The sequence below is a fragment of the Moraxella sp. CTOTU47618 genome (assembly GCF_032017425.1).
In the GTDB taxonomy this organism is placed as follows: Bacteria; Pseudomonadota; Gammaproteobacteria; order Pseudomonadales; family Moraxellaceae; genus Faucicola; species Faucicola tetraodonis.
Genome location: NZ_DALZPW010000009.1, coordinates 57,672 through 115,342, shown reverse-complemented (window position 1 = coordinate 115,342; position 57,671 = coordinate 57,672). Strand labels below are relative to the sequence as shown.

54 protein-coding genes (1 of these 54 only partly in view) are annotated in these 57,671 nt (G+C 43.7%); 20 read left to right on the top strand and 34 right to left on the bottom strand.

The window, feature by feature from the left end:
• Positions 1–2,738: the 3' portion of a DNA polymerase I gene (gene polA / locus RTS09_RS08495; RefSeq protein WP_312536084.1), read on the top strand. Its footprint begins 109 nt before the window's first position; only the last 2,738 of its 2,847 coding nucleotides appear in the window; the start codon falls outside the window, past its left edge; the stop codon is at positions 2,736–2,738.
• A 39-nt stretch (positions 2,739–2,777) separates the two neighbouring features.
• Here the strand turns inward: polA and RTS09_RS08490 are convergent, their stop codons facing one another.
• From RTS09_RS08490 to RTS09_RS08475, 4 genes are all read right to left on the bottom strand, one after another.
• Positions 2,778–3,158 carry a PIN domain-containing protein gene (locus RTS09_RS08490; RefSeq protein ID WP_312536082.1) on the bottom strand — a complete coding sequence of 127 codons (381 nt, stop codon included), beginning with the start codon at positions 3,156–3,158 and terminating at the stop codon, positions 2,778–2,780.
• A complete protein-coding gene (locus tag RTS09_RS08485; RefSeq protein ID WP_312536080.1) occupies positions 3,145–3,435 on the bottom strand; it encodes a hypothetical protein in 291 nt (96 codons plus the stop codon). The genes RTS09_RS08490 and RTS09_RS08485 overlap by 14 nt, the downstream gene beginning before the upstream one ends.
• A gap of 26 nt (positions 3,436–3,461) precedes the next feature.
• Complete coding sequence (locus tag RTS09_RS08480) at positions 3,462–5,231, bottom strand: P-loop NTPase fold protein (RefSeq protein ID WP_312536078.1); 1,770 nt, start codon at positions 5,229–5,231, stop codon at positions 3,462–3,464.
• A gap of 82 nt (positions 5,232–5,313) precedes the next feature.
• On the bottom strand, positions 5,314–8,259 hold the full coding sequence (locus RTS09_RS08475) for a valine--tRNA ligase (RefSeq protein WP_312536075.1): 2,946 nt from the start codon (positions 8,257–8,259) through the stop codon (positions 5,314–5,316).
• Positions 8,260–8,408: 149 nt separating this feature from the next.
• On the opposite strand from RTS09_RS08475, the gene RTS09_RS08470 reads away from it, so the two are divergent.
• On the top strand, positions 8,409–9,575 hold the full coding sequence (locus RTS09_RS08470) for an AAA family ATPase (RefSeq protein ID WP_312536072.1): 1,167 nt from the start codon (positions 8,409–8,411) through the stop codon (positions 9,573–9,575).
• Positions 9,575–10,237, top strand: a complete 663-nt coding sequence (locus RTS09_RS08465; protein ID WP_312536070.1) for a DUF3226 domain-containing protein — start codon at positions 9,575–9,577, stop codon at positions 10,235–10,237. The genes RTS09_RS08470 and RTS09_RS08465 overlap by 1 nt, the downstream gene beginning before the upstream one ends.
• A gap of 40 nt (positions 10,238–10,277) precedes the next feature.
• On the opposite strand, the gene purE is transcribed toward RTS09_RS08465, so the two are convergent.
• The 4 genes from purE to RTS09_RS08445 all read right to left on the bottom strand — a co-directional run bounded on the left by purE (position 10,278) and on the right by RTS09_RS08445 (position 13,684).
• On the bottom strand, positions 10,278–10,835 hold the full coding sequence (gene purE / locus RTS09_RS08460; protein WP_312536068.1) for a 5-(carboxyamino)imidazole ribonucleotide mutase: 558 nt from the start codon (positions 10,833–10,835) through the stop codon (positions 10,278–10,280).
• A gap of 120 nt (positions 10,836–10,955) precedes the next feature.
• A complete protein-coding gene (locus tag RTS09_RS08455; protein WP_312536066.1) occupies positions 10,956–11,870 on the bottom strand; it encodes a bestrophin family protein in 915 nt (304 codons plus the stop codon).
• 105 nt (positions 11,871–11,975) lie between these two features.
• Positions 11,976–12,911 carry a metallophosphoesterase gene (locus RTS09_RS08450; protein WP_312536063.1) on the bottom strand — a complete coding sequence of 312 codons (936 nt, stop codon included), beginning with the start codon at positions 12,909–12,911 and terminating at the stop codon, positions 11,976–11,978.
• A gap of 143 nt (positions 12,912–13,054) precedes the next feature.
• Positions 13,055–13,684, bottom strand: a complete 630-nt coding sequence (locus tag RTS09_RS08445; RefSeq protein WP_312536061.1) for a rhomboid family intramembrane serine protease — start codon at positions 13,682–13,684, stop codon at positions 13,055–13,057.
• Between the two features lie 517 nt (positions 13,685–14,201).
• On the opposite strand from RTS09_RS08445, the gene RTS09_RS08440 reads away from it, so the two are divergent.
• Positions 14,202–15,416 carry an OmpA family protein gene (locus RTS09_RS08440; protein WP_159675873.1) on the top strand — a complete coding sequence of 405 codons (1,215 nt, stop codon included), beginning with the start codon at positions 14,202–14,204 and terminating at the stop codon, positions 15,414–15,416.
• Positions 15,417–15,491: 75 nt separating this feature from the next.
• Here the strand turns inward: RTS09_RS08440 and RTS09_RS08435 are convergent, their stop codons facing one another.
• Positions 15,492–16,739 (bottom strand): FAD-dependent monooxygenase, encoded by a 1,248-nt coding sequence (locus RTS09_RS08435; RefSeq protein WP_312536055.1) that lies wholly within the window; start codon positions 16,737–16,739, stop codon positions 15,492–15,494.
• Positions 16,736–18,007, bottom strand: coding sequence for an FAD-dependent monooxygenase (locus RTS09_RS08430; protein WP_312536052.1), 1,272 nt, complete (start codon positions 18,005–18,007; stop codon positions 16,736–16,738). The genes RTS09_RS08435 and RTS09_RS08430 overlap by 4 nt, the downstream gene beginning before the upstream one ends.
• A 134-nt stretch (positions 18,008–18,141) precedes the next feature.
• On the opposite strand from RTS09_RS08430, the gene RTS09_RS08425 reads away from it, so the two are divergent.
• The 8 genes from RTS09_RS08425 (at position 18,142) to argG (ending at position 27,642) form a co-directional block, all read left to right on the top strand.
• A complete protein-coding gene (locus RTS09_RS08425) occupies positions 18,142–18,375 on the top strand; it encodes a hypothetical protein (protein ID WP_007116143.1) in 234 nt (77 codons plus the stop codon).
• Positions 18,376–18,631: 256 nt separating this feature from the next.
• Complete coding sequence (gene carA / locus RTS09_RS08420; protein WP_312536050.1) at positions 18,632–19,825, top strand: glutamine-hydrolyzing carbamoyl-phosphate synthase small subunit; 1,194 nt, start codon at positions 18,632–18,634, stop codon at positions 19,823–19,825.
• Positions 19,826–19,875: 50 nt separating this feature from the next.
• The gene (locus RTS09_RS08415; protein WP_239741492.1) at positions 19,876–20,982 is read left to right on the top strand and encodes an AAA family ATPase; all 1,107 of its coding nucleotides are present in this window, start codon (positions 19,876–19,878) and stop codon (positions 20,980–20,982) included.
• A complete protein-coding gene (locus RTS09_RS08410) occupies positions 20,982–21,386 on the top strand; it encodes a PIN domain-containing protein (RefSeq protein ID WP_050325490.1) in 405 nt (134 codons plus the stop codon). Before RTS09_RS08415 ends, RTS09_RS08410 begins: the two co-directional genes overlap by 1 nt.
• A 39-nt stretch (positions 21,387–21,425) precedes the next feature.
• On the top strand, positions 21,426–24,671 hold the full coding sequence (gene carB / locus RTS09_RS08405) for a carbamoyl-phosphate synthase large subunit (protein WP_312536047.1): 3,246 nt from the start codon (positions 21,426–21,428) through the stop codon (positions 24,669–24,671).
• A gap of 154 nt (positions 24,672–24,825) precedes the next feature.
• Entirely contained in the window at positions 24,826–25,377 is a 552-nt protein-coding gene (locus RTS09_RS08400; protein ID WP_312536045.1) for a phosphatase PAP2 family protein, read from the top strand.
• 261 nt (positions 25,378–25,638) lie between these two features.
• Positions 25,639–26,115, top strand: a complete 477-nt coding sequence (gene greA / locus RTS09_RS08395; RefSeq protein ID WP_007116148.1) for a transcription elongation factor GreA — start codon at positions 25,639–25,641, stop codon at positions 26,113–26,115.
• 162 nt (positions 26,116–26,277) lie between these two features.
• On the top strand, positions 26,278–27,642 hold the full coding sequence (gene argG, locus RTS09_RS08390; protein WP_036594535.1) for an argininosuccinate synthase: 1,365 nt from the start codon (positions 26,278–26,280) through the stop codon (positions 27,640–27,642).
• A gap of 54 nt (positions 27,643–27,696) precedes the next feature.
• On the opposite strand, the gene RTS09_RS08385 is transcribed toward argG, so the two are convergent.
• From RTS09_RS08385 to RTS09_RS08375, 3 genes are all read right to left on the bottom strand, one after another.
• Complete coding sequence (locus RTS09_RS08385) at positions 27,697–28,236, bottom strand: UPF0149 family protein (protein ID WP_312536043.1); 540 nt, start codon at positions 28,234–28,236, stop codon at positions 27,697–27,699.
• A gap of 81 nt (positions 28,237–28,317) precedes the next feature.
• Positions 28,318–28,554, bottom strand: a complete 237-nt coding sequence (locus RTS09_RS08380) for a PA3496 family putative envelope integrity protein (RefSeq protein WP_060995306.1) — start codon at positions 28,552–28,554, stop codon at positions 28,318–28,320.
• 109 nt (positions 28,555–28,663) lie between these two features.
• Complete coding sequence (locus tag RTS09_RS08375) at positions 28,664–30,046, bottom strand: hypothetical protein (RefSeq protein WP_312536041.1); 1,383 nt, start codon at positions 30,044–30,046, stop codon at positions 28,664–28,666.
• Between the two features lie 81 nt (positions 30,047–30,127).
• Here RTS09_RS08375 and serB point away from each other — a divergent pair, with 81 nt between their 5' ends.
• Entirely contained in the window at positions 30,128–31,129 is a 1,002-nt protein-coding gene (gene serB / locus RTS09_RS08370) for a phosphoserine phosphatase SerB (protein WP_312536038.1), read from the top strand.
• Between the two features lie 99 nt (positions 31,130–31,228).
• Here serB and RTS09_RS08365 read toward each other — a convergent pair whose 3' ends face one another.
• The 5 genes from RTS09_RS08365 to RTS09_RS08345 form a co-directional block, all read right to left on the bottom strand.
• Positions 31,229–32,329, bottom strand: coding sequence for an FUSC family protein (locus RTS09_RS08365; RefSeq protein WP_312536035.1), 1,101 nt, complete (start codon positions 32,327–32,329; stop codon positions 31,229–31,231).
• A gap of 171 nt (positions 32,330–32,500) precedes the next feature.
• Positions 32,501–33,229: a phosphoribosylaminoimidazolesuccinocarboxamide synthase gene (gene purC, locus RTS09_RS08360; RefSeq protein WP_096488471.1), complete on the bottom strand. Its 729-nt coding sequence runs from the start codon at positions 33,227–33,229 to the stop codon at positions 32,501–32,503.
• A gap of 134 nt (positions 33,230–33,363) precedes the next feature.
• Positions 33,364–33,663 carry a hypothetical protein gene (locus tag RTS09_RS08355; protein ID WP_051499973.1) on the bottom strand — a complete coding sequence of 100 codons (300 nt, stop codon included), beginning with the start codon at positions 33,661–33,663 and terminating at the stop codon, positions 33,364–33,366.
• On the bottom strand, positions 33,660–34,553 hold the full coding sequence (dapA, locus tag RTS09_RS08350; protein WP_065253609.1) for a 4-hydroxy-tetrahydrodipicolinate synthase: 894 nt from the start codon (positions 34,551–34,553) through the stop codon (positions 33,660–33,662). Before dapA ends, RTS09_RS08355 begins: the two co-directional genes overlap by 4 nt.
• Positions 34,554–34,777: 224 nt before the next feature.
• Positions 34,778–35,926, bottom strand: a complete 1,149-nt coding sequence (locus RTS09_RS08345) for a metallophosphoesterase (RefSeq protein ID WP_312536030.1) — start codon at positions 35,924–35,926, stop codon at positions 34,778–34,780.
• 519 nt (positions 35,927–36,445) lie between these two features.
• On the opposite strand from RTS09_RS08345, the gene nadB reads away from it, so the two are divergent.
• On the top strand, positions 36,446–38,143 hold the full coding sequence (nadB, locus tag RTS09_RS08340) for an L-aspartate oxidase (RefSeq protein WP_312536027.1): 1,698 nt from the start codon (positions 36,446–36,448) through the stop codon (positions 38,141–38,143).
• 51 nt (positions 38,144–38,194) lie between these two features.
• On the opposite strand, the gene RTS09_RS08335 is transcribed toward nadB, so the two are convergent.
• Complete coding sequence (locus RTS09_RS08335) at positions 38,195–38,467, bottom strand: helix-turn-helix domain-containing protein (protein ID WP_065253608.1); 273 nt, start codon at positions 38,465–38,467, stop codon at positions 38,195–38,197.
• Positions 38,468–38,523: 56 nt separating this feature from the next.
• Here RTS09_RS08335 and RTS09_RS08330 point away from each other — a divergent pair, with 56 nt between their 5' ends.
• Positions 38,524–38,784 carry a hypothetical protein gene (locus tag RTS09_RS08330; RefSeq protein WP_065253607.1) on the top strand — a complete coding sequence of 87 codons (261 nt, stop codon included), beginning with the start codon at positions 38,524–38,526 and terminating at the stop codon, positions 38,782–38,784.
• 154 nt (positions 38,785–38,938) lie between these two features.
• Positions 38,939–39,157, top strand: coding sequence for a hypothetical protein (locus tag RTS09_RS08325; RefSeq protein ID WP_065253606.1), 219 nt, complete (start codon positions 38,939–38,941; stop codon positions 39,155–39,157).
• 20 nt (positions 39,158–39,177) lie between these two features.
• Here RTS09_RS08325 and tmk read toward each other — a convergent pair whose 3' ends face one another.
• From tmk to RTS09_RS08305, 4 genes are all read right to left on the bottom strand, one after another.
• Entirely contained in the window at positions 39,178–39,822 is a 645-nt protein-coding gene (gene tmk / locus RTS09_RS08320; RefSeq protein WP_312536021.1) for a dTMP kinase, read from the bottom strand.
• 12 nt (positions 39,823–39,834) lie between these two features.
• Positions 39,835–41,136 carry an endolytic transglycosylase MltG gene (gene mltG / locus RTS09_RS08315; protein WP_312536018.1) on the bottom strand — a complete coding sequence of 434 codons (1,302 nt, stop codon included), beginning with the start codon at positions 41,134–41,136 and terminating at the stop codon, positions 39,835–39,837.
• 86 nt (positions 41,137–41,222) lie between these two features.
• The gene (locus RTS09_RS08310) at positions 41,223–42,164 is read right to left on the bottom strand and encodes an aminotransferase class IV (protein WP_312536015.1); all 942 of its coding nucleotides are present in this window, start codon (positions 42,162–42,164) and stop codon (positions 41,223–41,225) included.
• Between the two features lie 59 nt (positions 42,165–42,223).
• Positions 42,224–42,970 (bottom strand): hypothetical protein, encoded by a 747-nt coding sequence (locus tag RTS09_RS08305; RefSeq protein ID WP_312536012.1) that lies wholly within the window; start codon positions 42,968–42,970, stop codon positions 42,224–42,226.
• Positions 42,971–43,211: 241 nt separating this feature from the next.
• Here RTS09_RS08305 and aroE point away from each other — a divergent pair, with 241 nt between their 5' ends.
• A complete protein-coding gene (gene aroE / locus RTS09_RS08300) occupies positions 43,212–44,030 on the top strand; it encodes a shikimate dehydrogenase (protein WP_312536010.1) in 819 nt (272 codons plus the stop codon).
• Between the two features lie 135 nt (positions 44,031–44,165).
• On the opposite strand, the gene RTS09_RS08295 is transcribed toward aroE, so the two are convergent.
• The 6 genes from RTS09_RS08295 to rlmE form a co-directional block, all read right to left on the bottom strand.
• Positions 44,166–44,873: a YidB family protein gene (locus RTS09_RS08295; RefSeq protein WP_312536007.1), complete on the bottom strand. Its 708-nt coding sequence runs from the start codon at positions 44,871–44,873 to the stop codon at positions 44,166–44,168.
• Positions 44,874–45,042: 169 nt separating this feature from the next.
• Positions 45,043–45,564 (bottom strand): hypothetical protein, encoded by a 522-nt coding sequence (locus RTS09_RS08290; RefSeq protein WP_312536005.1) that lies wholly within the window; start codon positions 45,562–45,564, stop codon positions 45,043–45,045.
• 9 nt (positions 45,565–45,573) lie between these two features.
• Positions 45,574–45,840 (bottom strand): FAD assembly factor SdhE, encoded by a 267-nt coding sequence (locus tag RTS09_RS08285; protein ID WP_065253600.1) that lies wholly within the window; start codon positions 45,838–45,840, stop codon positions 45,574–45,576.
• A gap of 50 nt (positions 45,841–45,890) precedes the next feature.
• Positions 45,891–46,769, bottom strand: coding sequence for a dihydropteroate synthase (gene folP, locus RTS09_RS08280; RefSeq protein ID WP_312536002.1), 879 nt, complete (start codon positions 46,767–46,769; stop codon positions 45,891–45,893).
• A gap of 104 nt (positions 46,770–46,873) precedes the next feature.
• A complete protein-coding gene (ftsH, locus tag RTS09_RS08275) occupies positions 46,874–48,775 on the bottom strand; it encodes an ATP-dependent zinc metalloprotease FtsH (protein ID WP_040403605.1) in 1,902 nt (633 codons plus the stop codon).
• A gap of 243 nt (positions 48,776–49,018) precedes the next feature.
• Positions 49,019–49,651: a 23S rRNA (uridine(2552)-2'-O)-methyltransferase RlmE gene (rlmE, locus tag RTS09_RS08270; RefSeq protein WP_007116170.1), complete on the bottom strand. Its 633-nt coding sequence runs from the start codon at positions 49,649–49,651 to the stop codon at positions 49,019–49,021.
• Between the two features lie 329 nt (positions 49,652–49,980).
• Between rlmE and RTS09_RS08265 the strand changes: the two genes are divergently transcribed.
• Complete coding sequence (locus RTS09_RS08265) at positions 49,981–50,298, top strand: YhbY family RNA-binding protein (RefSeq protein ID WP_312535999.1); 318 nt, start codon at positions 49,981–49,983, stop codon at positions 50,296–50,298.
• Positions 50,299–50,305: 7 nt separating this feature from the next.
• On the top strand, positions 50,306–51,076 hold the full coding sequence (locus tag RTS09_RS08260; RefSeq protein ID WP_312535997.1) for a DOMON-like domain-containing protein: 771 nt from the start codon (positions 50,306–50,308) through the stop codon (positions 51,074–51,076).
• Positions 51,077–51,162: 86 nt separating this feature from the next.
• Here the strand turns inward: RTS09_RS08260 and RTS09_RS08255 are convergent, their stop codons facing one another.
• Positions 51,163–51,858 (bottom strand): M23 family metallopeptidase, encoded by a 696-nt coding sequence (locus RTS09_RS08255; protein WP_050325458.1) that lies wholly within the window; start codon positions 51,856–51,858, stop codon positions 51,163–51,165.
• A gap of 191 nt (positions 51,859–52,049) precedes the next feature.
• Between RTS09_RS08255 and RTS09_RS08250 the strand changes: the two genes are divergently transcribed.
• On the top strand, positions 52,050–52,538 hold the full coding sequence (locus RTS09_RS08250) for a DciA family protein (RefSeq protein ID WP_312383810.1): 489 nt from the start codon (positions 52,050–52,052) through the stop codon (positions 52,536–52,538).
• A gap of 339 nt (positions 52,539–52,877) precedes the next feature.
• On the opposite strand, the gene lpxC is transcribed toward RTS09_RS08250, so the two are convergent.
• The 4 genes from lpxC to RTS09_RS08230 form a co-directional block, all read right to left on the bottom strand.
• Complete coding sequence (lpxC, locus tag RTS09_RS08245) at positions 52,878–53,756, bottom strand: UDP-3-O-acyl-N-acetylglucosamine deacetylase (RefSeq protein WP_312383978.1); 879 nt, start codon at positions 53,754–53,756, stop codon at positions 52,878–52,880.
• 195 nt (positions 53,757–53,951) lie between these two features.
• On the bottom strand, positions 53,952–55,172 hold the full coding sequence (gene ftsZ / locus RTS09_RS08240) for a cell division protein FtsZ (protein ID WP_309597007.1): 1,221 nt from the start codon (positions 55,170–55,172) through the stop codon (positions 53,952–53,954).
• A 149-nt stretch (positions 55,173–55,321) separates the two neighbouring features.
• Positions 55,322–56,602, bottom strand: a complete 1,281-nt coding sequence (gene ftsA, locus RTS09_RS08235) for a cell division protein FtsA (protein ID WP_312535995.1) — start codon at positions 56,600–56,602, stop codon at positions 55,322–55,324.
• Positions 56,603–56,627: 25 nt separating this feature from the next.
• Positions 56,628–57,506: a cell division protein FtsQ/DivIB gene (locus RTS09_RS08230; protein WP_312535993.1), complete on the bottom strand. Its 879-nt coding sequence runs from the start codon at positions 57,504–57,506 to the stop codon at positions 56,628–56,630.
• Between the last annotated feature and the right edge of the window lie 165 nt (positions 57,507–57,671).

The window sequence follows — 57,671 nt, the reverse complement described above, 5'->3', positions numbered from 1 at the left end:
TCACCATGCAAACCACCCAAGGCTTGCACACCAACTCCATCCGCGGCACGCTCAACGCCCTCAAAAAACTGATGGAAAAATACCGCCCGACCCACATGGCGGTGGCGTTTGATACCAAAGCGCCCACCTTTCGCCACAAGCTTTCCCCCATTTATAAAGGCGACCGCCCAGAAATGCCCGCCGAACTTGCCGAGCAAATCCCTTACATTCACAAGATGATACAAGCGATGGGCATACCGCTACTCGCCATTGAAGGCGTAGAAGCTGACGACATCATCGGCACACTTGCCCACCGTGCTTGCCTAGAAGGTCATCATGTCATCATCTCCACAGGCGACAAAGATATGTGCCAATTGGTCAATCCCTGCGTCATCGTGGAAAACAGCTTTGATGACAAACGCTATGACATCGCAGGGGTCAAAGAAAAATTTGGCGTCGAGCCGCGTCAAATCATCGACTATCTCACCCTCATGGGAGACGCATCGGATGGAATCAAGGGTGTCGCAGGCATCGGCGCAAAAACCGCGCAAAAACTGCTTGAGCAATACGACAGCATTGACAATATCCTTACCAATGTCGACCAATTAAAAGGCAAGCAACAACAAACCTTTTTGCAAAGCACCGACAGCATTGCGCTGGATAAACGCTTGGCGACCATTATCACCGACCTTGATATCGTGCCTGACTGGGAGACGTTGCGACTACCGACTGACCCAAGTTTTAACATAGAAGAAAAACGCGCAATTTTTACCGAACTGGAATTTAAAAGTGAAATCGCGTCGCTCAATCATCCGTTTCACCCATCCAATAACGACAATTTTAAAGCCGCTGAGCCTACTCAAAATGCTGTGGTGGAAGCGATTAAAGCTAGCCAAGATAGCAAAAATACTGCCAACAAGCAGTGGCATACTGTTACCAGCCAAGCCGATTTTGATACGTTAATCCAGCGCCTTGGCGCATCAAAGCATTTTGTCATTGATACCGAAACCACCGATGTGAATTGGCAACATGCCGAGCTTGTCGGCTTGTCGTTTGCGCTGCAATCGCATGAAGCCTATTATGTGCCTGTTGCCCACGTTGACGAGATGGGCAATCGGATTGAACAACTTGCCCGCGACGATGTTTTAGCCCAGTTAAAACCGATTTTGCAAAATCCACAAATCGGCAAAATCGGTCAGCACTTAAAATACGACGCGCATATTTTGGCAAATTATGATATCGACTTAATCAATGAGCCAAGCAATTGGGCGATGGACACCATGCTTGCCAGTTATGTGATTAATGCCGTTGCCACCCGTCACGGTATGGACGACTTGGCACGCCACTATCTACACACCCAAACCATCACCTTTGAAGATGTAGCAGGCAAAGGCGCAAAGCAAATCACCTTTGACAAAGTCCCTTTAAACGTGGCAAGTGACTACGCCTGCGAAGACGCCGATATCACCTATCAGCTATTTGAACTGTTTAGCGAAAAACTCAAAGCCGAACCCAACAACGCCAAGCTACTGAATGAACTAGAAATCCCTGTTGCCCAAATTCTGTGCCAAATGGAGCATGATGGGATTTTGCTCAATAAAGCGTTTTTAGGGGAACTATCCGCGCGCTTTGATGAAAAAATCCAAGCACTTGAAACAGTCGCCTTTGCGCAAGCGGGCGAAACCTTTAACCTTGCCAGTCCCAAGCAGTTGGGTGAAGTGCTGTTTGACCGCTTAGGCATTACAGGTGGTAAAAAGACCAAAACCGGTCAATACTCCACCAGTGAAGCGGTGCTTGCCACCATCGACCATCCGCTAATTGAAACCGTGCTTGAACATCGCAGTCTGTCTAAGCTTAAAAGCACCTACACAGACGCGTTGGCAAACGTGGCGGACAGTAACGACCGTGTGCATACCAGTTATCATCAAGCGTTGACGACCACAGGACGGTTGTCATCGACTGAGCCGAATCTGCAAAACATCCCGATTCGCACCGATACTGGGCGGCTCATTCGTGGCGCGTTTATTGCCCCCAAAGGTCGCAAAGTGCTATCAGCGGACTATTCGCAAATCGAGCTTCGACTGATGGCACACTTTGCCAATGACCCTGTGCTGATTCGCGCGTTTCAGGAAGGGCATGACATTCACCGCGCCACCGCCGCTGAGATTTTGGGTAAGGCGTTCGATGATGTGACGAGCGAAGAACGCCGCCAAGCCAAAGCGGTGAACTTTGGGCTACTCTACGGCATGAGTGAATTTGGGCTTGCCAAGCAGTTGGGCTTTACTCGCCAGCAAGCGCAAGACTATATCAAGCTGTATTTCGCCCGCTACCCTACGGTGCGTGCCTATATGCAGGCCACCCGCACGGCTGCGCAAAACCAAGGCTATATCACCACGATTTTGGGGCGTAAGCTATTCACCCCCGATATGCAGCACCCCAACCGCGGTGTGCGCCAAGCGGCAGAACGCGCGGCGATTAATGCGCCACTACAAGGCAGTGCTGCCGATATCATCAAACTTGCTATGATTGCGGTGAATGAGGTCCTGCCCCAAGACCATGCCAAAATGCTACTGCAGGTGCATGATGAGCTGGTGTTTGAAGCGGATGAGGATAAAGCTGCGGCGATTGCCGAGTTGATAAAAAACGCCATGCAAAATGTGCTATCTAAGACAGCCAAAGATAAAGGCTGGGATGTGGATTTTGCGGTGCCGCTCGTCGTTGAAGTGGGCATTGGTGATAATTGGGATGAGGCGCATTAATTTTAAAAATAAAAGAAAACCCACAGTTTTGTGGGTTTTTTAATTTTGATAATGTCGTTTTAGGTAGTTATTGACCTTTTTGTCAAATGAGAAAATTTGATGTTGATAAAGTATGTCATACGCGATTAATAAACAATCCATAAAATCCATCTTAGTTTCTTTAAATACGCTTAATGCCTTGATTGATAAGGCTTTATCATCGCTTTCGATAATGTCATCGATAAATAGCGATTGGATTTCATTCGCTACGATTAAGCGGTCTATGCCATAGACATTTTGCAATACGTGAATGGCTTCATAAACCACCGCATTTAGACAAGTAACTCGATTATCAGCGATAATTTGGTTTGCTTGTGTGCTTAATTCGGTATGGTCTTGCAAGATGAATCTAAGCAAGATATTGGTGTCAATTAGTACCATATTTTGCCTTGAGTGCCATTGTAACGGCTTGGTCTTCAAGTGGGATTAGTTCTGGATTGGCATATTGGGCAAGTCCACCTGCTCGGGCAAGTTTTTTGGCTCGGATTTGCTCGGTGGTTGACTCGGTTGTCGTTGGTTCTTTGTCGGCGTTGGCGGATAGTTGGGCGACAAAGTGTTGAAAGGCTTGGGCAGGTTGTATGCCAAGCTGTTGGCAGGCTTGAATGAGTCGAGTTGCGTCATTGCCTGTGATTTCAAAATGTAAGGATTGATTTATCATTTTTATCTCAATATTAGAAAATTATTTTAATTTACATCATCAAATCTACTAATTATAGATTTTAAATTGTTAATTACTAGATTAATTTTCAAAGTATAAAAATCTTTATCTTGTTTAGAATCATAATAACTTTGAAATTTATTTAAAAGCTCTTGCAAAAAAGATAATTCTGGCTTTAAGTAGTAAGTTAATTTATATCCATTAATTCTATAATTTTCCCTATATCTATAAGACACAACATTAAAAATAGAACTTAATTGCTTACCATCGCCTCTTATCAAGATTTCAAAAATTTCTTTACTCTCTAATTTATCAAGAATAGGGTTAGTTTCATATTTAGAAAATATTTCATATAGCATTCCAATATTAGAATTAATTATCGAATTTTTAATCAAATCTATATCATTTGATGTTTTTTTATTTTGAACGTATTCCCTTGCTTTTACTTTAGCTTCATCAATTCTTTTAACAATTTGTCTAATATCATCATCATCTTGTTCGTAATAACCTAATCCAGTTCCATTAAATCCGCCATAATATGAACCTGTTGCCCATTCCTCAGTGGCTCCAAATTTTTTAATATACTCATCAACTATATTAGAAATTTCTGATACTTCAATCTCTTCAATACCCATTTTTCTAAAATAAACAAATAAACTAATAACATGAATTAGCACGGCAGGATTTGAATACTCTAGGTTTTCAAAAGATTTTAAAGTATCAATATATGCCTTATCTAATTCATCTACACCTTTCTCAAAATAGTGCCATAAAATTACCCAAGATTCTTGCTTAATATCCTCTTTAAACATAGTGAAATTGGATATTAAATTATTGATATCAATAATATTGTAATCACTATCCAATATACTACACCATGTTTTATCAGAAAATAAATTATCTATGGTAATTTTATTTTTACTCGTAATAGAATTTTCTTTGTTATCTTCAGTTTCTTTTTTAACTATTTTTCTCGAAAAACCTCTCGAAAAATAATTTTTTATTAGAATCGCTATAAACTCTTTATTTGTCTTAAATTTATCATCAAGCCCTTCAAAGAAATCAACAAAATTTTCAGTAACTTGATTTAGAACTCTTAGATTGCTATTTCCATTTTGTTCAAATACCTCTTTAATATCATTTAAGTATTTTTCTAAGATATTATATCTTTCAATGTAATTATTCCAAAAGCTTTCCATATCTGCTTTAACGTTAAATGAACGATTTACTATTTTTTCTTTAAATTTTTTATAAATTTCATCATCATCCTTTATTTCTTTCTCGTTACATATAATAATTACTTTCGCTCCAGAGTGTTCAACAAACCCATTAATTAATCCAAGAATTTCCCCAATTGGTATATCAGTTCTTTCAAAGTCATCAAAGATAAATACAGCTTGTTTTTTACTATCTCCTCTAAAGTAGCTCATAAACTCTGTTTTGGATAAATCAATATTAGCTATTTCATTTTTTCCGTTACTATCTATATCAAAATTAACACCTAATTTTAAAGCTCCTTTTAAAAAATTTGTTGCAATTTTCGCAGTTTTCGAGCCTAATAATGGATGAAATTGCTGGAAAATTGATTCATTAACAGATTCAATATTTTTCATCCCAAATAAAGTTATATATACAAATTTAACTTTGTAGTCGTCATTATTTTTATCAACTTTATCAATATAATCTTTGATGAAATAAGTTTTCCCAGTACCCCACTCACCATTTAATAAAGTTGCAAAATGAATATCTTTCTTTTTGATATATATATTCAAATAATTGACAATATTTTCATTCATCAACAAGCTATCCTTACTAAGATTTGTGAACCAAAAAAATTTATAAATAAAGGCTTTAAAAAAATTTAAAGCCTTTTTTATATTAAATTGCATTCAACTGCTCAATTTGCTTATGCATTTCCGCCAATTGCGTATCCATTTCCGCCAATTTCGCTTTCTCGCTTTCCACCACATTGGCAGGGGCTTTACTCACAAATGCTTCATTGGACAATTTACTACGCAGACTTTCAGCTTGTTTGATAAGTTTTTCTTGCGCTTTGGCAAGGCGATTAAGCTCCGCCGTTGGGTCAATCAAGCCTTTCATCGGCACGAGCACTTTTAACTGCCCGACCATACTCGATGACGACAACGGTAACTCTTTATCAGCGCCGTCACCCGCATTCACAATAGTCAGCGTATCGACTTTGGCAAGCGATTTGAACTGATTTTCAATACGGCTTAGGCGTGCGGTTTCCTCATCGCTGATGTTATCAAGTAGCACAGGCAGACGCACCGCATTGCCAAGCTTCATCTCACCGCGAATGTTACGAATCGCCCCAATCAGCGCTTGTAGCCACGTCATGTCATGCTCAGTCTGTAGGCTGATTAGGCTATCATCCGCTGTTGGGAAAGCAGCCGTCATGATACTGTCAGTCGCTTTTTTATCGATGATAGGGGCAATGGTCTGCCAAATGCTCTCGGTGATATACGGCATAATCGGATGGGTAAAGCGCATGGCGACTTCAAGGCAGTTGAGCAGCACATAGCGGATTTGGGCTTTACGCTCGGCACTCACCGACTCATCGTTTAGGCTCGATTTGGCAAGCTCGACATACCAGTCGCAGTATTCATTCCAGATAAACTCATAGATATCTTGGCTCACCAAGTCAAAACGGTACTGGCTCATGTGTTCATGGATGGCTTTCACCGTGGAGTTTAGACGGCTCATAATCCACTGCTCTGGCAATTCCCACAACTCGGTATTGGCGGTTTTGTCGATGTTTAGCGCGTTGCCTTCCTTATCGACACAGTTCATCAGCACAAAACGGGTGGCGTTCCAAATTTTATTACAAAAATTGCGATTGCCTTCAATGCGTTTGAGGTCAAAATTGATGTCGCGTCCCGTACTGGCAAGCGAGGTAAAGGTAAAGCGCAGCGCGTCCGTGCCAAACGCAGGGATGCCATCGGCAAATTCTTTGCGCGTGGCTTTTTCGATTTTTTGCGCGTCTTTGGGGTTCATAAGACCTGTGGTGCGTTTGGCGACTAGGGTTTCTAAATCAATGCCGTCAATCAGGTCAATCGGGTCAAGTACGTTGCCTTTGGATTTGGACATTTTTTGCCCTTGTCCATCACGCACCAAGCCATGCACATACACCGTCTTAAACGGCACTTGTGGGTTGCCGTACTTGTCTTTGATGAAGTACATGGTCATCATCATCATACGGGCAACCCAGAAGAAAATGATGTCAAAACCTGTGACCAATACGCTGGTTGGGTGGAAGGTTTTGAGCGCTTGGCTATAGTCGTCAAAGCTTAGCTCGCCTGTCCAATCAAGGGTGCTAAACGTCCACAATGCCGAGCTAAACCAAGTGTCTAATACGTCACTATCTTGGCGCAGCGCTAGGCTATCAGCAAGGTGATATTTTTGGCGGACTTCCGCTTCATCACGCCCGACATAGATATTGCCCTCATCATCGTACCACGCAGGGATACGGTGTCCCCACCAAAGCTGACGGCTAATACACCAGTCTTGGATATCGCGCATCCACGCCATATACATATTTTTGTACTGGGCAGGGACAAACTCGGTGCGACCGTCTTCTACCGCCTCAATGGCAGGTTTTGCCAGTTTCTCAATGGATACATACCACTGGTCGGTCAGCCACGGCTCAACGATGGTGTTACTGCGGTCGCCTTTGGGCACTTTTAAATCATGCGGTTTGATTTCTTCAAGCCAGCCTTCAGCCTCGCTTTGCTCAACCATTTTTTTACGCGCGGCAAACCGCTCAAGTCCTGCATACTCGCTAGGCGTGGTCTCAAGCTGTGGCTCTTTGGTTTGCAAATCAGTAAAAATCTGCATCTCTGGCAAGATATGCGCTGAATTATCAAAGATATTAATCATCGGCAAATTGTGGCGTTTGCCTGTTTCGTAGTCATTAAAGTCATGGGCAGGGGTGATTTTGACACAGCCTGTACCAAATTCCATGTCCACCGCTTTGTCATCGCCCACAATCGGCACAATGCGACCTGTAATCGGTAGCGTCACGGTTTGCCCGATAAGGTGCTGGTAGCGTGCGTCTTCGGGGTTCACAGCAACGGCGGTATCACCGAGCAAGGTCTCTGGGCGAGTGGTGGCAACGACAAGATAATTTTTACCATCTTGGGTTTTGGCATTTTTGTCGGTCAAATAATAGCGAAAATACCACAGTGAGCCTTTCTCGTCATGGTTTTCTACTTCAAGATCGGATAACGCGGTTTGTAGCTTAGTATCCCAGTTGACTAGACGTTTACCGCGATAAATCAGTCCATCTTCGTACAGACGCACGAACACTTCTTTGACGGCATTGGACAAGCCATCATCCATGGTAAAACGCTCACGGCTCCAGTCCACCGAGCTACCTAGACGGCGGATTTGGCGGGTGATGTTGCCACCGCTCTCGGCTTTCCACTCCCAAATCTTTTCAAGGAATTTTTCACGACCTAAATCATGGCGTTTGATGCCTTGGGCGTTCAATTGACGCTCAACGACCATTTGCGTGGCAATCCCTGCGTGGTCGGTGCCTGGCTGCCAGAGAGTATTTTCGCCCAGCATTCGGTGATAGCGGGTGAGCGTGTCCATGATGGCATTGTTAAAGCCGTGCCCCATGTGCAGTGAGCCTGTGACATTCGGCGGTGGCAGGGCAATAGAAAACGATTGTTGTTTATCATAGCTTGGCTGAAAATAGCCTTTGTCTTCCCACACTTGGTACATGCCGTTTTCGACGTCGCTTGGGTTGTAAGCGTTTTTTAAAGACGTTAAGGCTTGGGCGATTTGATGTTGCGTGCTCATAGATGGTCAACTTTTACAAAAAAAGAAAGGAATGTCAAAAAGGTAATTAACGGATTTTACCGTAAATTGCCTAGATTGTAGAGTATTTTGTGGGTAAGATAGCGGTTGATAAAATAATAAATGGGTTAATAACTCGTAAGGTTTGCGTTATGCACTTAGACTCTCTAAAGATTAAGAACTTTCGGATTTTGGAAGATGTGACAATTGAGAAATTGGGTCATGTAAATTTAATTGTGGGGAAAAATAATTCGGGAAAAAGTACTGTTCTTGAAGCCTTAGCTTTGTTAGCGAGTGGGTTTAAGTCTAATATTTTATATCAAATCGCTTCTAATCGAAGTAGCCTAACCCTAAATCCCAGTCAAGATACCAGCGTAAAAGAACCAAATATTTTCATAAAAGATTTTTTTACACATAATAACTACAACCAAGAAGTATCTACGATTTTTATTGGAGATACAAAAAATTCGATACAAATTCGAGTTTTAGAATCTGATAAATTTGATAAGCATACTTATTATGATGAAATAAAACACTCACTTATTACTACTTATAGTGAGAAACATACTTTCAGCAAGACTACTAAAGGTTTATTGTCTTTTAATACCATAGAAAACGGCTTAGAAATTAAGTTATCTAATAAGGATACTTTTTATACTGAATTAAATTTGGACGATAGTTTGAATCTTTTGCAATTCTTAAAACTAGAGCAGAGTTCCCCTTTAGCTTATATAGATACAAGAGTAGTGAATTTACCAAAACTAGCTAGTGACTGGGATAAATTAGTTTTTACAGAAGCAGAAACTGAAGTTATTCAAGCGTTAAAAATTATTGTGCCAAATATACAAAATCTAGCTTTTATAACTGATAAAAAATTCCACCAAAAATATGCTAATTCTGAAGATGTTCGTGTCCCTTATATAAAACTACTAGATGGTAATGGTGGTTATCCTTTAACCGCTATGGGGGACGGAATTATGCGATTATTGCAAATCATTTTGAAAATATTTTCTGCAAAAAATGGTTTTTTATTAATAGATGAATTTGAAAACGGTTTACACTACAGCGTACAACCTAAAGTTTGGGAACTCATCTTTGAACTGGCTTATCGCTTCAACATTCAAGTATTTGCCACTACACACAGCTGGGACTGTATCGAAAGTTTTTCCCAAGTCGCCAAAGACCGCACCGACATGGAAGGCGTATTATTTCGCATGGGTCACAGCGTCCGCAAATCTGATAAAGGCAAACTTATCGCTACCGTATTTGATGAAGATGACTTATACAATCTAACTAAAATGAACATTGAGGTTAGATAATGATAAAACACCTGATTGTTGAAGCGGAATCGGATAAATTATTTATCCAAGCATTTTTGCGTCATGAAAAACTAAATCTTCAACTAAACATTGATGTTGCAACACCACAAGATTTTGAATCAACTGCCTACACAACAAAACAAGCCGTTTTCCAACAACTGCCAAGATTGGCAAAACTTCTGGAAACAGGACAAGTCAGTCATATTGGCATTGTAGTTGATATGGATTTTACCGATAAAACCGATATCAAAAGTCAAAATTTACGGCAAATTAGCGAGCGATTGAACCCTTTAGGTTTTCATCAACGCCAGCAAAAAAACGATAATTTAGGCTTTTACTTTGAAAATTCGGATTACGATAATCCAATCGGTGTTTGGCTAATGCCAAATAATCAAGATGAGGGATACCTTGAAACTTGGGTAAAAATGGCGATGTCATCCGACCAACAAAGTCACTTTACCCAAATTGAAAACTTTATCCAAAGTCTAGGGACATCGCATTTTAAAAACCCAGTTACCGCAATGGACAAGGCTCGAATTTTTACTTGGCTCTCGACTCAAACAAAGCCCACCCAAGATTTATCAAAAGCCTTGGCACTAGCTGACCCAAACACCGCCACCTACCAAAATTTTAAAAACTGGCTTATTACCACATTTGGATAAAGCAAAAAACCGCCATTTTAAAGGGCGGTTTTTATTAAAATCAATCCATTTTACCAGGCACAGGATTATCCAAAATTGTTTGGGTTTGTTTGGCGCGAAAATCACTGATTTTTTGCGCAAGCGTGCTATCACCAATCGCCAAAATTTGCGCTGCCAGCAGCCCTGCATTTGCCGCACCCGCTGCCCCGATGGCAAGCGTACCCACCGCCACCCCTTTGGGCATTTGCACGATGGATAACAAACTATCCCAGCCGCTTAGGATGGAAGACTTGACAGGTACACCAAGCACAGGCAAATCTGTCTGAGACGCACACATCCCGGGCAGATGCGCCGCGCCACCTGCCCCTGCGATAATCACACACAGTCCGCGAGCTTTGGCAGTTTTGGCATAGTCAAACAATCTATCAGGGGTGCGATGTGCCGATACCACTTCACACTCAAAGGGCACCCCAAAATCCGCTAGCACTTGCGCGGCGTTTTGCATGGTTTCCCAGTCAGATTGACTACCCATGATGATACCGACTTTGGCTTGACCTTGTGGCGATGGGATGGGAGGTGGTAGCTGGTGTGTCTGGACGTTTGGCTGACTTGCTGACATGGAAAATTCCTTTTGCCAAAAAATTGACGGACTAAAAATAAAAAAACGTGCATGAAATGCACGGTTAAAACTTAATATAGCATGATTTTTTACCCTTGAAAATCAAAATCTATGCGGCAACTATATCACCACATTGGCGGGTACTCGCGGCTTTTGTTCAGGAGCAAATTGTTGGTGACTGAGCATGGCTAGCTGCGTCTCAATCGTATCGCACATCATACCCAGGGGCAATTCGTTTTCCCCCGTACCAAACGGCTCGCTGATTTCATCGACGATTTCATTGAGTGCCATAAAGGTGTAGCCAACAAAACTGACTACAAATGGCGTTACCCAGCCAATGGTATTGCCCAGTCCAAACGGCAGCATAAAGCAATACAGATACACAGTACGATGCAGCAGCACAAAATAGGCATAGGGAATCGGTGTGTTATTAATGCGTTCACAGCCCGCTTGGATATGGGCAATTTCACCCAAGGTATTATCCAAGCTTTGCCACTGCCAAACATCGATTTTTTGCTCGGCTTGCCAGTTAGCGAGCATTTGCCCCATAATTTGGGTCAAGCGTAAGGCAATAAAGTTTTGCCCAACCACGGCTTGCTGTTCTTCAACCGTTAATAGCCGCTGCAGATTTGCTGTATTATCCTCACCCCGCAGCTGTTGGCGTAGACTATGGACAAAAGCGATTTGATGACGGATAAAGGCTTGTTTTTCCGCCATGCTGACATTCGGCAGTGTCATCACTTGGCGGGCGATATTGCGACTTAGCCAAACCAGCGTGCCCCATAGTTTACGCCCTTCCCAAAACCTGTCATACGCTGCGTTATTACAAAACCCGTGGAAAATCGCAAGTGAGATACCAAGTATCGCAAACACCGAAGGATTGAGCGGTACAGGCTCGGTGGCGATATGGGTTTGATAAAAATAAATAACAAAGGAGAAAATAAACAACAAAACTTGTGGCACAATCAGCCGTTTAAAGTACGAGCCTTGCAGCACAAACAGCATCTTTAGCGGCTCAATCGGACGTCGAATCATACCTAACTCATCTTAATCGTTTGCTCACTGACCATCATTTTTAGCCGTAAGCTTTAAACAAATATTTTAATTTATGTTACACCCAGTTGACCGTTTAGCTTTGGGTTAATGCTGATATTGCATAAAATTCGCTGAGGTCAAAGCCGGATGATCGGTGTCAAATTGATAAGCCGTCAAAAACCCATCTTTGGCAGCAGAATAATCCACACAGACCACTTGATGACTAAGCAGCTCAGGCGTGCCATTGAGCCAATAATGCCCGACAAAAATAGGTTTATCATGGTCAAGCCCAAACACAATCTCAGCGCTTAGCGTGTCTTTAGGGATATGAATCAAATCCTCTTGACTGGCGCGCGCAATCTGATGAATCGGCTGAAACGACAAACTCGGTTGCCACCACTGTACCCGTACATTTTTACGTTGATGACCTTCTTTATCGACTAGATGAATGCCCTCAGGTAGCGGTGCTTCCACGCCTTTAAGCACTCTTTCCAGTGCCTCAAAAGGTGGCGTACCTTCTTCACTGGTTTTTTGTAGCGCAACGGGCGTCAAGCGATTGTCTGTGGTTAACAGCGGTTTTAACATCGCCATCGCGTCACTGTCCCAACAAGCATGCACAAAACACGCATCATCCAACGCCAGCCACAGTGGCAATTCATAAAACCGCTTGAGCCAAAACTGGTGTAACTCACTGCCAAACCCTACTTCATCAAGGAACGCTTGATGCTGTGAGGTGTTTTTATCATCATGTTGTCGTAGATATTGGCTTGCATCACGGGCATCGGGTGTGGCGTAAGCTAACGCATTATACTCGTGATTACCCATGACCGCGAGCGCTTGCCCGTGGTCAATCATCGCAAATACGATAGATAAGGTTTGCAGCTGTTGACTGCCCCGATCAATCAAGTCGCCGATAAAAATCGCTTGGTGATTGGGAGGCGCTTGAAAACACTGACCATCATGTTGATAGCCCAACTGCGTCAGTAAGCCAATGAGTTTATCTGCCCGACCATGCACATCCCCAATCACATCATAAATCATGTTTTTTACCTTTTACTGCTTTTTACGACTTTAGCGTTAACTAGCCAAGCGACTGTTAACTAGGCAACTTGTTACTGGACAACCTGTGACTGGGCAAGCTGTAATCAGGCAAGCGGCGCCACGCAATTTTTAGCCCCTAAATGTTAGCCACCAAAGCCTAAAAATCTCGGGTGCATTAATTGGTTAAAAAAATGCGCCACAATACCGGGCTCAATGGCAATCGTGGCTAACATACCAAAAATACCACCCACCAAATGTGCCGAATGATTGATACTGCCGCGACCTTGCCCATCCGCCCACACACTATACGCCACATACGCCACTGCGAACACAATCGCAGGTACAGGAATCACAAACAGCAACAATGTCGACCAAGGATTCATCAAGATATAGCTAAAAATTACTGCTGAAACAGCGCCCGATGCGCCTAGACTGCTATAGCGAGGATTGTCCTTTTGTTTAAGATAGGTTGGCATAATCGCCACCACCAAAGCGGCAAAATAAAACAACACAAACCCTAGACTGCCGAGTTTGGACATGAACAAACCCTGTACCGCTTGTCCAAACGAATACAGGGTAAACATATTAAAAAACAAATGCATGCCATCGGCATGGATAAAACCATGGGTGACAAAGCGATCGACTTGCCCTCTCTGCACCGCGGGCGGATAAAAAATTAACCTTTGCATCAGTTGGGGTGATTGCCAAGCTAATAAACTGACAACCACCGTAATGATAATGATAAATAAAGTATGGTTAGAAAAAAGTGACATAGCACCTCAAAATAGCAATAAATAATGATAAGTAGGATTATGATAAAGATAGCGTATTATCTCAATAAGCCAAATGTGAATTTATTAATATAGGTGATACCTAAAGCTGCCTTATAGTATTACTTTCACCTTGTAGCACGAAACTAATGACAAACCCTTCAAATTTGAGCAACACACCTTTACCCAAGTTTACCCAAAATGGGGACGATTTGAATTTTTAACACAATATTTACGCAATAGTTACCTTAACATAACTGAAGGCGTGCCGATTTTGCTTTAATTTATTAGCTATATTTGAGTAATACTGCAAAAGACTTAACAAAACCCCCTGTTTTGCGGCAGTTTTTCTCAGTATTGTTAAGCGTAAATTAAATAGCAATGCAATAATAAACCCAACAACCATAAATAATAATTTTTGAAAATATATAATAGAATTATTGGCTAGTGTGCTGGATATAAAAATAATACATTGGTTTTATGGTGGTTGATAACCCTTCATTTTCTTGAGGCTTAAATTATGAATATCATTGAACATTTAACCCGTACAGTAACACCCGTTCTTTTAAATAATGCAACGGATGCCAACCGCTCATCTTTATTAGAAAAATTATACGCTATTTTAGTTGCACGTCTGGCTGACGGTAACATCTCTAACAGCTTTGCTAACGCTACTATCGCTGATGATGACAACAGCTTTTTTGACCGTGTCCTGCCAGATACCACCCATCGTACAGATCTAGTGCAACAGCTCTCACGTCATTACAGTGTACCAGAGCAAGAAACCAGTTCTTTAGTAAGCCGCGCTGCCCCGCTGGTACTGCGTGAATTACGCTCACTAGCCGGTACGACACCGCTAAATACTTTCTTGTCAAACAATATTGCGTCTGTGGCTTCTGTGATTCCTGCTTGGGCATATACATTTATCCCAGCAGGGATTTTGACTATGTTGAATTTGTCGCCTGCGCATGCAGCCACCACGCCTACTGTCAAAACGACCACTCGTACAGAGGAGCATCTGGTGGCTACGCCAAAAGCTGAAGAAGGCGGCTTGATGAAAATGTTACTACCAATTATTGGTCTGTTGATTTTAGGTGCACTCGCTTGGGCTTTATTAAAATCATGTAACAAAACTGAGCCAGTCGCGACGCCAGTTGTGGCTTCTACCACTGCTTCAACAACGACAACCACTACCACAACTGAAGTCTCTGCGGCAAGTGCAACAGATACCTCAGCCCTAGCTGTAGCGTCCGCTACTGATACGGCTGTTGCAAGTATGCCAATGGCTTCTGGCACAACGATGACGACTACTGAAACCACTGCGACAACTATCTCTAGTACTGAGCCTTCAGTGGTATTTGAAAACGGTCGCCTAAGCTTCTACTTTGCTACCGGTAAAGCACAGGTTGCTGGTAATGCCAAAGAAAAAGCCAATGATATCCTTGAAGCCGCTAAACAAGGCAAAAAAATCGGTATCAGTGGTTATACCGACAGCACAGGTAATGCTGCTGCCAATGAAAAATTAGCAAAAGAGCGTGCCCAAGCAGTTAGATCATTCTTGGTAGCCAATGGTGTGCCGCAATCACAACTTGAATTAATCAAACCACAAGACACGACAGGTGCTGCGGGTAAAGACCAAGAAGGTCGCCGTGTCGATGCATACATTGTTGATGACAACGCAATTCCTGCCACTGCTACCACAACTGTTACCACGGTTGCAAGCCCAGCGAAATAAATCACCTTTCACGGTTGATTCATCGTTAAAAATCCTCGATAGCTTATCGAGGATTTTTTTTGCTGTTAAAAATTTTTAGATGCCACTGGCTTTTTGGGTAAAAAATTTCATCAAGGGTGTGATTTTGCTAACCATGCTCACGCCTTCACTGCGTAGCTGCTGAATCGGACGCAACTGTGTGCCAAAAATCCAATTAATCCCTGAAAAACTGTGCATCATCATCGCGTTATTAGCGTAGCGTTGACGCTCATAACGCTGTAAGGTGGCAAAACTTGCCCATAGCTTGTTGCCTGAACGCTGATAATCTTTTTGCAAAATATCGCTCAAGGCAATGATATCGAGCATACCCAAGTTTAAGCCTTGTCCCGCCAAAGGATGCACCCCATGCGCGGCATCGCCAATCAACGCCAAGTTAGCTTTGACATAATTTTTGGCATGTTGGGCACTCAGTGGGAAACTGGCGATTGACTCAATCTCAGTGATATCCCCTAAGGCATAGCCACTGGCAAAGGCGAGTTCTTTGCCAAGCTCGTTTGGCGTGAGTGTGAGTAAATCAAGGGCAGCATTGGTCGGCAATGTCCATACCACCGATTGCCAATGTTGCGGATTTGCCTGATCCTCAGCCGTCACATCTGCCAGCGGTAAGAGTGCCAAAGGCCCTGTCGGTAAAAACACTTGTCTGGCTGTCGCCTTGTGTGGCTGCTCGGTTTTGATGGCACAGCAGATTGCCGTTTGCTGATATGCCAAAGTTTCTAACCCAATCCCTGCCGCTTGACGTACCATAGAGCCGCGCCCGTCAGCCCCGATTAATAGCTTACCTTGATGCGTGGTGCCATTATCTAAGCTAACTTGATACCCCAAATCTTCACCTTGCCAAGCGATATCAGTGACCTTATGCCCTGCAATATGGCGCAAATAGGATTGACCATGATGGACAAGATACTCATCGTCAAAACCGTCATACAGCGCTTTTTCGATGATAAATGGCTCAACCATACTACCCAGTAATTGCGGTGTTTGAGCATCACCAAAATTTAGCTCCCCCACGCCATTGGTTTGCCATACCTGCATTTGGGTATAGTCGGCTTTGCGTTTGCTTGCCTCGATACGCTGCCATGCACCAACCTCTTTGAGTAGGTTGATACTGGCGACGCTTAGGGCATAGACACGAGCATCACGCTGGTTGAGTTTGTCGCGCCAATCGGCTGCTAAAAGTGTTGGGCGAGCATCGATTAAGGTGACAGGATGGCGCGCTTGGGCGAGCTTTAACGCCAATGTCGCGCCAACAACACCACCGCCGATGATTAATGTAGTGTTTTTCATGATTTCAGCCCCATCGCAAAGGTAGCCATAGCTGGCTTCACAAATGGTACTTTATCAAAGGCAATGAGTCCGACATTACGCGCGAATTTGAGCAAGGGATTTTGATGCATAAAGCCATACACCACAGTATCGCAGAAAATTTCTACCCGTTTTTGGTCGGCTTTACGGCGTTTGGCATAAGTTTGTAGCATGCGACTATCGCCAATATCTTCGCCGCGCATCAATTGCTGTGCCAGCATTTTGGCGAGCGTATCAGCATCGCGCATACATAGGTTAAAGCCTTGTCCTGCCACAGGGTGCAAGGTGTGGGCGGCATTGCCCATGATGACGCAGCGACCTTTGACTTGGCTATCTGCCAATATTTTGACCAGTGGATACGCGCCGCGTTTACCCGCTTTGACAAATTTGCCTGCTAGGCTGCCAAAGGCTTGTTGAATGGTCTTAAGAAAGTATTGGTCATCATCCAGATAGCGCTGTTCTTCGCCTTTTGGGCACACCCATACCACAGAGCGGCGGTAGCCTTGCTGGGCTTGTCGTCCATCCCCTTGACCGATATCAAACGCATCAACCAAAGGCAACACGGCAACTGCGCCCATTTTATTAAAGCGTTCAATCGCTTGATGATGGTGCGGTTTGTCAGTCATCACCACGCCCACGACACCGACTTGGTGATAATCGTGTGCAGTTGCGCCAATGCCCAGTAGTTGACGGCTTGGCGAGTTTTGACCATCACAAGCCACCAATAAATCAGCCGTTAAGGTTTGGCAAGCTTGGTGGGCTTGGTCAAAGCGAATGGTGACATCGGTTGCCGTCTGTTGTATATCGGTCAAGGTGGCACCATCTAGCAAAGTTATCAGCGGATTGTTTTGCACGGCGAGCAGTAATTTTTTGCCAAGCCATGCGTTTTCCATCACTTGTCCAAAACTTTCCACCCCTTCGGCTTCTTTGTTGAGCGTCGCTTTACCAAAACTACCTTCTTCACTGATACTAACTTCATCGATTCGGCAGGCATGGCTTTGCAAGTCATCCCATAGCGCTTTGCCATTAAAGGTGATACCACGATAAATTTGTACCGTACGGCGTGACAGCGCGATGTTACGGCTGTCAAATTGCTCGCGGTGTAAGTCATCATCAGGACTGATGGTCGGGTACTTGGCTTTTTCTAGTAACGTACTTGAGATGCCTTTGTCGGCAAGCAGTAAAGCAAAGGATAAACCCACATTGCCGCCGCCGATAATCACCACAGTTTGGGGGGTAAGAATATTCATGATTGTTCTCTTTTTTAAAGGGCGGTTAAAGCGCACCTTATCAGAATTTTTTACCAGTTTAGCACAAATCCTTACGCGCTTTGTGGCGGCAATTGGGTAAAATCCATAAAGCAAATGTTAAAGGAATAAGCAAAATGCCAGTGCTGCAATGGTTGTTGCTGTTTTTGCTTAGCAGTATATTTTATGGTTGGGTGCTGCTGGGAAATGGCGCAAAATGGTTAGAAGGTTGGCAATCGTGGTGGCTAATTGGCTGGTTTTCGCTAGATTGGACAGCCGAGCAAATCCGCTTGTATGTACTGATCATTTGGATTGTTGAAACGATTTGGTTTGTGGTCGGTTTGTTTCAACCAAGTTTACGTACTTTTTAGACTGATTTCGACAAAAATTTTGGCTACCTTTTTTTGTGATGTTCTGTTAAAATAGGCAAAATCAAACCTTAGCGAGTTGGCATGATAAAGTTAATGGCACAGACTGGTAACGCATTAAAACCAGTTAGCTATTTTCTTTAAAATCAATGTCTTCTCGCTTTTTTGTGGGCGATACTTTTTACGGTATGTGCATTGACTGGGCATCGTACACCGTCGCACACATAGGTAGAACACAGGATACGAGCGGAGGCACTAGGTGAACACGAATTACGCAAAAGCAATTTTGGCATTGGCAGATGGTACGGTTTTTTATGGTCGCAGCATCGGTGCTAGCGGACATACCGTTGGTGAAGTCGTGTTTAATACAGCGATGACAGGTTACCAAGAAATCTTGACCGACCCAAGCTATGCCCAGCAAATCGTCACGTTAACCTATCCGCATATCGGTAATACTGGTACCAACGATGAAGACACAGAGTCAGGTCGCATTCATAAAGTGTGGGCAAACGGTTTGATTATCCGTGATTTGACCATGGCGACCAGTAACTTTCGCTCAAGCCAATCACTAAGCGAGTATCTGATTAACCATAACACCGTTGCTATCGCTGATATCGACACCCGTAAACTCACTCGCCTACTACGTGAAAAAGGCGCACAAAACGGTTGTATCATGACCGCCGATAGCGAGGGTCAGCTCGATGAAGCCAAAGCAATCGAACTTGCCAAAAGCTTTGCCGGTATCAAAGGCATGGACTTGGCGAAAGTCTGCTGTGACCAAGCGGGTTTTACCTGGACGCAAGGCTCATGGCAATTGGTGAGTCCAGAAGTGAGCCCAACTTGTGGTCACTTTAAAGAATTGGGCACTGACATTGAGCAAAAATTTAACATCGTGGCGTATGACTTTGGCGTCAAAACCAACATTTTGCGCATGCTCGTTGACCGCGGCTGTCATGTCACCGTTGTGCCTGCCCAAACGCCTATCAATGAAGTGCTCAAACATAACCCAGACGGTATTTTCTTATCCAATGGTCCTGGCGACCCTGCCCCATGTGATTACGCCATTGATGCCATCAAACACATCATCACCGAGACTGATATTCCGCTGTTTGGGATTTGTCTAGGTCATCAGCTATTGGCACTGGCTAGCGGCGCGCAAACCTTGAAAATGAAATTTGGTCACCATGGTGCCAACCACCCTGTGCAAGATATCGAGCAAGGTACGGTGATGATTACCTCACAAAACCACGGTTTTGCGGTGGATGAAGCCACCCTGCCAAGCAACATTAAAGTGACGCATCGCTCGTTGTTTGATGGCTCAAATCAAGGCATTGAGCTGACCGATAAGCCTGCGTTTAGTTTTCAAGGACATCCAGAGGCAAGCCCAGGACCCCATGACTGTGCGCCATTGTTTGATAAATTTGCGGATATGATGGCAAAAGCGAAAGGTTAATTTTAAAGTGCATCATTTGCACTTTTTTAAAGATAAAATTTGAGATTTATATGACCGAAATTAAAATCAAAGACTTGCGAGGGGTGGGTGACGTTGAGCTAAATCTTGACGATACTAAGCGAGTTTTTGTTTTTTTTGGGTCAAATGGAGTAGGCAAAACCAAAACTTTAGAATCTTTGTTCATATTTTTACTGGCTAAAACCTCAAACTTCATAAGGTTCTTTCAATATATCCCACAAAAGCGAATTGCTGAAAAAATTGAAGTAGAAAAAGAATTTTTAGATTTCAAAGGTAAAGGCGTTTTATTAACAGATGATAGTATTGACTACAATCAACTTTTTAAACAAATAAATTCCCAAGATATTGATGCAATTGCATTTTTGGGTGCAAGTGAACGTAGTGCTATTTATAGAAATGATAGCAATGCTACCTTAAATCATGAACAGATAAGTGTTCTAATACAGCATTCTATTAACAATCAGTTATTATCAAACTTTAATATGAAAACTGATATTCATAGATGGTTCACGGAGCGTGCCAAATCTGTCAACCCCTACCAAAAAGAAGAAGACAATCGTAAAGTTGATATTGATACGGTTTTAAATGCCCTACATATTTTAGACAGCCGTATTGAAAAAACCCTAAAAATCGATGGTGACGGCAATGTATTTCTCACCATTGAAGGACAAGAACGAGAGTTAAGTGAATTAAGCTCTGGTTTTATCTCAGTTGTTAAAATCATTCAATCTATTATTTCCGCTTATTCAGCATTTACCAACGCCACCGATTTGTTAAATGTCAAAGGTGTGGTATTAATTGATGAAATCGAAAGCCATTTACACATCGAATGGCAAACCAAAATCGTGCCAACGCTGAAAAATTTATTTCCTAACACTACCTTTTATATCGCTACCCATTCGCCATTGGTACTTTCGCAACTGGCCGAAGGCGAAGCTTATTTGCTTAAACGTGATAATGATAATGTGGTAAGAAGTGAAAAAATTAATTCGCCGAATACTCGCCTTTTAGCCAATGTGTTGCAAGACACCTTCGGTGTAGATTTAAATACCTTGAAACGTGACAATATGGCGAATATCGACCAAAGCCAAGCTAAACAACGACTATTAGACTTGCTTAATAGTGAGGCACAGCCATAATGTCAGAGCGCTTTATTTTACTGGATGCCAATTTGCTAATTGGGGCGTTTGACCATGACAAAGACAATCCAAAACATATTGAAGCTAAATCGATAGTCACTGAACTATTAAATGATGATAAAGTAAAAATTGCTATCACGCCGCTGATTCGCTATGAAGTGTTGCGAGGAGTAAAACGGATAGCGGTTAACGAGATGCAAGCAATTTTGGATGATTTTCAAGAATTTGAAATCACTGACAAAGAAGGTAATTTTGCATCACAGATTTATCGATTAGCCAAAAAACAAACCAATAAGCACAATTTTGATATTTTTCATTATGCTGTGTCAAAAATCCGTCAGCTTGAATGGCAAAGCTTAGACAGCGATTTTAGTACACTCGAAAATGCCTTAAATCATTCGTAATTTTGTTTTAAATGTACTTTAAAGTAAGGGTGTAAAGCAATGCCAAAACGTACCGACATCAAATCCATTCTTATCATCGGCGCAGGTCCTATCGTCATCGGACAAGCCTGTGAATTTGACTACTCAGGCGCACAAGCCTGTAAAGCCTTACGTGAAGAAGGCTACCGCGTCATTCTGGTTAACTCAAATCCAGCCACCATCATGACTGACCCTGTCATGGCAGATGCGACCTACATCGAGCCTATCACCTGGCAAACGGTAGAGCGCATCATTGATAAAGAACGCCCCGATGCCATCTTGCCAACCATGGGCGGACAAACCGCGCTCAACTGTGCGTTAGACTTGGACAAGCATGGCGTACTGGAAAAATATGGCTGTGAGCTGATTGGCGCGACCAAAGACGCCATCGAAAAAGCCGAAGACCGCAATTTATTTGATAAAGCGATGAAAAAAATCGGCTTAGAGTGCCCACGCGCCGAAGTGGCCGAAACCATGGAACAAGCCTTCGCTATTCAAGCCAAAGTCGGCTTTCCCTGCATCATTCGCCCGTCGTTTACCATGGGGGGTTCGGGCGGCGGTATCGCTTACAACCGTGACGAATTTGTCGAGATTTGTGAGCGTGGTTTTGACTTATCACCCACTCACCAACTATTGATTGATGAAAGCTTAATTGGTTGGAAAGAATACGAGATGGAAGTTGTCCGTGATAAAAAAGACAACTGTATCATCGTCTGTTCGATTGAAAACTTTGACCCTATGGGTGTGCATACAGGCGACTCTATCACTGTGGCACCTGCTCAGACTTTGACGGATAAAGAATACCAAATCATGCGTAATGCGTCATTGGCGGTGCTGCGTGAGATTGGCGTGGAGACCGGTGGTTCAAACGTACAATTTGGTATTGACCCAAAAACAGGTCGTATGGTGGTCATCGAGATGAACCCACGTGTCAGCCGTTCATCTGCCTTGGCATCTAAAGCCACGGGTTTCCCGATTGCCAAAATCGCAGCAAAGCTTGCGGTCGGTTACACGCTCGATGAACTTAGCAATGACATTACAGGCGGCTTGACCCCAGCCAGCTTTGAGCCCGCCATTGACTATGTGGTGACTAAAGTACCGCGCTTTAACTTTGAAAAATTCCCCCAAGCTGACAGCACCTTATCTACCCAAATGAAATCGGTGGGTGAAGTGATGGCGATTGGTCGTAATTTCCAAGAGTCGATGCAAAAAGCGTTACGCGGTCTTGAAATTGGCGTGAATGGTTTTGATGAGTATCTTGATTTCAATCAAGACGAGGATACCATTCGCAGCACCTTAAAAGTTAAGTTAAAAACCCCCACACCTGACCGTATTTTCTACATTGCTGATGCCTTCCGTTTTGGCATGAGCGTGGATGAAGTGTTTGAGTTTACTCGCATTGACCCTTGGTTTTTAGTGCAAATTGAAGACATTGTCAAAACGGAAAAATTGGTAAAAGAAACGGGCTTTGGCGGTTTGACCAGCGGCAACTTGCGTCAATTCAAACGTAAAGGGTTATCAGATTTACGCTTGGCAACGCTTCTGGGTATTTCACAAAAACAACTGCGTAAAAAACGTTGGGATTTGGGCGTGTATCCTGTGTACAAACGCGTGGATACCTGTGCCGCGGAGTTTTCAACGTCAACCGCTTACATGTATTCAAGCTATGATGACGAATGTGAAGCCAATCCAACTAACAACAAAAAAATCATGGTCATCGGCGGCGGTCCCAACCGCATTGGTCAAGGTATTGAATTTGACTATTGCTGTGTGCATGCCGCCTTGGCAATGCGTGAAGATGGTTATGAGACCATCATGGTCAACTGTAACCCTGAAACGGTTTCCACTGACTATGACACCTCTGACCGTCTGTACTTTGAGCCTATTACGTTAGAAGATGTGCTTGAAATCGTGCGCATCGAAAAACCCGAAGGCGTGATTGTGCAGTACGGTGGACAAACGCCATTAAAATTAGCGCGCGCATTGGAAGCTGCAGGTGTGCATATCATCGGTACCAGCCCAGATGCGATTGACCGTGCAGAAGACCGTGAACGTTTCCAACACATGATTCAGCAATTGGGCTTTACTCAGCCACCCAATGCCTTGGCGACCAGTACCGAAGACGGTATCGTCAAAGCGACGCAAGTGGGCTATCCCCTAGTTGTCCGTCCCTCTTACGTGTTGGGCGGTCGCGCGATGGAAATCGTCTACAACGAAAACGAACTGCGTCGTTATTTGCGTGAAGCTGTACAAGCGTCCAATGAAGCCCCTGTATTACTTGACCGCTTCTTGGATGATGCGATTGAAGTGGATGTGGATTGTATCTCTGACGGCACCAATGTGGTGATTGGCGGTATCATGCAGCATATCGAACAAGCGGGCGTGCATTCAGGCGATTCAGCGTGTTCAATCCCGCCGTATTCACTTAGCCAAGAGATTTGTGATGTGATGCGCGAACAAACCGTGGCAATGGCAAAAGAGCTGGGTGTGGTGGGCTTGATGAACGTCCAATACGCGGTCAAAGATGGTGTGGTTTATATCCTTGAAGTCAATCCGCGTGCCTCACGTACGGTGCCTTTCGTATCAAAATGCATCGGCACTTCACTTGCGCAAGTCGCCGCTCGTTGTATGGCTGGCACAACACTTGTGGAACAGAACTTTACCACTGAAGTGATTCCAACATTTTTTGCAGTCAAAGAAGCGGTATTCCCTTTTGCCAAATTCCCAGGCGTTGACCCTATTTTAAGCCCTGAGATGAAATCAACGGGTGAAGTCATGGGCGTGGGTCAGACCTTTGGTGAAGCTTACTATAAAGCCATCATCGGCAGTAATGATAGATTACCCGGTTTGCCAGTGGAGAATGAAGTTAAAAAAGTGTTCTTATCGGTGCGTGAAAGCGACAAAGCCAATCTGGTACCAGTGGCAAAACAATTTGCCGAGTATGGCTTTAAACTTGTGGCAACCTCAGGTACACAAAAAATCTTGACCGAAGCAGGTATCGCCTGTGAGCGCATCAATAAAGTTACCGAGGGTCGCCCACATATCGTCGATGCCATCAAAAACGGTGAGATTGCGATTGTGGTCAATACCACTGAAGGCAAACAAGCGCATGAAGACTCGTTCTCGATTCGCCGCTCAGCCTTACAGCATAAAGTATTTAATGTGACCACCTTAAATGCCGCGGCAGCAGTTACCCAAGCGTATAAAGTGCAACTGCCATTTGATGTATATAAGCTCCAATCGCTACATACACAGACACAGGGATAACCATCCCTAGTCTAAAATACTGATAGCCAGCGCTGTCAGTATTTTTTTATGGGCTAAGATAATCCTAAGGTTTAGGGTGTACACTAGGTTTGCCCTAAGTACAGCCACGTTTATCAATGTTTTGACCACTAACCACAATCAGGGTGTAAATGCCATGAGACGACCTTCTAAGACCTTTAACGTCATACTGCTCGCTGCTGTATTAGCGCCGACGACAACGGTATATGCCAAAAGCGATAGCGAAAAAGCGGGCGATATATTGCATATTGCTATCCCAGTAGCAGGCTTAGGCATGGCACTTGCCAAACATGACCAAGAAGGCGTGTATCAATTGGGCAAAACCATGGCAACCAATTTGGCGGCTACCTATGCGCTCAAATACGCCACCAATGACACCGCGTGGGGCGAACGTCCCAATGGCGAAGATTACTCGTTTCCGTCAGGGCATGCTAGTGATTCTTGCGCGGGCGCGACTTTCATCGGTCAACGCTATGGCTGGCGCTATGGCTCGATGGCAATGATTCCTGCCGCCTATGTGGGCTGGTCACGTGTGGATGCCGACAAGCACCATACCCGTGATGTGGTTGCTGGCTGCGCGCTGGGTGTCGTCAGTGGTTTGGTGATGACGCAACCGTTTGATAATGCCACTATTTTACCTTGGTATGAAAATAAAGCCGTGGGTGTTACCATTAGCTCAGCTTGGTAATGTCAGGCTCATGCAGTCAATTAAGTGAATGCTTTGCATCACAAGCCGTTATCAAGTAAAATACCGTTATTGTGGTGATTGACGCAGCACAGCAAATTTTTTACTAGAACCTTGTTAGGCAGTAGCCCTGTCTAGCATGGTTTTTTTCATCTATACAAAATAGATAGTGGTCAATCACGAGTGTTGATGACCATTTTTTGTGACTTGTTACTTTGGCAATCTTGCCGTTTGAATCCCTATTTGTGACAAAAGGAATCCCCTATGCAACGTTATCCAATGACGCCTCAAGGTCACGCGGCTTTAGAAGAAGAGCTCAAACAGCTCAAAACCGTTGACCGTCCACGTATTACCGCGGCGATTGCCGAAGCGCGCGAACATGGCGATTTAAAAGAAAATGCTGAGTACCATGCTGCGCGTGAGCAGCAAGGGTTTTGTGAAGCCCGTATTCGCGATATCGAAGCCAAACTGGGCGGGGCTGAAGTCATTGACCCGCTAAAACTACCGCAAGAAGGTCGCGTGGTGTTTGGCGTCACGGTAGTGATTGAAAATCTCGACACCGAAGAGCAAAAACGCTATAAAATTGTGGGTGATGACGAAGCGGATTTTAAAGCCAACAAAATCTCGATTAACTCGCCCATCGCGCGCGGTCTGATTGGCAAATCAGAAGGTGATGAAGCCAAAATCCAAACCCCAAGCGGTGAAGTCGAATACGAAATCGTCGAAGTTTTGTACCAATAACCGCTATTTAGCCGATAAAGCCAATCAAATGATTGGCTTTTTTATTGCGACAAATTATGGGTAATTGTCAAAAAATGGCGAAAAACACGTTGACAAAAATGTTACAATAATTCGATAGGTTGATTTTACAGATTATTTTTTGATGACTTGATAGGAAAGGTTATGAGCCACGATACCACAAACAATGCCACCAATAACGCCACCATTTTACAATCTGTCCCCGTCGGGCAAAAAGTCGGTATCGCGTTTTCAGGCGGACTTGACACCTCAGCTGCGCTACTTTGGATGAAGCAAAAAGGCGCGCTGCCATACGCTTATACCGCGAACTTAGGTCAACCTGACGAAGACGATTACAACGCCATTCCCAAAAAAGCCGACCAATATGGTGCGGTCAAAGCGCGTTTGATTGATTGCCGTTTGCAATTGGCGCTTGAAGGTATTGCCGCAATTCAATGTGGTGCGTTTCATGTCAGCACCGGTGGTATGCCCTACTTTAACACCACGCCACTGGGTCGTGCAGTTACAGGCACCATGCTAGTGACTGCCATGAAAGAAGATGATGTCAATATTTGGGGGGATGGCTCAACTTATAAAGGCAATGATATTGAGCGTTTTTACCGTTATGGTTTACTCACCAACCCTGCCCTTAAAATCTATAAACCGTGGCTTGATCAAACCTTCATTGATGAATTGGGCGGTCGTAGCGAGATGTCACAGTTCTTAATCGACAATGGCTTTGACTACAAAATGTCCAAAGAAAAAGCCTACTCAACCGACTCAAATATGCTAGGCGCGACGCATGAAGCCAAAGACTTGGAGTTTTTGGATGCCAGCATGCACATCGTTGAGCCGATTATGGGTGTGGCATTTTGGGATGAAAATGTCAAAATCGACAAAGAAACAGTGACAGTACGCTTTGAACAAGGCATGCCCGTGGCAATCAATGACGAAACCTTTGATAGCCCAGTGGATTTGATTTTAAAAGCCAACGAAATCGGGGGTCGTCATGGTCTTGGTATGAGTGACCAAATTGAAAACCGTATCATCGAAGCCAAATCACGGGGTATCTATGAAGCCCCTGCTATGGCGCTGTTGCACATTGCCTATGAGCGTTTGGTCACTGGGATTCATAACGAAGACACCATCGAGCAGTACCGTATCAATGGTTTACGCCTAGGTCGCTTGTTGTACCAAGGTCGCTGGTTTGACTCACAAGCCTTGATGCTTCGTGAAACCGCCCAGCGCTGGGTCGCCAAAGCTATCACGGGTGAAGTCACCATCGAGCTACGCCGCGGTAATGACTATACCATCTTAAATACTAAATCTGACAACTTGACCTACCAACCAGAACGCCTATCGATGGAAAAAGTGGAAGATGCGGCGTTCACGCCAATGGACCGTATCGGTCAGCTCACCATGCGCAATCTAGATATTTCAGATACCCGGGCTAAATTGGCGTTATATAGCCAATCAGGTTTGTTATCCAATGCCCATGGCTCAGACGTACCGCAACTAGAGCAAAAATAATGCGGTAAATAAAAAAAGGGCAATCGATGCGATTGCCCTTTTTTGTGACTACCATTAATCATTGGTATGAAAGAGTAAGAACAGCTCAACGATATTTTTTTCTATGGCTTGTGCCATTTGACTCATGGTTTCTGGGTCTTTGAGTAGCTCTTGCATATCAGGTTGGTCTTCATCAATGCCACTAAACAAAATCATCGGTAACGTCAGCATTGCCACATCTTCTTCGCTGTCGTCATTATCAAACCAATCATCTTCTTCGTCATCGCTGGCATACATGGCATCAACAAAGCCCACCGACCATTCGCTGATTTCTGAGTTTTCAATATCGAGATAGTCAGTTTCTTCGACATCAAAAGGCAGCTCAATTTCACGCTCATCTTGCAGCATGGCTTGCAGCTCATCACGCCACTGTTCAATGGCTGCTAGCACCTCTGGCTTGACTTGTTTTTCATGCCCTTCAAAAAGATAGGTTTGCCAATTGTCTAAAGGTTTGCCGACAATAGAGGCGGTTAAAAAGCCGTGTGTAGCGATGCTCGATAGCCCAAATTCATTGTCATCACTGTCTAAAAAATCGATTAAATCATCAAAATCCATGGTGGTTATCCTAGTATTTTATCAAAAAAGCGGATTGAAAAAAGAAAGGTTAATACCTAGTGTATTAACCTTTTGCTTGACTTACAACTCATCATCGTCAAAATCGTCGTCATCGTCTAAGTCATCAAGATCGTCATCAAAACTGTCTTTAAGTGAGCGCTCTAGACGCTTTTCTTCCAATAAATTGTCAATCAAACGACGTTTTTCAAGACTACTTGCCCGACTTCGACCCGATGCGTCGTCATCCACCAGTCGCGCGTCATCATCATCATCAAAACTGTCATCTTCAAAGCTATCATCAATATCTGGATCAGCCATTTAGTGCTCCTTTCGCTGGTCGATTCGATAAATTTGCAATTTCATAAAGCCTTATAATGGGTTTTGTCAGTCAAGTCAAGTGGCGAAAGAAAAAATAGCCATGATTCGTTTATTTTTCTGTGGCGGTCAAAATTTCATCGCGTTTGGCAATGAGTTCGGTCATCAAGGTTTCTGATAAACCGTTGTACCAAACCATCTCACGCTCTGTGATAGTGGTCGGATGTTGCAGGTTTTTAAACTGCACTTTACCATCTAACGTTTTAAGTAAATCCAGTGGATATAGGAGTAATAAACCATCTTCTTTGGCGTGGTTTGCCATCAGTTTTTGTACGTCATCGAATTGATGACTGATACTGGTACCGATGGTTAATGGCAAAGCAAAACGCGATAGCTCACGGTGTTTTTCGTATACCACTTGGTTGAGGATAATCAACAATTTTGACAATAACACCGCTGCCAGTGGCAATTGCTCGGCTTTACCTGCTAGATGAACGACCGCGCCGTTGGCATTAAAATGCGAGTTGTCTTTGATATATACGTCTTTGATATAGCGATTTAACACATTGTTTGACGAGTTAAATAAACTGTTTGATGCGCGCATCAATAGCTGATTACACAATTGAAAATACGGTTTTGCAACTTCAGGTGCCACCCGTTTTAGCAGATGATACTGGTCGTAAAAATGAATTTGTAATTCGATTTCGGGTTGTTTTTGGCTGTCTACTGTCGCTTCTTGAGCCAGATTGTCAGTCATGTTGGTCGCTGTGGGCTGGGTTTGGGGAATGTCTTTAGCAGATTTTGATTTTTCTCGATTTAAAAAATCATTGATGGTTTTGCCAGTGGCGGCTGGTTGCGCGGTGGCGTTGCTATCCCCTGCTTTATTGTACAAGGTGTCTTCGTCTAACTGCAATTCACCATCGGCTGTCAATACAGGGCTCGTGGATGCTAGGCTACCACGGGCAAGCGCGATATGCTGCTGGACTTTTTCACCCAATTGCGCAAGCTGTTCCTGCGTTGGGCGCGCCATGTAGCCATAAATCAGCCATAAAAACCCATGCAAAATTGCTGACCCTAATACAAACAACCATTGACTACTGACAATCTCGCCTTTGGAGACCGCTTTCATGGTGATGGTGGCATGACCGAGAACTTGGTTATTTTGGATAATGGGCTTGTCAATCACCTGCCCCACTTCGTTTTGCGCTTGTCCCGTTTGCACCAGCGGCTGGTTGTTTTGGTCACTGATGACAATTTTGGCAACTTCTTGATCAACTTGGTAGCGGTTTGCCAAGACGCTCAGGCTAATTCTATCTTGGCTGGTGATTCCCACCATGGCTTCTTTGGCTAACTGTTCAACAATTTTTTCACCCTTTTGGGTACGCTGCTCGTATTGGGATTTTTCACTACTAAAAGTCAGCATCAAAAAATGTAAACAAAAACTAATAAGTAGTACAATAGCGAATTTGCCTTGACGGGGGGCTAGATGATTCATGGGTAGATTAAACTTTCTTTAGGAGCGATTAAATGCTACATTATCATGTTTATTTTTTTGGCATACAAGGGGTAAACTACCATGACGACGAATTTTTTGTATCAACTTAATCAGCATTTTCCCCATAGTTACGCGATTACCCTAAGCGCTGCCAAGTTTGAATTGGGGCTATTGAGCCAAATTAGCCAAACCCTTGCAAGCCTTCATCCTGCCATTCGCCTCTTACATCAAGACACCTTAGTCAATGAGCTTGATTGGCAAGCCAATGACACACTCGCCCAAGCTGAGCAAACCAGTCCTGTGACGACGATTCGCTGGATTGTGACGCTAGAATTAGATAGCGATATCAGCGACTTACCGCAACGGGTCAAACAAATCGCCGCCAACAATCTCTATCACGTAGATATCAATGTCATGCCTCTTGCGACATTGGTGCGCCCGCATAAACTGGCGTTGTTTGATATGGATTCAACGTTGATTGAGCAAGAAGTGATTGTAGAATTGGCAAAAAAAGCCGGGATTGGTGAGCAAGTCGATACGATCACCGAATCTGCCATGCGTGGGGAAATTGATTTTGCCGAAAGCTTTACTCGCCGTGTGGCTTTACTTAAAGGGTTATCAAGTGAGGTGCTCGAAGATATTATTGCCAATCACATTACCTTTAGCCCAGGGGCAAAACGCTTGATTAGCGCACTAAAAAATCATGGTTACTATGTGGTATTGGTCTCAGGCGGCTTTAACTATTTTGCCGAATACGTGAAAAACAGCTTAGGGATGGATGAGAGTTATGCCAATGACCTAGATATCGTCGATAATCTAGTGACAGGCGAAGTCACCTCAGCGATTGTAGATGGCAAGCGTAAAGCCGAAATTTTGCAAGCCGTAGCACAGCGTCTAGGCATTAAGCTGTCAGAGACTGTTGCTGTAGGCGATGGCGCTAATGACTTGCCAATGCTAGGGCTAGCTGATATCGGTATTGCCTATCGCGCCAAACCAATTGTGCGCGACCAAGCAGATTATGCGGTAACAGTCGCAGGACTCGATGGGGTGATGACTATTTTGGGATTGAGCGATTCATGTTAGCGGTTAGTTTTAAAGATTATTTTTAACAATGAATTTTAAAGATTATAAAAAAGCCACCCAGATTATCGAGTGGCTTTTTTGTTTTTTTGGATAAAAAAGCTAAATTGGCAATTTCGCCACGATTTTATCAACAATGACTTGTAATTTTTGCCTCACTATCGGTGATAAAATGACAATACCGCCTAGCACACCCATGAGACAGCCGAGCACGGTATCCCAAAACCGCGTGACGATAATCTCACTGATTGCGGTAGGCTGCACCGCGCTGTACTCTGCCAAAAAGATGGTCAGGGGGGTGATAAAAATAACCGCCACCCCGTAATGGCGTACCACAAAAGTCTCAATACAAAACATCATGCCAAAAATGCCTAGCGCCACACCCATATCGCTCAAATGCACCGATAGCAATAGCCAAGCTAGCAGCATACCAATCGCTGTACCCACAATCCGATGTATCTGCTTGCCCCACATGCTTTGAAAATTCATCCCTTGCATGATGACATAGCAGCTCATCGGCACCCAATAGGGCTTAGGCATCTCTAGCCACAGCGCGAGCAGCAATGATAAGGCGATAAACGCTGATACAATCAGGGTATCACCCAAAATCTCTCGCACAGGCATCGGTGCCTTTAGCGGCAAGACAGGCTTGTTATAAATCAGCAGTAACGCATAAAAACACGCCACCATCCCCGCAAACAACGCGCCCAATGCCACCACCCCTATCAGCTGTGGGATTTGTGCCACGGGTGCGGGCATAAACAGCGCAATCGCTGACGCCATGATGATAAACAGCCCAGCAGGCGGTGGCAGCTTATAATAACGGCTAAACAGCGTACACCAAAAGGTCACAAAAAACATCAGGGGAATTGTCAGGATGGGCACGTTATGGGCGACCAAGCCAACGGCAAAACACGCGACCATCCCAAAACTACACGCCAATACCGTGGTCATGCGAGACAATAAAGACCCAGTATAGGGTAAGTTTAAAATCACCATCGCACCGAGTGACGCGAGTAGCCCCATGCGCAAATCACCCAGATACGCCCCGACCATCACTGGAAAACTAATCGCAAATGCCACAAACAACGGCATATGCCAAGGTCTGGGATTGCGATTGAATTGGGTTAAGGTGGTGAGCGGGTGCTTGATATATTGGTGAGTGATAATGTTGTCCAAATGAAAGACTCTTTTGTTAATCATATTGAGGGCTAAAAATTTAAACTTAAATTTAAACTTAAATAACCTGCTAAAAACACAAAACTGGAGCAAGCCCCAGTTTTAGATGTTTATCTATTTCACATGTCATCCAAATTTAATTGGACTTAATTAGATTCGCTGTAGCGATTAGCTAGCTTGATGAATGCGTCCGATTTATCGACCTGACTCATCAACCAAAGACACGCCAATACGCTGGGCAACTTCTTCATAACCTTCGACCACATCACCTAGGCTTTGACGGAAACGGTCTTTATCCAGTTTTTTCTTGGTTTGTTTGTCCCAGACGCGGCAACCATCTGGCGAGAACTCATCGCCCAGTACGATACGGTCTTTGAATACCCCAAATTCTAGTTTGAAATCCACCAGCATCAAACCACCGTCATCAAACATTTTTGATAACACGTCATTCACTTTGAAAGTTAAGGCTTTCATTTCATCCAGTTGTGCTTGTGTTGCCCAACCGAGTGATACCGCTAATGAATCATTCACCATTGGGTCGCCCAGACCGTCATCTTTATAGAATAATTCAAAGGTAGGTGGCGTCAAGGGTTGACCTTCTTGTAGACCTAAGCGACGTACTAGGCTGCCTGCGGCATAATTACGTACCACACACTCGACGGGAATCATTGTTAGGCGTTTGACCAGCACTTCTTCATCCGATAATTGCTGTTCAAAATGGGTTTCGATGCCAGCTTCGCTGAGTTTTTGCATGATAAAGGCATTAAAGCGGTTATTGACTTTGCCTTTACGCGCTAACTGTTCGATACGCTCGCCGTTGAAAGCAGAGGTATCATCACGAAATTCTAAAATCAGATAATCTGGATTGTCAGTTTCGAAGACTGATTTTGCTTTGCCTTTATAAAGTAAATCGAGTTTTTGCATGGTAATTCCCAAATGGCTGTTTAAGATTGGCTAAGGTTGGCTCAGTGTAGCTAATTTATGACAGTTGCATTGATTGGCTGATACGCGGTTAGCAACACCAGCTGCAAACTATCATAGATGCGGTCAGCCACTCTCTATTTTACGGTACTAATTGGACGCGGTAGCTCAAAACGCTTACTGCCTTCTTTTGTGATTTTTAACGTATTTTCACCCGATTGCGGCACTGCATAAACTGGCGTAAAAGGTAGCGTTTGTGCATCTGCCGGTAATTGGATGGGTTCAAGTTTTTTGGTTTTGGTATAGTCCAAAGAATTGTCGCCAACTTTACGTTTAAAAGTAGTACAGCCTGTCATAGCAATGCTAGCAGAGGCAATAATCGCTAGGGCTAGCTGGGCATTGAATCGATTGTGGTTAGCGCTGCGTGTTTTTTTCATAGTAAACCTGCTTTGGCAAGTGCTTCATCCATCACTTGTTGGTGTTCTGGGGTAAGCCAAGTTAATGGTAAACGGATACCTTGCTCAATATGACCCATTTTGTATAAGGCATATTTTGCAGGAATTGGACTTGACTCGATAAATAAATCTTGGTGTAAATGGGCTATTTTTTGGTTTAATGCCTCGGCTTGTTCAAACTCACCTTTGAGTGCCAAGCCAAAAATTTGGCTCATGATTTTTGGTGCGACATTGGCGGTCACTGAGATATTGCCTTTTGCCCCATGACGCATCAGTGCTAACGCGCTTTCATCATCCCCTGACCATACAATCATGCGACCTTTTACTGCTTCAATCAGTTTGGCACCACGCGCCACGTCACCGGTCGCATCTTTAATCGCGATGATATTTTCGATGTCCGCTAAGCGCTCGACAGTGGCTTGCTGCATATCAACAACAGTGCGCCCGGGTACGTTGTATAACACTTGGGGAATGTCTACGGCTTCAGCAATGGCTTTATAGTGTAAGTATAGCCCTTCTTGGGTCGGTTTGTTGTAGTAGGGCACAACCAACAGCGCGGCATCAGCGCCCGCCTGTTTGGCGTGCTGGGTCAGCTCAATGGCTTCAACTGTATTGTTAGCGCCGGTACCCGCGATGACGGGAATACGACCACCCACTTGCTTCATGGTAAATTCAATGACATCCACATGCTCTTGCATGGATAAGGTTGCGGATTCACCCGTCGTACCGACCGATACCAGTACGTCCGTACCTTGCTCGATTTGCCAATCAATGAGATTTGCCAATGATTGCCAATCGACGTCACCATTGCTATGCATAGGTGTAATCAACGCGACCATAGAGCCTTGTAGTTTATCTAAAATGGGGGTCATAACAATACCTTGGACAAAACCTTAAGTAGAATATGTAACAGCTGCGACAATTTTTTGAAAATTTTTGTCTAGTGTAGCATACATTTGGGGCGAAGTTTAAGCGCTTTGATAGCAAACGCAAGTTTCTCCATTGCTGTAGCAAAACAGGTTATAGACCCCACTTAACCTGATAATAAGGCAATGACTGGTTTACCCTGATTAGTCGGATTGTTTAATGGGATTGGTTAAGTATTAGCCGTTTGAACTTGGATGGTTAGCACATCAATGGTAGGGGGACAATTAAAACGAAACGGCAACCCTGTCATGCCAATCCCAGTATTCACCCATACTTGGTAGCGTTTGCTGGGTTTGTTAGCCGCATTGAGTGCTTTGGGATGATAGTCGGATTGTTTGGGTATATCGGGTTGACGTAACCCTGCCGCCAGTTTATTGCCTGTCAATGCTCTGACCATCAGCGGTGTCAATACAGGTATATTGACCTGCCCCCCATGCGTTTGCCCCGCAATCACCAACGTATCGTTGTTGGCGTCACTTAAGGTTCGTGGATTGGCTTCTAACTGCTTGATATCATGGGTGGCAATGACTAATGGCTGCCCCGCGCTGCGCTGCTGTTCAATCACGCGCGGTAAATCCATTGTACTGCCATTATGAATGCCTATGATTTTTATCCCTGCAATATACAAGCCTTGCTCAGGCAATAATTGAATACCGAAGGTTGGTAAGATGTGCTTTAACTGCATATTGCTAGCAGGTTCGCTATTTTGCGCATCATCGATAACCTGCTGGGTATCGGCATCGCTAAGGACGGTATAGCAAGGCTTGTTCAGCGTTTTAAATGGGCTTAGTTGGGCATCCAAAGTTGTCGCTTGATATAACCAATCACCCAAAATAAGCACCGCATCAACATCTAAGCGATTAAGGCATTTTACCAAACGCGCTAACTGATGGGGGTTAGAAAATATACCAATGTGGATATCACTCAGCACCGCAATTTTTGCAGCTTGTCGTTTGATAGATTGTGATAATGGCGCAGCCAGTGAAATATCGGTCGCAGGTTGATAGGTCGCAGATACGGTCAAATTGATTGAAAAATGCGAAACGCGCAGCCGATTGGGCTCAACCCAGCTCATATAGATATACAACAAGGATAACGCGATAAGCAGCCAGTAAATAATTTGGTTGTCATACAGCAGTTGCACGTTTGCCCACACCAACAACCAAACAAACCAATAGCGCGCGTAGAAACTGACCAGTTGCAGCAGGATTTGCAGATTATCTGTTCGCGCTTTGAGTTGCACGGTTTTTAGGCACGACCATAGGATTACCAAGACGGCAATGAGCGCTCCAAGATGACCTAGCCAACTGCCAATCATGCTACCACCCATATCAAGCGTTACCTAAATTTACTGAATAATCAATAATTTGCATGACAAATACGTATAAAAAAAGCGCCCATTATAAATGGCAATGATGAATATGACAATTTAAACTATCATCATATCGCAAAAAATGGATTAACAGCTAGGCGAGTTTTTTGTATTAAATTGCTTTAAAAAACGCCTGACTTTGCATTTTCCCCCATTGTCTGTCAGCGACGGCAAAACAAAGACGAGCGCGTTTGCATACGTCGTACCCTGTTTAGCCTTAACCATGGGCTATTTAGATGGGCTAGCTACTTAAAAAACAAACCATAGAAAAAATCCGCCATCATTTATAAAAGCTGATATGATAGCTTATTTTCCCATGGCTTTTTAACCATAGCCTTTTAACCATAGCTTTTAAAATAGCCTTTTAAACACAGCCTTTTAAATGTAGCACGGTGACCCAATTTGCTCAGCGCTTGCTTAGATTTTTTGGCTCTTTAACTCATTAATTTGAAGGACGTCAGCGTTATGACAGCAAGCGTTAATGTGTCAAACTCCCCTATCAAAGAAACTCTCCAGCCGCAAGCACAGGCTAACCATCGCCACGCGTTTGATGTGGTGATTGTCGGCAGTGGCGGCGCAGGTTTATCGTTAGCTTTATCCTTGCCAAGCCATCTATCGATTGCGGTTTTGGCAAAAGACAAGCTCACCGAAGCCAGCACTTTTTATGCCCAAGGCGGCGTGGCAGCAGTACTATCGGATGATGACTCGGTTGATGAGCATGTCGATGATACCTTGATTGCAGGAGCAGGTCTTTGCCATGAAGATGCGGTACGTTTTACGGTAGAGCATAGCCGAGAAGCGGTGGAGTTTTTGCTCAAACAAGGTGTCAAGTTTACCTTGGATGAGAACGAAACCTTGCACCTGACCCGTGAAGGTGGTCATACCAAACGTCGTATCATCCATGCGGCAGATGCCACTGGGGTGGCCATTTCTACCTCGTTAGCCAAACGTGTCAAACAATGTCCGAATGTCAAACTGTTTGAGTATGTCGCTGCCATTGATGTCATCACCACCCATAAACTTAGCAAACACAACTACAGTCCGATTAGCGAGCCCAATCGTGCCGTGGGGCTATATGCGCTTGATTTGAATACCAATCAAGTGCTGACCTTTACCGCACCCTTTATCGCCTTAGCCTGCGGCGGGGCATCAAAAGCGTATTTATATACATCCAACCCAGATATTGCTACGGGGGATGGTATCGCGATGGCATGGCGGGCAGGTTGCCGCGTTGCGAATTTGGAATTTAATCAGTTTCATCCTACTTGTCTCTATCATCCAGAAGCGCGTTCGTTTTTAATCACCGAAGCCATGCGCGGTGAAGGTGCCTACCTGCGCCTGCCAGCAACCAAAGAACACCCAGAAGGTGAGCGTTTTATGCTTCGCTTCGATGAACGGGGTGAGCTGGCACCGCGTGATATCGTGGCTCGCGCCATCGACTTTGAGATGAAGCGTTTGGGAATACGTCATGTTTGGTTAGATATTACCCATCAAGAACCAGCCTTTATTAAAGGTCATTTCCCTATGTTATATGAGCGGCTACTAGAGCTGGGCATTGACATGACCCAAGATAAAATCCCCGTGGTACCCGCCGCTCACTACACGTGTGGGGGGGTGATGGTCAATGAAAACGCCCAAACCGACGTGTTCAATCTGTATGCCATGGGCGAAACGTCCTTTACGGGTCTGCATGGTGCCAATCGCATGGCGAGTAACTCGCTGTTAGAGTGTTTTGTGTACGGGATGAGTGCAGCGCGTCATATTGCCGCTGCGTTTGCAGAAAATCGCGTTCCCCCCATTCCTACTATCCCTGATTGGGACAGCCAAGATGTGGCCGACCCTGACGAAGAAGTCATCGTGCTGCAAAACTGGGATGAGCTGCGCCAAAGCATGTGGCACTACGTTGGTATTGTGCGCTCGGATAAACGCCTGCATCGTGCACTCAACCGCATTTTATTGTTAAAACAAGAAGTAAATGATTACTACGCCAACTTTGTGGTGAGTAAAAATCTGATTGAATTGCGTAATTTGCTGCTAGTCTCTGAGCTGATTGTGCGCTCGGCGCTACGTCGCCACGAATCGCGCGGACTGCATTACAACAAAGACTTTCCGCAAACTTTGCCAGTCGCGGCAGACGTGATTTTAACCCCATCTATGCCTTAATTTTGCTTTAAGTTACCAATTAATGAAAAGGTGCGTTTATCGTACCTTTTTTCATTCAATAGTGGCAATTAATGTATTTGCTTTTATCTTTAAAATGTCACTAAAGTGTATCAATTCAATGACATCGAGTTTGCGTTCTTTATTTTCAATTTTAGCGACATAAGACTGTGGTTTTCCAAGTAAGTCAGCAACTTGTTGCTGGGTTAGCTTGGCTTCTTTTCTCGCCTTTATCAATGCCTTAATGAGCTCATCATATATCGGTTGGTGAATTGTTTTCGAAATAACATATAAAATGTTTACAAATAGATTGATGTTTTTAAACATTTAAGCAATAATCCCATTTTAGGATAATTCTATTTTGGGATATTTGGAGGGTTAGAATGAAAACATTTTTTAGAATAGTTGTGTTCCTACCTATCTTCGCCTTGGTAGGCTGTGCCAGTAAGGTAGAAAAAGAGTTTATGCAAGGATGTAACTATGCTACAGGCGGCATGGGAGAAGATGTATGTAAGTGCGTATATGACAAAATTGAAGATGATTACGGTGAAAAAGTCCTAGAAAAAATGGGCGAAACAGGCTATGTACCTAATGATTTTAATGACAAATTATTTAAGTATGCTGCCCAATGTGACAAAAACTAATCAAATCAATTAAGGATTAAGAAGTGAGATTTATTATTGGCTTAATATTACTAGCTGGATTTTGGATATGGCTTCTTGGATTTGGTGGCATTTTCTTTGTACTTGGTTTATGGCTATTTATTGGATTAATTAAATTTTTATTGGGAGTTAAATAATGAAAAATTTGAAATCATTGCTATTTGCTATTTATTTCAGCATTGGCTTTATTTATACAATTTATAGTACTTTCTTCGGTAAATATCATTACAAAGGCTTTGCTTATAATTTGGGGCGTGGGTTAATCTGGCCTGCAACCATGTTTCCATCAGTGGGACAGTTTATTGGAGGCTTACTTATCATTGCATTTGTAGTATGGATTACTTTAAAGAAATAATGGGTAACCCCCATATTTCACTAGCCTATATTAATCTCACTCAAAACTTTTGCCAACACTTCATCAGGTGTACCCTGCGCATCAATGCGTTTGACGCGCTGCGGTTGCTGCGCTGCTTGATAAGCAAATCCTTGATGCACCCGCTCAAAAAACGCTAGCTGATTTTGCTCAAAGCGGTCTAGTTTGCCGCGATTTTTGGCACGGCTCATCCCTTCTGTCACCGGTAAATCTAGCCAAATGGTCATATCTGGCATTTTTGCCACAAACTGCCTAATCAATAATTCAATTTTGCTAAGTTCTGCCCTATCGCCCCGTTTGCGCCCAAACCCTTGATAGGCAATGGTGGAATCGGTAAAGCGGTCGCACAGCACCCATTTACCCTGAGCGAGCGCTGGTAAAATCACTTGCGCCACATGATCGGCACGTGCCGCAAACATCAATAAGAGTTCACTGTCCTCTGTCATGGTGGTTGCAGGGTCAAGTAACATGGCGCGTAACTGCTCAGCAAACGGACTGCCGCCCGGTTCACGGGTCTGGATAAAGTCGATGCCTTGCGCGGTCAAATGCGCTGCGACATTGGCAATCAAGGTGGACTTACCCACCCCTTCGGTACCTTCAAATGAGATAAATTTTTGGCTAATGGGGGCTTTTGCGGCTGTTTGCATGGGTATCGTTTTTTACTGACCTAATTGGCTGTTTTGGCTGGCGCGTTTTTCACGCATCACCCGCAGATAATCTTGCACCGCTTGGTTATGGTCTTCTAAATTACTGGTAAATTTATGACCGCCATTGCCCGTTGCCACAAAATATAGCGAATCGGTTTGATTTGGGTGGAGTGCCGCTTTAATGGATGCAATACTTGGCAAGGCAATCGGTGTCGGTGGTAAGCCGTCAATCTGATAGGTGTTATAAGCGGTTTTTTCTTCAAGGTCAGATTTGCGAATATTGCCATCGTAACGATCGCCCATGCCATAAATCACGGTGGGGTCGGTTTGCAGGCGCATGTTTTTCTTCAGACGATTAACGAACACGCCTGCCACTTCACCACGCTCGCTTTCGACACTGGTTTCTTTTTCAATAATCGATGCCATAATCAGCGCTTCATACGGTGTTTTGTACGGCAGATTGGCTTGGCGATTGTTCCAATTTTCCATCAGCGCTTTGTGTTGACGGGTAAATAAATCCGTTAGCACTTTTTTATCGCTACTGCCTTCATTGAAATAATAGGTGTCCGGTGAGAACCAACCTTCAAGGTTGCCATTCGGGTGATAGTCAGCAGGGATATTGAGCCCAAGTTTGTCAACGTCAACTTTGCTACCATGAATAACTTCGTTTTTAATCCCTTTGTTGTCCATCAAATGTTGATATAACTCTTTGGCTGTTTTGCCTTCAATGATTTGCACTTTGATAAAAGCGACTTTTTCACCTTGTTGTAGCATGGCTAAATAATTGGCAAAACTTGGATTTTCAGGCAGTTGATAGACCCCTGGATGAAGCGGTTTATCCACCGTCATTTTGATATATAGTTTGGCAAGTGGCGCGACGAACAGCTTTTTCTTTTTATCCCAGTCGTCTACCAGCGCATAGTAGGTTTGACCTTTATTGATAGTCACCATCTGCTTTGGTTGGGTGATAGTGCCATATAAGGTGTTATACCAAGCAAATAACAACCAGCCTAGCACCAATACAATAAACCCCACTAGCCCCAGTAGACGGTATTTATTTTTTTTGTTTCTACCGGTGATGTTGTCATTGAATTCTCGCGTTGAACGATTAATCAGGCAAGCATCGTTAATATTGACGTTGTTACTATTATCGTCTTTGCTGCCCTTATCTTTGATATTCTTGTCTTTGCTATGATTGTCCTGCAATTGAGAGTCTGGAATATCCGCGGCGTGAGGGACGTCATTGGGCTGAATAGGATGATGCTCAGAACCGTCTGAGTTACTAGCCATATTATTATCAGATTGGTCGTTCATAGAGAAAGCTTATATTGACTCAATTAGCGAGAATTTAACAATTAATGACAAAAATAGCAATTTTTTTTAGTTACCAGCAACAGGATTTAAGTGAATTTTTGCGCATAGATTGGGGTCAAATCAAGCGCGGTTGACTGCCCATTAGGTAACACCAATGCTTCAATGGGCAAAATCCCGCGTACAGCATTGCAAAAGAACAAGCTTGTGATATTGGCTAACTCCTCGCTGGCTAAATATCGCTCCTTATGCGCCCTATCGGACTGGGCAAACTTAGCCAATAGCACCTGCCGCATCACCCCTTTGACGCCCGAACGGTTGATGGGCGGTGTGTACCACACGTTTTCATGATTAAGCTGATAAAACACATTGCAAAAAGTACCTTCTACCCAATGCCCCATCACATCTTGCACCAGCCCATCAATCATTTGTGCATTTTGGGTTTGGTGCTGCCACAGCTCGTGACTTGTCATCACTTTATCTTGGGCGTTTAGTAGCTTAAGTCCTGCCAAGGGTTTTGGTAGACACGCAATTTGCTGCGTAAGACAAATCGCGGTAGCGGCAGGTTGGATGATAACTTGATTGGCCTGCTGTGATAATGGCTTATCCGTGGGCATAAGCTTAATAAAAGCGTCAAATTCAGAGTTACAAAATCCATAGCCTTTGATAGGTTGGTTTTTTCGGCAGACTATCAGCTTGAGCATACCGTGATTGAGGGTTTTAGCAAAATTGGCTAACTGGCTATTAAAGTATGCGCGGATAGTGTGATTGGGGGATTCTAAATTGGCGGCGTCTAAATTGAAGGCGTCTAAATTGGCTGCATCTAAGTCCGCGTTGGTTAAATTGAGTTGTAACGCATGGGCACTCTCGTCGATTCTATCTAAGTGGTAACTGAGCCAATTGATTTGTCCTGCAACCACCGCCATGGTGGTACAGAACCCATCACCATACGCTATGACCCGTGAATCAATATCGATAGCGGTGATTGGCGTTTGCTTGGCATACTGAGCATCAGATAATGAATACCACATGGTTATTTGGCTACTTGATTAAATTAATAGTTAACTGTATACAGTGAAAGCCGCATCAATTAGCCGCTTTTTTTAGCGGTTTTGGCGGTGACAGTGGGTTTTCTGACCACCAAATCACAATGATAATTGTCACAGCGTGCTAATTCTACCAAAATTCCGTGGTAGCTCGTATTTTTAATCGGCTGTCCTTGCACCATGTGGGCAACAATGTCTGAGCCATCTTGCCCAAACCAATGCTGGGTCAGGTGAAACGCTGTTTTGGCATGCTGGATGCTGATGTTTTTAACGCTGGCATTGTCATAGGCACTGGCATAGTACCACTGTAACTCGATATACATAGGCGAATCAAGCAAATCAAAGTACGGCTCACTGGTTTTGGCAAAACTATATTTACTTGCCACATTGCTTCGGTAGTCCAAACTTTGCTTATCAATGCTGATAGGTTGACCTAACAGTAACGTCACAGCTTCGGTATCGTGGATACTGACTTTGTTTGCCAGCGTTTGTTGCTGCCATTGATTGATGGGATAGACCACAGGCGTTGGCTGCGAGGTAGGGTTGATAGACGGACTGGTGGCTGTGGTCGATGCGATAGTGCTAGCGGTCACACTGGCATTGCGTTGTGAGGCGATTTGTTTGACCTTATCACAGCCAGTTAAGGTGAGTGTTAGAATAATGCACCCCCCGCCAAGATTTTTTGGCCAAGTGGGTTTATTTTGGGTAGCGCCTTTTTGAGTAGCGCCTATCGGATGTTCTGAGCAGTTTTGACGCGGTAAAAAAAGCGGTTTGCGGGCAATTAGCTTCATTGTGTAGTGTATAACGGGTTGGTGTGGATAGCGCATTGTAACAAGGCATTGACAGCAGTTAACAGTATGCTTTTGTTGTTATTTTTAGCCGAATCGATGAAATGCTACGCTTTACATCCACCCAATCATAACCTAGCCAATCAAAACCTAGCCAATCAAAACCCAGCATTGATATAGCAGCTACAGTTATTGTAAAGTGAGGGGAATTGGTAATTTTGCTCATCGTATTATAGGTTTTCCCATGTCATCAATTCCTGATTCAAACGTCCGTTATCATTGCATGGTAATCGGCAATCCGATTGCCCATAGCAAATCGCCTGATTTGCACCAAGCCTTTGCCAAACAAACTGGCATCACCTTGTCTTACCAACGCCAATATTGTCCCAACGATGTCGACAGCTTTACCGCTGTCATCGAAGCATTTTTTGCAGGTGGTGGCACAGGGGCAAATGTGACCGTACCTTTTAAAGAGATGGCATTTTCGCTGTGCCAGCAGCGCGGTGAGCTATCTGAATACGCGCGCTTGGCGGGTGCAGTCAATACCCTTGCCCTCAAAGCGGGCAAACTGTATGGCGACAATACCGATGGTCGCGGTTTGGTGGCGGATTTATTGTCGCAAGGCGTCAGGTTAAAAGACGCAAATGTTGCTATTTTGGGGGCAGGTGGGGCGACTCGTGGCGCGATTTTGCCGTTGCTAGATGCGCAAGTAAAATCGCTGCATATTGCCAATCGCACAGTAGAAAAGGCAGAGAATTTAACCCGATTATTTGATACCGATAAGCTCACCTTTTCAAGTTTGACGGATTTGCCCAACGATATTGAGGTGATTATCAATGCAACGTCGATAGGTCTAAGCGGTGACACCTTGCCGTTCGCTAAGGATATGACGGTCGATTTTGCCTATGACATGATGTATGGCAAACCATCCGCGTTTTTGGACTTTTTTAAAGCGAAACATGCCAAAACCTCGGATGGCTTGGGAATGCTGGTTAATCAAGGGGCATTAAGTTTTGCGCTTTGGACGGGTAAACAAGTCGATTTGACGAATTTTCAGTTTTAGCTTTCTCATAAAAAAGCACTACGCACTCGCCTACGCTTTAGATAAAATAGACAAAACCAAAATTTGCCCAAGAGAGCGCAGGAAAACCCAATAAAAAAAGCCAGTTTGTCACTAGCTTTTTTTAGTCATACTAATTTAGCGATTCGCATTTCCTAATTGCGATAAAATATCACTGATTTCTTTGTTGGCCTGGCTCTCAGTTTGGGTATCGCCATTTGGCGTCAAACTATCAAATAACTGTGGCAAAAGCTCCGCCATACTTTGACGGACTTCACTTTGGTCGACACCAGTTTGTGACGCAACTTGCGCCAACTCATCATTATCAAATAGCTGATTGATATCATTAGCATCCAGCGGTTGGTTTGATTGATGCGCACTCATCCAAGAGTTGGCTTGATGCCCAAATCCCATATTTTGGATTTTATTAAAAGCACCTGATAGACCCCCATTACGCTGAATAAACATTAACGCGATTGGCAACAAAGCCGCCATTAACATACCCTTACCACCAAAGCCACTTTGACTTTGTGGAAATTGGTTCATACCTACGTTATTGCCTATACCACCGCTTAGGCCGCCGCCCATGCCTCCCCCTAGCACGCTACCCAGCACTTGTCCTAGCACGCCACCTTGGGACATACCTTGATTTTGGTTCATTGCCATACCGATGATATCATCCAAACCAAAACCATTTGACTGCATTTGTGGCTGCTGCATCCCGCCGCCTAAAACATTACCAAAAATATTCCCTAGGCCGCCCATATCTGCTTGGCTTTGACCGCCCATTTTGCTTTGAATGGCATTTTGCGCCACTTGTGTTACTAGACTTGTTAATAGACCCATGGTCATTCCCTTTTATCTTTTTCAATGATTGTCGTATATCACCAATAATAATGCACTGATGCACGCCCATTGCCAACTGCACTTAAGTTCAAGCTAAAATGCGCAGTCGCCTCAACACTTGGTTGATTTAATTGTAGCAATATTGAATATAACTTATATACCATTTTTGTTATCGCTCCAGCGTGTTCGCTAGCACCTTAAATTGCCGCCATGTATCGCGGTCCACTTGGTCTTGCCAAATGGTTACGCTGATTTTAGCTGGCGCTGATTCTATCAAGCCAAATGTTAAAATCACCAAGCACCCCATATCAGCGATGCCCAGCAAATTTGCCTGCCACACCGCTTGTTTACTCTGTCTAGGCACTTTGACAACCCCACGTACCCACTGGATTTGCCAAGTTAAAAAATCAAAGTTGTCATAAGGTGAGGTTTGATTGTTAGTTTGCGGTTTGGCGTGTAACGATGAAATAGCCAATAAGTGACAACTGGATATTTGCCCTAACCAAAGACTGGCTATAGCGACCATACCTAGCAAAAGTTTATAAATAAGCGCCAAAGGTACGAGTGCCAAAATGCCAACAACCACCCATAAACAAGCTCCCCAAAGCAGTTTTTTATCCACACTGGGTTTGAGCGTGGCATCAATATCAATAAATGCGGTGTTATGACGCGACAAGTAGCGCTCGTTCATCTAAATCAATTAAGAAGAAGCTTTTAATGATTTGAGCTTGGCTATCAAATCAGCAAATTCTGGCTTGGTCGGATGATTGTGTAAAAACCAATCCAGCAAATCAGGATCTTCTTCTTTCACCAATTCTGCAAAAATTTGCTGCTCTCGTGAGTCGGCTTTTAGATAGTGCGCTCTCACATACGGGTCAAAATAATAATCGAGTTCTTTTAGACCGCGTCTGGCACGATAGATGACTTTGCGCTGCTCTAATGTAGGTTCTGGCTGATTGTCACTCATGATAAATCCTTGTCGTTGCGCGTTAAATTCATGTATTTTTTTACCTGTTATTAAGCTTTTGCCTGTTGCGTCGCTTGCCACATCGCAAGCCCTGCTTTAGTCGCTGCTACATTATGGGTGCGCAAGATACACGCCCCTTGCTGCACAGCAAATAAGGCTGCAACCATACTAGCAACATCTCTATCGGTAGGGTCATGGGGTAGATTGGCTGACTTGAGGACTTCGCCAACAAAGCGTTTACGGGATAATGCCACCATGACAGGTAAGTTAAACCTATGCAACCGATAAAATTCATTCAGCCATGCCAGATTTTGCTGGGCGTTTTTGGCAAAGCCAAACCCTGGGTCAATGATAAGATTGTCACGTCTGACCCCACCCGCTATAACCTCATCAATGCGCTGCTGTAACTCAGTAATAACATCGGTATATAAGTCTTGATAATCATCTAGCTGATTCATGGTCGTTGGCTCACCGCGCATATGCATGAGCATGACAGGGATATCTAGTTTGGCAGCGGTAGCAATGGCATCGGGGCGCGTCAAGGCTCGTACATCATTCCAAATTTTGGCGCCGACTTGACTGGCGAGTGTCATCACGGTCGGGCTACTGGTATCGACCGACACCCACACTTGCTCACCAAAGTTATGATTAATCGCTTCAACCACTTTGATGACGCGGTCAACTTCTTCTTGCTCACTCACAGGGCTGGCATTTGGGCGAGTAGATTCACCACCCACATCGATAATCGTCGCCCCGTCTTTGATCATCTGCTCGGTATGACGCAAGCCTTGGTCGATATGATTATATCGACCACCATCAGAAAATGAATCTGGGGTGACATTTAAAATACCCATGATATGGGGATTAGATAAATCGAGCGTTTGATTATGATAATGAATGGCAAAGTTGGGAATGGGCTGTAACTGCATGATGTCCACAATGATTGCTAAAATTTTTTACTATTTTAAGTGAAAAACAAAAAAACCGCTATCAAGTTGGTAGCGGTTTTTGAGTAACTCATATCATGGATAATTTACATTGCAGGTAACGGCGGCGGGGTTAAGCCCGACCCACTTGACGGTGGGTTGCTTGGTTTATCGAAATTTACTCTAACAGGCTCTTGATAAACTTTAGGCTCGCGTGGTGGGATACCCGCCATAATGTCTTGCAATTGGTCACGGTCGATAGTTTCCCATTTCATTAACGCATCAACCATAGCATGCATTTTGTCCGCATTACCTTCAATTAATGCACGTGCGATATCATACTGCGCTTCTAGGATACGACGAACTTCATCGTCCACTTTCTGCTGGGTCGCTTCTGAGATAGTGCGAGATGAGGCACCAAAGTAACCTTGGTTTTCATCTTCTTCATACACCATCACACCCATGGCATCTGACATACCGTATTTGGTAACCATCGCACGCGCCATTTTGGTAGCACGTTCAAAGTCATTTGACGCACCAGTCGATTGCTGATTGATAAAGACTTCTTCAGCGATACGACCACCAAATAAAATCGCAATGTCATTTAGCATTTTTGATTTATAAACGCTGGTTTGATCATGTTCTGGCAACTGCCAAGTGACTCCCAATGCCCAGCCACGCGGCATAATAGTCACCTTATGAACAGGGTCGGTACCGGGTAGCATTTCAGCCACTAAGGCATGCCCTGCTTCATGATACGCCGTTGCACGACGCTCTTCTTCACGCAATACCATCGATTTACGTTCTGGACCCATATAAAGCTTATCTTTGGCCTCTTCAAAGTCGTTCATATCAACTGACGCTTTGTTGTTACGTGCAGCAAATAGCGCCGCCTCGTTCACCAAATTCGCTAATTGTGCACCACTGAAACCTGGCGTACCACGCGCCAATGAACGAATATCGACGCCAATTGTTGAGGGCAATTTTTTCATGTGTACACGAAGAATTTGCTCACGACCTTTGATATCAGGCAACCCAACTTGTACTTGACGGTCGAAACGCCCTGGGCGCAACAATGCTTTATCGAGTACATCGACGCGGTTGGTTGCCGCAATCACGATTACCCCATCATTGCCTTCAAAACCATCCATCTCAACCAATAACTGGTTTAAAGTTTGTTCACGTTCGTCATGACCACCGCCCATGCCTGCGCCGCGATGACGACCGACAGCATCAATCTCGTCAATAAAGATGATACAAGGGGCATTTTTCTTGGCTTGTTCAAACATATCACGCACACGGCTTGCACCGACACCCACAAACATCTCAACAAAGTCAGAACCTGAAATTGAGAAAAATGGTACTTTGGCTTCGCCTGCAATCGCTTTGGCAAGCAAAGTTTTACCAGTACCAGGTGGACCTACCATCAATACACCACGTGGAATAGTCGCGCCAAGTTTGGTAAACTTCTCTGGGTCACGTAAGAAGTCGACAATTTCTGTCACTTCTTGCTTGGCTTCATCACACCCTGCTACATCTGCAAATGTCACTTTGATTTGGTCTTCTGATAGCATTTTGGCTTTAGATTTACCAAAACTCATCGGACCCATACCGCGACCACCGCCTGCACCACCACCGCTCATATTACGCATGATGAATAAGAACAAACCAATAATCAATAGCACTGGGAAGCTTGCAATCAGTAATTGCATCATTACGCCTTGACGTTCAGGGGTGGCGCCTTGAACTTCAACATTATGCTTGATAAGCTTTGGCATTAGCTCAGTGTCAGTGACGGCAGGACGCACTGTCTCAAAGGTTGAGCCGTTTTTCTTTTCACCAGAAATTTGCTCACCATCAATTTTGACACTTTTGACCTGGTCAGTTGCCACCGCAGTGACAAATTGGGAGTAATTGAGCTTATCAGGTTCATTGCGGGTATCAAAATTGCTAAAGACTAGCACTAATACCCCTATCACAACTAACCACAATAAGGTATTTTTTACCATGTCGCTCACGTTGTTTTTCATCCTTCGCGTTAGGGGGTTGATTAAAAAGTGGGGTTAAATCAAAATGTTTACCAAAGATAGGTAGATTTTTCACCAAAAATGGACGTTACATTAATCTTTCAATATAGCATGATATATGGATTTACCTTAACATTATCAAGCGAATTCTCTGTTATTTTCTAGTAAAAACATATTACCAATTTTTGTCTAGTCAAGTTCAGGGATAGACTAAAGCAAATTACCTTATTTGGTGGCTATCCAATACATTTCTTTTGAGCGTGCGCGTGACGCTGCAGGCTTGATACTGCGCACTTTACTAAAACGCTGCTGCATATTTTTTCGTAAGGCATCAGAGCCTTCGCCTTGGAATACCTTAATCACTAAGGTGCCACCTTCAGGGAGCACTTGCTCGGCAAAGTCCATGGCAAGCTCACATAAATAAATCATGCGTGGCTGATCGACTGCAGAAAACCCCGAGGTATTGGGCGCCATGTCAGATAGCACCACTTCCACTTTTTTATCGGCGACTTCTGCCATGATGTTGTCAAACACTGCTTGCTCACGAAAATCACCTTGGATAAAGGTCACATTCTCTAACGTATCCATCGGCAAGATGTCTGAGGCGATGAGCTTGCCAGTGTCACCGACTAGTTTGCCCGCAACTTGCGACCAGCTGCCTGGGGCAGAACCCAAATCGACTACCGTCATGCCTTTTTTAATCAGTTGCAGTTTTTCGTTGATTTCTAGCAATTTGTAAGCCGCTCTTGCCCGATAGCCATCGCGCTGGGCAAGTTTGACATAGTGGTCGTCAATGTGCTCTTTCATCCACGCACGGCTACTTTTGGACAATTTTTTGTTGGTAATACGCGTTGCCATAATTCTCTACAAACTACCCTTTATATATAGTTTAAAAATTCTTCACTTGGGATTTGGCTAAAAAACCCAAAGCCATCCTAGAATGACTATCGGTAAATTTGACAATCTCAAGGGTTAAGGCTGTTATTTTAGCATATTTCACCAAGTTAGCTTGCGTTAACTCATGGATTGGCTATTGATTTTTTTAATCCAGTGATTTTTGTGGATTGATAAGTCATGGCAGCGTTTTTGCCTATGTGTTTTTGCCTATGTATTGCCCATAATTTATTAGGCAAAATGATTAATATGGTATAATGCTGGCTAATTTTTTTATAGGTCAATTGACAGTTATGGCAAATTCAAGCTTATCAAATGCTGATATTAAACATTTAAAAGGCATCGGTCACCAGCTAAACCCTGTGGTAATGATTGGGGGTCAAGGCGTTACCCCAACCGTTATTGAAGAAATTGGGCGCGCACTGAACGATCATGAGCTGATTAAAGTAAAAATCCCAGCCGGTAGCAAAGCAGATCGTGACGCTGTGGCAAATGCGATTGCTGAAGCCACTGATGCGATTTTGGTCACCAGTATCGGTCGTATGGTATTGTTATTGCGTCGCAATCTGGACGCCAATCCTAAGTTATCAAACTTGGTACGTTTTGGCTAAGGCTACAATGAACGCGTTACAGGGTGTGACATTCGCACTGACGGGCACGGTTGAACCACTCACCGTATCGGCAACACTGGACTACCGGCTCTCAGTACAGGTGGTCGCTGATAGTAAATTTTTAACTATCTTATTTGATGCTACCCATCCCAAGATTGATGATAGTCAAACCGCTCTCCAAGCTGGTCTATGGGCAAATTTTCCGACATTTAGCCCATTGGTACTTGAACGTGTGATGCGCCAAGATTATTTATGGCAAGCAGATTGTTTTGAGTGTTTTATTGCCAAAGATAGCCAAGCGGATAGCCCGTATCTTGAGGTCAATTTGGCGACCAATGGTGAGTTTAATCTTTATTATTTTGACAGCTATCGGACACCGAATGCATTACCCCCTCGGCGCTTGCCTATCACAGCGCTGACTTATGGTGAAGATATCAATTTTTTTAGCCAGGCCGTTATAAAAGATACCGAACTGCCGCTTGTTTTTTGGTGTTCTGCAAGTCCAATGCTCCTCACCCATGTACGAGCGGTAGAGCAGCAATACGCGTTTAGCGTTGGTACTTTTCGTGTCGGTATGACATTTGCCAAATCAGCATTGGACAAGTTAGTGGGTGCAAATGGTAATTATGCGCTAAATCCAACGCGTGTGATTCAGCAACCGTCTGACAGTGGCTTAGCAGCCAACTCAGCTCCAACCGTCAATGAAATGAGTTATTGGGCCATACAGCATGCACACCCAGCGGACTTTCATAACAAGGCACACTGGATAAACATCTAAATTATGATGGTTTTAAACCATAGTACCGCGAAAAATAAAAACTGGCTTATAAGCCAGTTTTTTTATATACCGAGATATTGTCACGATTAACGCGCTGGCGCCATTGCCAAGTAAGTTTGTGGATTGACAGCTTGACCATTTTGGCGTACTTCATAATGTAAGTGGGCGCCTGTTGAACGACCCGTGTTGCCTACTGCAGCGATTTGCTGGTTTGCATACACTGTATCGCCAACGTTAACATAGTTTGCAGAGGTATGTGCGTAACGCGTGACAGTACCGTTGCCATGATCCACTTCAACATGACGACCATACCCTGTACCCCAACCTGAGAAAGTCACCACACCATTACCTGTGGCATAAATAGGGGTGCCGATGGGAGCAGCAAAGTCCATGCCTTTATGAAACTGTGATTTACCAGTGACAGGGTGGATACGATAGCCGAAACCTGAACTCATGCGCGCAGATGACGTAATTGGGCGCAACGCCAACATGCCATTACCCGCATAGCTGCCCATTGCAGGCATGTTGATAATGGTGGTTGGCTGGGTCGATAGTTTTTGTGCTAAACTTGCGAGGCGGTCTTCTTTTTGCTGGGTTTGCTGGCTTAGATTTTTGATGGCGGCATTAACGGCATCTGAAGGCAGATAATAATCTTCACCATCATCTTCACGAACAATAACTTGACTGGTTTTACCGGCATTGGTAATCGATAGAATTTGAGCTTGTGCAACACTCATTGTGGTTAAAGCAACAACTGGCAATGCGATTAGAGCTAATTTCATCTTTTATCCTTTGTTAAACCTTATGCTATTAAACCCTATGCCAATGTCATGTGAACGCTGCTTTAGCGCATTGGCAAGATTTAATTCACTATAACTTGGTCTTAAAATCACCTACACTAACACTAAGACCCAATACTAAGACTAAATCAAAATTTTTGTCGCTTAACTACCCACCACACTGCTCATTGACTATGAAAAAACCAACCAACCATCTTGCTTCCCGCACTGAGCGTCTTGCCAACTATCAATTACCGTTTCAAAAAAAGCTGCAGCAGTTACAGCAATTGACGAACGATGTTCGCAGCGCTTGGCAAAACGTGTTGCCTCAAGAGGTCTTAGCAAGCTTACAAGTGATTGCTTGTGAATCGTTTAGACTTGTGGTGAGTACGAACAGTCATACCCTTGCCAATCACCTCAATTACAACCAGCAGCACCTACTATCAACCCTGCAAGCGTTCGACAACAATTTTCATCAATTTAATCAGTTACGTTTTCGGGTGGTGATTGTCAAAGCTATTCATGGCTCGCAAATGCCAGGTTTACAGTGTAATCATAATGTTAGCAATGTAAAGAATTGTGAGCTAAGCGAATTTACGAAGCGAAATATAACACAGCTATGTGACCTTGTCACGGATAACGAGCCACTTAGAACGGCGTTACAAAAACTGATAAAAGACTAAAGTAGCCAAGTTACAATGTAATTTTATGTAAATTATGTTACTAATATAGTAAGATTCATTAATAGAGTAATGGCTTGTGCAAGTGAAAGTAAAAAACTAGAAAAAAATTAACAATTAATAGGATAGATAAAGATATCTTTTTTTTTATTTTTAGTGCGCTTATAGTAGCTAGTGGCTAAAAAAAGATATCCAAAAAATTAAATGATAGAATTGGGGGGTTGGGTTTAATTAGTGTAATAAAATGATAACTTCTTGATGAAAAAATGTTACTAATCAAACAATAGGCAAAATTTTTTGATTAGTAAAAATGCACAATAAAATTAATAAATTTAAATAAATCTAGTTAACATTGTCATTATTTGTTACAACTTTATAGTTATTTTCATCGCTAAATAAAGCCTGTAACAATTTATTATTGAGCGCATGACCTGATTTATAAGCGTAAAATTCACCCAAAATTTGGTGCCCGGCAAGGTATAAGTCACCAATCGCATCTAGTACTTTATGGCGTACAAATTCATCGTCAAAGCGTAACCCTTCAGGATTAAGTACGCCGCTATCATCTAAAACAATGGCGTTCTGCATACTGCCCCCCAGCCCTAGGTTATTGCTTTTTAGGTACTCAATATCTTTTAAAAAGCCGAATGTGCGCGCTTTGGCAATATGCTCGATAAAATTGCCTTCATTAAAATCCAATTTAAACTTTTGATGTGAGCCATTAAACGCAGGGTGATTAAAGTCAATTTGGAAATCTAACACAAATCCATTGTAGGGACGAAATCCTGCGACTTTATCCTCCACGCGAACCTCAATCGGTTGTAACACTTGAATATAGCGTTTGGCAGACGTTTGCTCGGCAATACCCGCTTGCTGCAATACTTGTACAAATTCGATGGCACTACCATCCATGATTGGAATCTCAGGGGCGGACACTTCGATTTGTAAATTATCAATTTGAAGCGCAGCAATTGCACTCATCAAATGCTCGACTGTCCCAATGCGCTGACCTAGCTCATTGGTGAGATTTGAGGACATCATGGTATCGGTTACCGCATGATAGATAGCGGGAATGGGCTTTGCCTGTGCCACATCACTACGTAAAAATTGAATCCCATAGTCAACGGGTGCAGGAGAAAAGCGCAGGTGTACAGGGTTACCACTATGTAAGCCGATGCCTTCAAGATTGATGGGTTGTTGAATAGTACGCTGCTGCATAATGCCCCCTAGTAGATTGCATTCATCCTTAGCCAAAGCTAGGTTGATATAATTTGTTACATTTGGCTATTCTACCATTGTCCCTTTCTACATCATAGTGATGCTTGATTGATTTTATCGACCTTTATGATTGACTCCATTGATAAAAAAACCTCACAACAATTAAGCTGTGAGGCTTTTGAAAAATTATACGGTATCTTAGCGATTTTGCTGGCGACGTAGATAGTCTTGAATACTGTTGCCTGTGCGTTGTGGCTGCGAGGATTGCGGTTGTGCTGGCGCAGGCTCGATAGCTTGCTGTACAGGTGGCTGAGGTGCAGGGATGGATTGTGGTATATCACGGCGTGCCGCATACGCAGGTTCATGCGTGCCTGCTTCTACTTTGTGGGTGCTAGAGGCATCTGAGACAAAATCTCTAGTTGTATGCTTTGGGGTATTATCTAGTGTAAGACCTGTTGCCACCACGGTCACTTGGATTTCATCGCCCATGTCTTCATCAAATACCACGCCATAGAAGATGTTGGCTTCATCAATATCCACCAAGCTATGCACTTTTTGGGTGATGCGCTCTTGCTCTTCAAAATTGAAGTCTGAGCTAGCCACCACGTTGACCAAGAGACCTTTGGCATTTTTAAGTAATAAGTTGTCAAGTAATGGGCTTTTGATGGCTTTTTCGGCAGCGATCTCAGCGCGGTCTTCACCACTGCCTTTACCGATACCCATCATCGCATGGCCTCGGGAAGTCATTGCCGTGCGAATATCGTTAAAGTCGATGTTAATAAAACCATCTTTTGAAATCATATTAGAGATACCTTGCACCGCTTGAAGTAAGACTTCATCGGCTTTTTTGAAGGCATCTTTCATAGAGATTTTGCCATACACTGTCATCAATTTATCGTTAGGGATAGTGATGATGGAGTCGACAAAGTTAGAAAGCTGCTCAATACCTTCTCTAGCCACTTTATTGCGTCTGCCACCTTCAAAGGTAAATGGCATGGTCACCACCGCAACGGTCAACACGCCCAGCTCTTTGGCTAGTCTGGCGATGACTGGCGCAGCGCCTGTACCTGTACCACCGCCCATACCTGCGGTAATAAATACCATGTCAGAATTTTCTAGCAATTGGCGAATTTGTTCTTCATCGCTCTCAGCTGCTTCACGACCCACTTCTGGATTGGCACCTGCCCCCAAGCCGCGGTTGTTATTTTTGATACCGAGCTGGATTTTATTAGGCGCTGACAGGCGGTCAAGCGCTTGTCTATCAGTGTTGGCACAGACAAAGGTAATGCCTTTTACACCATTTTGTACCATGGTTTCAACGGCATTCCCACCGCCACCGCCGACACCGATGACGGTTAAACGGGCTGAATCGGCAAATGTATCAGTGTGATCTTGTACAATACTAAACTTCGCTTCCATAATTGAAAATCTCCGTATACTGTCAAGTAGGCTTGAGCAGCATAAATAGCAAACATATTAAATTAAATATCAAATAAATCATTACACAATTAGTGGATTTTAGAGTCAATCATAACATGAGCACTCTTAAAATACTAAACATCTCTTTTTTAGAAAAATTTACCAAAAAATTTATTCACAATTTTGAGTTTTTCTCGCATGGGCTGAACCTGCAAAGAGTCGGGTGAGCTTTTCTCGCTATGATGAAATGCCTCACTTTGACTATATAACAGTGTGCCAAACGCGGTTTGGTATTTACGCTCACCAATCATCGTCGCAATGGTGCGAAGCTTGTCATCATCACCATATTGGGTGTAGGCAGAAATCGCTGCGTGTTGATTGACCTTATTGACTTTATTGGCAAAGATTTTTTTGGCCAATGGCAATAATCCGCGCATTTCAGCACCACCGCCCGTGATCACATACCCTTGCTGTAAAAAATCACTTAGCCCCTCTTTATCCAGCTCTCTTTTAATATTGCCTAAAATACTGATATAGCGAGCTTCAGTGACTTCAAGTAGCTCAAGCATATTAATGGTTTTTTCATCGTCATGCTGTGAGCGCTTGATGGTAAAAAATTGGCTTGAGTCAATCCCATGACGATCGACACTGGCTTGGGATTTTTTCATATTTTCCGCTTCAGCAATGGTGACGTCTAGCAACATAGAGATATCCAGCGTTGCGTGATGTCCGCCTTCGGCAAAACAATGGGTATAAATCAGCTTATCCTCACGGTAAACGCAGACACTGGTGGTCGATGCCCCAATATCAATCAGACATACGCCATGGTATTTTTCTTCAGGCAATAGGCCGTATTCGGCGGTAGATACCGCATCAAATAGCATTTGGTCGATACTGACATCACATTCTTGCAGCAGTTGCTGTAAATTTTGGCGACCTTTGACGGGCATCATCATCAGATGATAGAGCACCATCAAGTCACTTGCTTGCATGCCAATCGCATCATCAATCATCTCAGCATTGCCATCTAAAGCAATACCTTGCTGGGCATAATGCATCAAATACAAATCATCTGTAAGATGTTTATTTTTGGCTTGGGTTAGCGCGGCAACCACGTCTTTGGCTTGTACGATGTCATGTTTGATTTTGACTTCGCCCACACTATTGACGCTTTGCAAATCTGGGGTAGAAAAGCTCAGCCAAACACTGTTGACACGGCAATTTGCCATGTCTTCAGCGTTTTGAATAGATTGTTTGATGGCAGATTTTAGACGTTCGCGGTGGCGAATGGTACCTTGCGAGAAATCATGATTTTTGACAGTAGATAAACCGATAATACGAATATCTTGCGCACTGTGGATTTGCCCAATCACAGTATGAATAGCAATAGCACTTAGGTGGACGACGACGATCAGATCTGGCTTTTTCATAGAACACTACAAAATTATGTTTCACCTAATGGCTGGGGTTGGCGGTGGTTTTTAAGGCGTTAGTTTTTGAATCGGTTGCTGAGTTGGCATCGGTCACGGGTTTAGTATCAGCGGATTTGGCATTGACGGCAGTTGTATCACTTGCTTGCTGTATCACAGGTCGTTTGGTAATTGCCATGCCATTTTTATAGCGTAGATCCACCGTTTGCAGCGTTTTAAGCTGTGGTTTAAGCTGATTTTGTAACATGATGCTCAGTCGATACAGTTTTTCTGACGTATTGTCATTATCAACCAGTACCCGAAGTCCGTTATCAAAGCGAAATAGCCATGCCATTCTGGGCGTTACAATGACTTCTTCAATTTTTATACCCAGTGGCATAAACCAATCACTGACTTGCTTGATTTGCTGCATCATCACAATGGCATTTTGGCTATCGCCTTGTAGCTGCATTAGGCTGGTATTATTTAGGTCATTGCTATCGGCAGGTTTAAATACCATGCCATTGGCATCGACTAAACGCTCACTACCAAACTTGGCAACGGCTTGGCGCGGTACTACATTGACCACAATACCTTGTTGCCAATCGCGGCGCACATCGGCTTGCCCTACCCAATCTACCGTCTCAAGTTTTGCTACATAGCTTTGCAAATCAGCTTTTAGCAGATTTGTGTCGGCTTTTTCGCCCAATAATTGCTGAAGCTGCAGGGTTTGCTGGGTGTTTAACCCTTTATGCTGCAAACTAATCGCTGCATTAGGTAATTTGTTGAACACATTAATTGCCAAAGCCGCTAATATCAGCAACAATAACACAACGCCAAGCATTAACAACTTTGGCAGCAGCTGATGAAAGCGATTGGGGAGCGTAGTATCTAAGGAAGCAGTTGCCACAAATGAATTTGCCATATTGACCAATCATAACTCGGTCTAAAATTATTAATTACTAAAATCTCAACAACAAAAATCAAAATAACTAAAAATATTACAAGGATTTATGCTTAGAAGCATATCATAGCAAATTCAATGAAATGAATGGTAAATAGATAATACGCTTCTAGACAATTCAAGTAC

Excerpts from the sequence above, each read along its gene's own strand:
- serB (WP_312536038.1), top strand. The coding sequence starts at position 30,128 with ATGACGACGAATTTTTTGTATCAACTTAATCAGCATTTTCCCCATAGT.
- RTS09_RS08285 (WP_065253600.1), bottom strand. The coding sequence starts at position 45,840 with ATGAGTGACAATCAGCCAGAACCTACATTAGAGCAGCGCAAAGTCATC.
- aroE (WP_312536010.1), top strand. The coding sequence starts at position 43,212 with ATGTCATCAATTCCTGATTCAAACGTCCGTTATCATTGCATGGTAATC.
- RTS09_RS08485 (WP_312536080.1), bottom strand. The coding sequence starts at position 3,435 with ATGATAAATCAATCCTTACATTTTGAAATCACAGGCAATGACGCAACT.
- RTS09_RS08260 (WP_312535997.1), top strand. The coding sequence starts at position 50,306 with ATGAACGCGTTACAGGGTGTGACATTCGCACTGACGGGCACGGTTGAA.
- RTS09_RS08295 (WP_312536007.1), bottom strand. The coding sequence starts at position 44,873 with ATGGGTCTATTAACAAGTCTAGTAACACAAGTGGCGCAAAATGCCATT.
- RTS09_RS08445 (WP_312536061.1), bottom strand. The coding sequence starts at position 13,684 with ATGTCACTTTTTTCTAACCATACTTTATTTATCATTATCATTACGGTG.
- RTS09_RS08425 (WP_007116143.1), top strand. The coding sequence starts at position 18,142 with ATGCCAGTGCTGCAATGGTTGTTGCTGTTTTTGCTTAGCAGTATATTT.
- RTS09_RS08255 (WP_050325458.1), bottom strand. The coding sequence starts at position 51,858 with ATGAAATTAGCTCTAATCGCATTGCCAGTTGTTGCTTTAACCACAATG.
- carB (WP_312536047.1), top strand. The coding sequence starts at position 21,426 with ATGCCAAAACGTACCGACATCAAATCCATTCTTATCATCGGCGCAGGT.
- purC (WP_096488471.1), bottom strand. The coding sequence starts at position 33,229 with ATGCAAAAACTCGATTTACTTTATAAAGGCAAAGCAAAATCAGTCTTC.
- RTS09_RS08365 (WP_312536035.1), bottom strand. The coding sequence starts at position 32,329 with ATGATTAACAAAAGAGTCTTTCATTTGGACAACATTATCACTCACCAA.
- RTS09_RS08385 (WP_312536043.1), bottom strand. The coding sequence starts at position 28,236 with ATGGATTTTGATGATTTAATCGATTTTTTAGACAGTGATGACAATGAA.
- RTS09_RS08265 (WP_312535999.1), top strand. The coding sequence starts at position 49,981 with ATGGCAAATTCAAGCTTATCAAATGCTGATATTAAACATTTAAAAGGC.
- RTS09_RS08310 (WP_312536015.1), bottom strand. The coding sequence starts at position 42,164 with ATGTGGTATTCATTATCTGATGCTCAGTATGCCAAGCAAACGCCAATC.
- argG (WP_036594535.1), top strand. The coding sequence starts at position 26,278 with ATGAGCCACGATACCACAAACAATGCCACCAATAACGCCACCATTTTA.
- RTS09_RS08470 (WP_312536072.1), top strand. The coding sequence starts at position 8,409 with ATGCACTTAGACTCTCTAAAGATTAAGAACTTTCGGATTTTGGAAGAT.
- ftsA (WP_312535995.1), bottom strand. The coding sequence starts at position 56,602 with ATGAAAAAGCCAGATCTGATCGTCGTCGTCCACCTAAGTGCTATTGCT.
- RTS09_RS08380 (WP_060995306.1), bottom strand. The coding sequence starts at position 28,554 with ATGGCTGATCCAGATATTGATGATAGCTTTGAAGATGACAGTTTTGAT.
- nadB (WP_312536027.1), top strand. The coding sequence starts at position 36,446 with ATGACAGCAAGCGTTAATGTGTCAAACTCCCCTATCAAAGAAACTCTC.
- RTS09_RS08490 (WP_312536082.1), bottom strand. The coding sequence starts at position 3,158 with ATGGTACTAATTGACACCAATATCTTGCTTAGATTCATCTTGCAAGAC.
- RTS09_RS08435 (WP_312536055.1), bottom strand. The coding sequence starts at position 16,739 with ATGAAAAACACTACATTAATCATCGGCGGTGGTGTTGTTGGCGCGACA.
- RTS09_RS08230 (WP_312535993.1), bottom strand. The coding sequence starts at position 57,506 with ATGGCAAATTCATTTGTGGCAACTGCTTCCTTAGATACTACGCTCCCC.
- RTS09_RS08330 (WP_065253607.1), top strand. The coding sequence starts at position 38,524 with ATGAAAACATTTTTTAGAATAGTTGTGTTCCTACCTATCTTCGCCTTG.
- RTS09_RS08465 (WP_312536070.1), top strand. The coding sequence starts at position 9,575 with ATGATAAAACACCTGATTGTTGAAGCGGAATCGGATAAATTATTTATC.
- rlmE (WP_007116170.1), bottom strand. The coding sequence starts at position 49,651 with ATGGCAACGCGTATTACCAACAAAAAATTGTCCAAAAGTAGCCGTGCG.
- tmk (WP_312536021.1), bottom strand. The coding sequence starts at position 39,822 with ATGCAAACAGCCGCAAAAGCCCCCATTAGCCAAAAATTTATCTCATTT.
- RTS09_RS08375 (WP_312536041.1), bottom strand. The coding sequence starts at position 30,046 with ATGAATCATCTAGCCCCCCGTCAAGGCAAATTCGCTATTGTACTACTT.
- RTS09_RS08290 (WP_312536005.1), bottom strand. The coding sequence starts at position 45,564 with ATGAACGAGCGCTACTTGTCGCGTCATAACACCGCATTTATTGATATT.
- RTS09_RS08410 (WP_050325490.1), top strand. The coding sequence starts at position 20,982 with ATGTCAGAGCGCTTTATTTTACTGGATGCCAATTTGCTAATTGGGGCG.
- RTS09_RS08415 (WP_239741492.1), top strand. The coding sequence starts at position 19,876 with ATGACCGAAATTAAAATCAAAGACTTGCGAGGGGTGGGTGACGTTGAG.
- RTS09_RS08475 (WP_312536075.1), bottom strand. The coding sequence starts at position 8,259 with ATGAGCACGCAACATCAAATCGCCCAAGCCTTAACGTCTTTAAAAAAC.
- RTS09_RS08335 (WP_065253608.1), bottom strand. The coding sequence starts at position 38,467 with ATGTTTAAAAACATCAATCTATTTGTAAACATTTTATATGTTATTTCG.
- ftsH (WP_040403605.1), bottom strand. The coding sequence starts at position 48,775 with ATGGTAAAAAATACCTTATTGTGGTTAGTTGTGATAGGGGTATTAGTG.
- RTS09_RS08355 (WP_051499973.1), bottom strand. The coding sequence starts at position 33,663 with ATGAAAAAAACACGCAGCGCTAACCACAATCGATTCAATGCCCAGCTA.
- ftsZ (WP_309597007.1), bottom strand. The coding sequence starts at position 55,172 with ATGGAAGCGAAGTTTAGTATTGTACAAGATCACACTGATACATTTGCC.
- RTS09_RS08480 (WP_312536078.1), bottom strand. The coding sequence starts at position 5,231 with ATGAATGAAAATATTGTCAATTATTTGAATATATATATCAAAAAGAAA.
- folP (WP_312536002.1), bottom strand. The coding sequence starts at position 46,769 with ATGCAGTTACAGCCCATTCCCAACTTTGCCATTCATTATCATAATCAA.
- dapA (WP_065253609.1), bottom strand. The coding sequence starts at position 34,553 with ATGACCCCCATTTTAGATAAACTACAAGGCTCTATGGTCGCGTTGATT.
- RTS09_RS08450 (WP_312536063.1), bottom strand. The coding sequence starts at position 12,911 with ATGATTTATGATGTGATTGGGGATGTGCATGGTCGGGCAGATAAACTC.
- RTS09_RS08305 (WP_312536012.1), bottom strand. The coding sequence starts at position 42,970 with ATGAAGCTAATTGCCCGCAAACCGCTTTTTTTACCGCGTCAAAACTGC.
- RTS09_RS08440 (WP_159675873.1), top strand. The coding sequence starts at position 14,202 with ATGAATATCATTGAACATTTAACCCGTACAGTAACACCCGTTCTTTTA.
- RTS09_RS08430 (WP_312536052.1), bottom strand. The coding sequence starts at position 18,007 with ATGAATATTCTTACCCCCCAAACTGTGGTGATTATCGGCGGCGGCAAT.
- purE (WP_312536068.1), bottom strand. The coding sequence starts at position 10,835 with ATGTCAGCAAGTCAGCCAAACGTCCAGACACACCAGCTACCACCTCCC.
- RTS09_RS08345 (WP_312536030.1), bottom strand. The coding sequence starts at position 35,926 with ATGATTGGCAGTTGGCTAGGTCATCTTGGAGCGCTCATTGCCGTCTTG.
- RTS09_RS08400 (WP_312536045.1), top strand. The coding sequence starts at position 24,826 with ATGAGACGACCTTCTAAGACCTTTAACGTCATACTGCTCGCTGCTGTA.
- greA (WP_007116148.1), top strand. The coding sequence starts at position 25,639 with ATGCAACGTTATCCAATGACGCCTCAAGGTCACGCGGCTTTAGAAGAA.
- RTS09_RS08250 (WP_312383810.1), top strand. The coding sequence starts at position 52,050 with ATGAAAAAACCAACCAACCATCTTGCTTCCCGCACTGAGCGTCTTGCC.
- mltG (WP_312536018.1), bottom strand. The coding sequence starts at position 41,136 with ATGAACGACCAATCTGATAATAATATGGCTAGTAACTCAGACGGTTCT.
- RTS09_RS08455 (WP_312536066.1), bottom strand. The coding sequence starts at position 11,870 with ATGATTCGACGTCCGATTGAGCCGCTAAAGATGCTGTTTGTGCTGCAA.
- RTS09_RS08325 (WP_065253606.1), top strand. The coding sequence starts at position 38,939 with ATGAAAAATTTGAAATCATTGCTATTTGCTATTTATTTCAGCATTGGC.